At 75.3% G+C, this 56646-nt stretch carries 46 protein-coding genes and 1 tRNA gene (2 of these 47 only partly in view); 24 read left to right on the forward strand and 23 right to left on the reverse strand.

What is annotated here, in order from left to right; genetic code table 11:
- A protein-coding gene (locus tag ABIB16_RS08170) for a TrkH family potassium uptake protein (RefSeq protein WP_354436189.1) crosses the window boundary here: on the reverse strand, positions 1–290 show its 5' end (the start). It extends 1069 nt beyond the left edge of the window; the window shows 290 of its 1359 coding nt (coding positions 1–290); it begins with the start codon at positions 288–290; its stop codon lies beyond the left edge, outside the window.
- Between the two features lie 65 nt (positions 291–355).
- Here ABIB16_RS08170 and folP point away from each other — a divergent pair, with 65 nt between their 5' ends.
- The 5 genes from folP to ABIB16_RS08195 are packed head-to-tail and all read left to right on the forward strand — an operon-like array spanning position 356 to position 5127.
- Complete coding sequence (folP, locus tag ABIB16_RS08175) at positions 356–1348, forward strand: dihydropteroate synthase (protein WP_041105217.1); 993 nt, start codon at positions 356–358, stop codon at positions 1346–1348.
- Positions 1345–2136, forward strand: coding sequence for a pyrimidine reductase family protein (locus ABIB16_RS08180; protein ID WP_041105215.1), 792 nt, complete (start codon positions 1345–1347; stop codon positions 2134–2136). The genes folP and ABIB16_RS08180 overlap by 4 nt, the downstream gene beginning before the upstream one ends.
- A complete protein-coding gene (locus ABIB16_RS08185) occupies positions 2133–3089 on the forward strand; it encodes a J domain-containing protein (protein ID WP_041105213.1) in 957 nt (318 codons plus the stop codon). Before ABIB16_RS08180 ends, ABIB16_RS08185 begins: the two co-directional genes overlap by 4 nt.
- A gap of 39 nt (positions 3090–3128) precedes the next feature.
- Positions 3129–3689, forward strand: coding sequence for a tRNA (cytidine(34)-2'-O)-methyltransferase (locus ABIB16_RS08190; protein ID WP_002854896.1), 561 nt, complete (start codon positions 3129–3131; stop codon positions 3687–3689).
- A 7-nt stretch (positions 3690–3696) separates the two neighbouring features.
- Positions 3697–5127 carry an anti-sigma factor gene (locus ABIB16_RS08195; protein ID WP_041105211.1) on the forward strand — a complete coding sequence of 477 codons (1431 nt, stop codon included), beginning with the start codon at positions 3697–3699 and terminating at the stop codon, positions 5125–5127.
- 21 nt (positions 5128–5148) lie between these two features.
- Here the strand turns inward: ABIB16_RS08195 and ABIB16_RS08200 are convergent, their stop codons facing one another.
- Both ABIB16_RS08200 and ABIB16_RS08205 read right to left on the reverse strand, forming a co-directional pair.
- Positions 5149–5928, reverse strand: a complete 780-nt coding sequence (locus ABIB16_RS08200; RefSeq protein ID WP_036314367.1) for a PIG-L deacetylase family protein — start codon at positions 5926–5928, stop codon at positions 5149–5151.
- The gene (locus ABIB16_RS08205) at positions 5925–7193 is read right to left on the reverse strand and encodes a S1C family serine protease (RefSeq protein WP_052520126.1); all 1269 of its coding nucleotides are present in this window, start codon (positions 7191–7193) and stop codon (positions 5925–5927) included. Before ABIB16_RS08205 ends, ABIB16_RS08200 begins: the two co-directional genes overlap by 4 nt.
- Before the next feature lie 254 nt (positions 7194–7447).
- On the opposite strand from ABIB16_RS08205, the gene ABIB16_RS08210 reads away from it, so the two are divergent.
- The 3 genes from ABIB16_RS08210 (at position 7448) to ABIB16_RS08220 (ending at position 12105) form a co-directional block, all read left to right on the forward strand.
- Positions 7448–9583 (forward strand): TPM domain-containing protein, encoded by a 2136-nt coding sequence (locus ABIB16_RS08210; RefSeq protein WP_354436190.1) that lies wholly within the window; start codon positions 7448–7450, stop codon positions 9581–9583.
- A gap of 124 nt (positions 9584–9707) precedes the next feature.
- On the forward strand, positions 9708–10526 hold the full coding sequence (locus tag ABIB16_RS08215; RefSeq protein ID WP_002854906.1) for a PspA/IM30 family protein: 819 nt from the start codon (positions 9708–9710) through the stop codon (positions 10524–10526).
- A 178-nt stretch (positions 10527–10704) separates the two neighbouring features.
- Positions 10705–12105, forward strand: coding sequence for a sodium/glutamate symporter (locus ABIB16_RS08220; protein WP_354436191.1), 1401 nt, complete (start codon positions 10705–10707; stop codon positions 12103–12105).
- 125 nt (positions 12106–12230) lie between these two features.
- Here ABIB16_RS08220 and ABIB16_RS08225 read toward each other — a convergent pair.
- From ABIB16_RS08225 to ABIB16_RS08235, 3 genes are all read right to left on the reverse strand, one after another.
- A tRNA-Met gene (locus ABIB16_RS08225) sits at positions 12231–12304 on the reverse strand.
- A gap of 176 nt (positions 12305–12480) precedes the next feature.
- On the reverse strand, positions 12481–15624 hold the full coding sequence (locus ABIB16_RS08230; protein ID WP_354436192.1) for a UPF0182 family membrane protein: 3144 nt from the start codon (positions 15622–15624) through the stop codon (positions 12481–12483).
- A 110-nt stretch (positions 15625–15734) separates the two neighbouring features.
- Positions 15735–16805 (reverse strand): YlbL family protein, encoded by a 1071-nt coding sequence (locus ABIB16_RS08235; protein ID WP_354436193.1) that lies wholly within the window; start codon positions 16803–16805, stop codon positions 15735–15737.
- 196 nt (positions 16806–17001) lie between these two features.
- On the opposite strand from ABIB16_RS08235, the gene ABIB16_RS08240 reads away from it, so the two are divergent.
- Positions 17002–18402: a zinc-dependent metalloprotease gene (locus ABIB16_RS08240; RefSeq protein WP_044659760.1), complete on the forward strand. Its 1401-nt coding sequence runs from the start codon at positions 17002–17004 to the stop codon at positions 18400–18402.
- A gap of 64 nt (positions 18403–18466) precedes the next feature.
- Here ABIB16_RS08240 and ABIB16_RS08245 read toward each other — a convergent pair whose 3' ends face one another.
- Entirely contained in the window at positions 18467–19138 is a 672-nt protein-coding gene (locus ABIB16_RS08245; RefSeq protein WP_044659759.1) for a M48 metallopeptidase family protein, read from the reverse strand.
- Positions 19139–19235: 97 nt separating this feature from the next.
- On the opposite strand from ABIB16_RS08245, the gene ABIB16_RS08250 reads away from it, so the two are divergent.
- A complete protein-coding gene (locus ABIB16_RS08250; protein ID WP_044659758.1) occupies positions 19236–19964 on the forward strand; it encodes a ThiF family adenylyltransferase in 729 nt (242 codons plus the stop codon).
- Between the two features lie 42 nt (positions 19965–20006).
- On the opposite strand, the gene ABIB16_RS08255 is transcribed toward ABIB16_RS08250, so the two are convergent.
- Both ABIB16_RS08255 and nudC read right to left on the reverse strand, forming a co-directional pair.
- Complete coding sequence (locus ABIB16_RS08255) at positions 20007–22136, reverse strand: ATP-dependent DNA helicase UvrD2 (RefSeq protein ID WP_044659757.1); 2130 nt, start codon at positions 22134–22136, stop codon at positions 20007–20009.
- Positions 22137–22151: 15 nt separating this feature from the next.
- Positions 22152–23141 carry an NAD(+) diphosphatase gene (gene nudC, locus ABIB16_RS08260; RefSeq protein WP_354436194.1) on the reverse strand — a complete coding sequence of 330 codons (990 nt, stop codon included), beginning with the start codon at positions 23139–23141 and terminating at the stop codon, positions 22152–22154.
- A gap of 72 nt (positions 23142–23213) precedes the next feature.
- Here nudC and ABIB16_RS08265 point away from each other — a divergent pair, with 72 nt between their 5' ends.
- Positions 23214–24320 (forward strand): phosphotransferase, encoded by a 1107-nt coding sequence (locus ABIB16_RS08265; RefSeq protein ID WP_044659755.1) that lies wholly within the window; start codon positions 23214–23216, stop codon positions 24318–24320.
- On the opposite strand, the gene ABIB16_RS08270 is transcribed toward ABIB16_RS08265, so the two are convergent.
- The 3 genes from ABIB16_RS08270 to ABIB16_RS08280 are packed head-to-tail and all read right to left on the reverse strand — an operon-like array spanning position 24295 to position 31654.
- Positions 24295–27819, reverse strand: a complete 3525-nt coding sequence (locus ABIB16_RS08270; protein ID WP_354436195.1) for an ATP-dependent helicase — start codon at positions 27817–27819, stop codon at positions 24295–24297. The two genes, ABIB16_RS08265 and ABIB16_RS08270, sit on opposite strands and share 26 nt — an antisense overlap.
- A complete protein-coding gene (locus tag ABIB16_RS08275; protein ID WP_354436196.1) occupies positions 27807–31247 on the reverse strand; it encodes an ATP-dependent helicase in 3441 nt (1146 codons plus the stop codon). Before ABIB16_RS08275 ends, ABIB16_RS08270 begins: the two co-directional genes overlap by 13 nt.
- Positions 31244–31654 carry an MGMT family protein gene (locus ABIB16_RS08280; RefSeq protein WP_036314337.1) on the reverse strand — a complete coding sequence of 137 codons (411 nt, stop codon included), beginning with the start codon at positions 31652–31654 and terminating at the stop codon, positions 31244–31246. The genes ABIB16_RS08275 and ABIB16_RS08280 overlap by 4 nt, the downstream gene beginning before the upstream one ends.
- Positions 31655–31698: 44 nt before the next feature.
- On the opposite strand from ABIB16_RS08280, the gene ABIB16_RS08285 reads away from it, so the two are divergent.
- The gene (locus ABIB16_RS08285; protein WP_049147285.1) at positions 31699–32385 is read left to right on the forward strand and encodes a 3'-5' exonuclease; all 687 of its coding nucleotides are present in this window, start codon (positions 31699–31701) and stop codon (positions 32383–32385) included.
- A gap of 28 nt (positions 32386–32413) precedes the next feature.
- Here ABIB16_RS08285 and hemL read toward each other — a convergent pair whose 3' ends face one another.
- Positions 32414–33751, reverse strand: coding sequence for a glutamate-1-semialdehyde 2,1-aminomutase (gene hemL / locus ABIB16_RS08290; protein ID WP_041105114.1), 1338 nt, complete (start codon positions 33749–33751; stop codon positions 32414–32416).
- A complete protein-coding gene (gene hemB, locus ABIB16_RS08295) occupies positions 33751–34737 on the reverse strand; it encodes a porphobilinogen synthase (RefSeq protein WP_095694750.1) in 987 nt (328 codons plus the stop codon). The genes hemL and hemB overlap by 1 nt, the downstream gene beginning before the upstream one ends.
- A 127-nt stretch (positions 34738–34864) precedes the next feature.
- Here hemB and ABIB16_RS08300 point away from each other — a divergent pair, with 127 nt between their 5' ends.
- Positions 34865–35872 carry an IS481 family transposase gene (locus ABIB16_RS08300; protein ID WP_354436197.1) on the forward strand — a complete coding sequence of 336 codons (1008 nt, stop codon included), beginning with the start codon at positions 34865–34867 and terminating at the stop codon, positions 35870–35872.
- Positions 35873–35881: 9 nt separating this feature from the next.
- Here the strand turns inward: ABIB16_RS08300 and ABIB16_RS11360 are convergent, their stop codons facing one another.
- Together ABIB16_RS11360 and ABIB16_RS11365 are read right to left on the reverse strand one after the other, a co-directional pair.
- A complete protein-coding gene (locus ABIB16_RS11360) occupies positions 35882–36256 on the reverse strand; it encodes an IS5/IS1182 family transposase (RefSeq protein WP_044659748.1) in 375 nt (124 codons plus the stop codon).
- A gap of 116 nt (positions 36257–36372) precedes the next feature.
- On the reverse strand, positions 36373–36762 hold the full coding sequence (locus ABIB16_RS11365; RefSeq protein ID WP_044659747.1) for an IS5 family transposase: 390 nt from the start codon (positions 36760–36762) through the stop codon (positions 36373–36375).
- 240 nt (positions 36763–37002) lie between these two features.
- Between ABIB16_RS11365 and ABIB16_RS08310 the strand changes: the two genes are divergently transcribed.
- From ABIB16_RS08310 to ABIB16_RS08325, 4 genes are all read left to right on the forward strand, one after another.
- Entirely contained in the window at positions 37003–37431 is a 429-nt protein-coding gene (locus tag ABIB16_RS08310; protein WP_044659746.1) for an organic hydroperoxide resistance protein, read from the forward strand.
- A gap of 57 nt (positions 37432–37488) precedes the next feature.
- Positions 37489–38880 carry an aldehyde dehydrogenase family protein gene (locus tag ABIB16_RS08315; protein ID WP_354436198.1) on the forward strand — a complete coding sequence of 464 codons (1392 nt, stop codon included), beginning with the start codon at positions 37489–37491 and terminating at the stop codon, positions 38878–38880.
- Positions 38881–38972: 92 nt separating this feature from the next.
- Positions 38973–40085 carry an NYN domain-containing protein gene (locus tag ABIB16_RS08320; RefSeq protein ID WP_101965985.1) on the forward strand — a complete coding sequence of 371 codons (1113 nt, stop codon included), beginning with the start codon at positions 38973–38975 and terminating at the stop codon, positions 40083–40085.
- 99 nt (positions 40086–40184) lie between these two features.
- Positions 40185–40466 carry a hypothetical protein gene (locus tag ABIB16_RS08325; protein WP_049147275.1) on the forward strand — a complete coding sequence of 94 codons (282 nt, stop codon included), beginning with the start codon at positions 40185–40187 and terminating at the stop codon, positions 40464–40466.
- A gap of 27 nt (positions 40467–40493) precedes the next feature.
- On the opposite strand, the gene ABIB16_RS08330 is transcribed toward ABIB16_RS08325, so the two are convergent.
- From ABIB16_RS08330 to hemE, 6 genes are read right to left on the reverse strand one after another with little or no spacing between them, the layout of a single operon-like run.
- Positions 40494–41333: a uroporphyrinogen-III synthase gene (locus ABIB16_RS08330; protein WP_049147273.1), complete on the reverse strand. Its 840-nt coding sequence runs from the start codon at positions 41331–41333 to the stop codon at positions 40494–40496.
- Between the two features lies 1 nt (position 41334).
- Positions 41335–42468, reverse strand: a complete 1134-nt coding sequence (gene hemC, locus ABIB16_RS08335) for a hydroxymethylbilane synthase (protein ID WP_230259639.1) — start codon at positions 42466–42468, stop codon at positions 41335–41337.
- Between the two features lie 4 nt (positions 42469–42472).
- The gene (locus ABIB16_RS08340) at positions 42473–43822 is read right to left on the reverse strand and encodes a ferrochelatase (protein WP_145951361.1); all 1350 of its coding nucleotides are present in this window, start codon (positions 43820–43822) and stop codon (positions 42473–42475) included.
- The gene (gene hemQ, locus ABIB16_RS08345) at positions 43822–44538 is read right to left on the reverse strand and encodes a hydrogen peroxide-dependent heme synthase (protein WP_036314319.1); all 717 of its coding nucleotides are present in this window, start codon (positions 44536–44538) and stop codon (positions 43822–43824) included. The genes ABIB16_RS08340 and hemQ overlap by 1 nt, the downstream gene beginning before the upstream one ends.
- Positions 44539–44588: 50 nt before the next feature.
- A complete protein-coding gene (locus tag ABIB16_RS08350) occupies positions 44589–46097 on the reverse strand; it encodes a protoporphyrinogen/coproporphyrinogen oxidase (protein ID WP_036381112.1) in 1509 nt (502 codons plus the stop codon).
- Positions 46094–47317 carry a uroporphyrinogen decarboxylase gene (hemE, locus tag ABIB16_RS08355; RefSeq protein WP_230259640.1) on the reverse strand — a complete coding sequence of 408 codons (1224 nt, stop codon included), beginning with the start codon at positions 47315–47317 and terminating at the stop codon, positions 46094–46096. Before hemE ends, ABIB16_RS08350 begins: the two co-directional genes overlap by 4 nt.
- Positions 47318–47453: 136 nt before the next feature.
- Between hemE and ABIB16_RS08360 the strand changes: the two genes are divergently transcribed.
- From ABIB16_RS08360 to ABIB16_RS08380, 5 genes are all read left to right on the forward strand, one after another.
- Positions 47454–48806 (forward strand): glutamyl-tRNA reductase, encoded by a 1353-nt coding sequence (locus tag ABIB16_RS08360; RefSeq protein ID WP_354436199.1) that lies wholly within the window; start codon positions 47454–47456, stop codon positions 48804–48806.
- Positions 48807–48831: 25 nt separating this feature from the next.
- A complete protein-coding gene (locus ABIB16_RS08365; RefSeq protein WP_041103351.1) occupies positions 48832–49488 on the forward strand; it encodes a TetR/AcrR family transcriptional regulator in 657 nt (218 codons plus the stop codon).
- Between the two features lie 120 nt (positions 49489–49608).
- Entirely contained in the window at positions 49609–49833 is a 225-nt protein-coding gene (locus ABIB16_RS08370) for a DUF3107 domain-containing protein (protein ID WP_036339227.1), read from the forward strand.
- Between the two features lie 70 nt (positions 49834–49903).
- Positions 49904–51469, forward strand: a complete 1566-nt coding sequence (locus ABIB16_RS08375; RefSeq protein ID WP_354436200.1) for an RNB domain-containing ribonuclease — start codon at positions 49904–49906, stop codon at positions 51467–51469.
- Positions 51470–51719: 250 nt separating this feature from the next.
- The gene (locus ABIB16_RS08380) at positions 51720–53528 is read left to right on the forward strand and encodes a DEAD/DEAH box helicase (RefSeq protein WP_061867030.1); all 1809 of its coding nucleotides are present in this window, start codon (positions 51720–51722) and stop codon (positions 53526–53528) included.
- Positions 53529–53646: 118 nt separating this feature from the next.
- On the opposite strand, the gene ABIB16_RS08385 is transcribed toward ABIB16_RS08380, so the two are convergent.
- Positions 53647–54507 (reverse strand): PHP domain-containing protein, encoded by an 861-nt coding sequence (locus ABIB16_RS08385; protein ID WP_354436201.1) that lies wholly within the window; start codon positions 54505–54507, stop codon positions 53647–53649.
- A 64-nt stretch (positions 54508–54571) separates the two neighbouring features.
- Here ABIB16_RS08385 and ABIB16_RS08390 point away from each other — a divergent pair, with 64 nt between their 5' ends.
- Entirely contained in the window at positions 54572–56170 is a 1599-nt protein-coding gene (locus ABIB16_RS08390) for an aminopeptidase P family protein (RefSeq protein WP_354436202.1), read from the forward strand.
- A gap of 33 nt (positions 56171–56203) precedes the next feature.
- A protein-coding gene (locus ABIB16_RS08395) for a pyruvate kinase (protein WP_354436203.1) crosses the window boundary here: on the forward strand, positions 56204–56646 show its 5' end (the start). The gene runs 1363 nt beyond the window's last position; only the first 443 of its 1806 coding nucleotides appear in the window; it begins with the start codon at positions 56204–56206; the stop codon falls past the right edge of the window.

The following is a 56646-nucleotide window of genomic DNA, read 5'->3' on the forward strand; positions in this document are numbered from 1 at the left end:
AACGTCATGACGCCCAGGCCCCCGAGCTTGATGAGCGCGAGGATCACGACCTGGCCCAGGGGTGTCCAGAACGTCTGGGTGTCCACGACGCCGAGGCCCGTCACCGTGGTGGCGCTGGTCGCCGTGAACGCGGCCTCCAGCGGGGTGGGCGCGCGGCCCTGATACGAGGCGGGCAGCAGCAGTGCGCCGGTGCCCGTCACGATGACGACGAGGAAGGAGCCGACCACGAGCTGGGTCGGACGGATGCGGGGCCGGCGCGGGCCGACCCGCGGCGACGAGGTGGATGCCACGGGAGGGAAACATAGTCCTCCCGGGGCGCACTGTCACCGTGCGGCGCCGGTGGTTGAATGGGCGGGTGCCGACCCCCTCCGTCCCCCTCGTCCACCCGGTGCACCGGTTCGCCCACCACGAGATCGACTTCCGCCGCCGGATCGTCACGATGGCCGTGGTCAACCGCACCCCGGACTCCTTCTACGACGACGGCGCCGGCGCCGTCCTGGAGGACGCCCTCGCCCAGGCCCACGCCGCGGCGGACGCCGGAGCCGAGTGGGTCGACGTCGGCGGCGTGCCGTTCGCGCCCGGGGCGGAGCTCGACCCGGCCGAGGAGGCGGCGCGGGTGGTCCCCCTGATCGCGGCCCTGCGGAGCGGGGACGGAGCCGGGTCCTCCGAGGCGTCGCGCCGGCTGATCCTCTCGGCGGACACGTTCCAGCCGGCCGTGGCCGAGGCGGCCCTGGCCGCGGGGGCGGACGTCGTCAACGACACCACGGGACTGTTCCAGGCGGACCTGGGCCGGGTGGTGGCCGCCGCGGGCGCGCACCTCGTGGTCACCCACTCCCTCGCCCACGTGCGCGGACCCCGGGCCGTGGTCCCCCGGCCGACCTACGGCGACGTCGTCACGGAGGTCCGCGACCACCTGCGGCGCACCGTCGACCGGGCCGTGGCGCTCGGCGTCCCGGAGGAGAGGATCATCGTGGACCCCGGCCACGATCTGAACAAGAACACCCGGCACACCCTCGAGATCACGCGGCGGCTGGACGAGATCGCCGCCCTGGGGCTGCCCGTGCTGGCCGCGGTCTCGAACAAGGACTTCATCGGCGAGAGCCTGGACCGGCACCGGCACGAGCGCCTGCCCGGCTCGCTGGCCGCGGCCGCGGCCTGCGTGTACGGCGGCGCCCGGATCCTGCGCATGCACGACGCCGACGCCTCCGTCTCGGCGGCCCGCATGCTCGAGTGCGTGTTCGGGTGGCGCGAGCCGGCGCGCCTGGTCCACAACATGGGCGCGGAGAACCCGCCGCCGGACCGCAGCACCCTGGCCGGACACCGCGCCCACCGCGGGGGGCGGGCATGAGACGGCTGACCGAGACCGGCCCCGGCCTGGACGACGACGCCCTCCGCGCCGCCCTCGCAGCCCCGGCGGCCGAGGACACCGGCCCCGGACCCTGGGTCCGCGTCGTGTTCATCGCCTCCGCCGACGGTGCGGCCACCCTGGACGGCCGTGCGGGCGGGCTCGGCTCCCCCGCGGACCAGCGGCTGCTCTCGCTGTCCCGGCACGACGCCGACGTCGTGCTCGTGGGGGCCGGGACCATCCGGGCCGAGGGCTACGAGGGAGCGCTGCTGTCCGAGGAGGACCGGCGTCGACGCGCGGAGGCCGGCGGGCCCGCGGACCCGCCCGTGGCCGTGGTCAGCGGCAGCCTGGACCTGGACCCGGCGTCCGCGTTCTTCACGGCCGCCCCGGTGCGCCCCTGGATCCTCACGTCCCGGGCCGCCCTCGCGGCCGAGCCGGAGCGGGCGGCGGCGCTGGCCGCGCACGCGGACGTGCTGGCGGTCGGCGAGGAGCACGTGGACTCCCAGACCATGGTGGCGACCCTGCACGCGCGCGGCGCCCGCGTCGTCCACTGCGAGGGCGGACCGCGCCTGTTCGGCAGCCTCGCGGCGGCCGGCCTCGTGGACGAGGTGCACCTCACCGTGGCGCCGCTGCTGGCCGGACCCGCCGCCGGCCGCGTCCTGACCGGTGAGGACGGCCCCGGCCTCCCCGCCCGGCTGCAGCTGGTCCAGGTGCTCCACGACGACGGCATGCTGTTCCTGCGCCTGCACCACGAGCGGCATGCCTCCCCCGGCCCGGACCCCACGCCGTGAGCGCGGCCGAGGAGCACCGCACCGCCTACGAGGTCCTCGGCGTGCCCCGCGACGCGACCGCCGAGGAGGTCCGGCGGGCCTACCGCCGCGCGGCCCGGGCCGCGCACCCCGACGTCGGCGGCGACCCCGCCGCCTTCCGGGCCGTGACGCGGGCGTGGGACCTGCTCGGCGACGCCGAGGCCCGGCGCCGGTACGACCTCTCGCTGCCCGGACCCGACGTCGCCCGAGCCCGCGACCCCCGCGCGCGGGCCGGATCAGGGCGGGCGAGACCGTCGGGACCGTCCGGACCCGGCGAACGTGCCGCCCGCCCCGTGCGCTACGAGCCCCCGCCCGGCGAGGCGGAGGCCGACCCGACCGTGCTGGACCTGCCGCGATCGAGCCAACGCGTCCACGGGGTACCGAGGCCGCGCGGGATCCTGCCGGACGAGCACCGGGTGCTGCGGCAGGCCCGCACCCTCGACGTGCTGCTGCGCCGCGTGGCGGACGCGCTCCCGGCCGCCCGGGTCCTGACCGGGCTGCGGCTGGACGGGCGCTGGGGACGGCACCTCGACGTGGACCACGCGGTGCTGTGCGGCCACCGCCTGGCGCTGATCGGCTCCGTCATGGTCCCGGAGGGGACCTACACCTGGGACGGGTCGGACCTGCGCTCCCGGGGCCGTCCCGTGGCCCCGCCGCTGCTCGGCCCCGCGATGATGGCGTGGCAGCAGGCCCTGCCCCAGGTCACCGTCGGCGGCTTCGTGCACGTGATGACGGACCGCGACGCGCGGCACGCACCCGTGATCCGCCGCACCCGCGGCGCCGAGGCGCCGGAGGCGCAGGCCGACCTGCTCACCGCCCCGCCCGCGCCCGGGATCGCGTTCGCGCGCGAGGTCGCGCTCTTCCTGGGCACCGGCACGGACCCGGACCTCGTGGACCGACGCGCGCTCGGCGCGCTGGTCGACCGGCTCCACTGAGGCACCCCCCGCCCGGCGGCGCCCCACTAGGCTGAGCGGGTGCCCGACTCCCCCACCCCACCCCGCCCGAACCCGCACGAGGGCGCCGACCGCGCCCCGGCGCCCGGCACCCCCGGCTTCCGGATCCTGCTGCTCACCCCCGAGATCCCCGGCAACACCGGCAACGCGATCCGGCTCGCCGCCCTCACGGGGGCCGAGCTGCACCTCGTGGAGCCGCTGGGCTTCGGGTTCGAGGACGCCCACCTGCGCCGCGCCGGCCTGGACTACCACGACCTCGCGGTGGTGACGGTGCACCCGGACCTCGACGCGGCGCTCGCAGCCCTCGCCCCCGCCCGCGTGCTGGCCTTCACCGCGCGCGGGTCCGTGCGGCACGACCGGGTCGCCTACCGGTCCGGAGACGTGCTGCTCTTCGGCCGCGAGTCCACCGGCCTGCCGGAGGAGGTGCTGGCCGACCCGCGGGTCACCGAGACCGTCTGCCTGCCCATGCAGCCGGCCCGTCGGTCCCTGAACCTGGCGAACGCCGTCTCCATCGCCGTGTACGAGGCCTGGCGCCAGCACGACTTCGCCGGGTCCGCTGCCCACCCCGATTCCCTAGACTGAGGCCACCATGCAGACTCCTGACGCGTCCGAGCCCCACGCCGACCGCCCCGACGACGCCGGCCAGCCCGCCCTGGACACCCTCCTGCGCCGCAGCGCCGAGGGTGACCGGGCCGCGTTCTCCGCGTTCTACGACGCCACGGTCCCGTGGGTGCACGGCCTGGCCGAGGCGATGTTCGGCCCCGGCGACGACGCCGCCGCGGCCACGGTCCGCACCTACCTGACGGCATGGGAGGAGGCCTCCGAGGCCGGGCTCGACCTGAGCGAGCGTGACGACGCGACCCACCGCGAGCGCCAGGTGTTCACGTGGCTCGAGGTCCTCGCCCACCGTGTGATGACCTCGCTGCGCCGCGCCGGCGGCTCCGCGGCGGAACGTGGGCGTCGTCCCGGCCCGGCCGGGCCCGCGCCGTTGCCCGAGGACCTCGTCGACCGCGTGGCCCCGGACGCCTACGAGGCCGTGCGACTGGCGTGGCTGGGCGGCTGCACCGACCGGGAGGTCGCCGATCGGCTGGGTCTGCCGGCCGACCAGGCCCGCACCCTCCTGCGTGACGGCGTGCGGCAGGTCGTGGCGGCCCGCCGCGACCTCACGCAGGACGCCGCCCGGCCGTCCGCGCCGGCCCCGGCGACCGGCCCGGCACTCGGCGCGGACGTGCGCGAGGACGTGGACGCCGGCCGCGCACTCGAGCTGGCCGACCTCTCGGCCGTGCACGCCCTCGACACGGCCGGGCACACCGCGGCCTTCTCCGCCGTGCAGCGGCGGGGCGGCGAGCTGGCCCTGTGGCGCTCCCGGGTGGACGGTGCGCGCCAGGCGGTGGCCTGGGCGTTCCGGTCCGTGACGGCCGAGCCGCCGTCGGCCCTGCTCGACGAGGTCCTGCGTCGCCTGCCCGCCCAGGACGTGGGCATGGACCTGATCGGCGACGAGTCCGCCCCCGCCGGCCCGCCGCGGGACCGCCTGCGCTGGCTCAAGGTGACCGCCCTCCTGCTGCTCGCGGCCCTCGTGCTCGGCGTCGGCGGGTGGACGGTGTGGAGTCAGTTCACGCGGCCGGGCATCGTGCACCGCATCGACCAGTCGAAGGACCTGTTCACGACCTCGGAGTACCCGGCCCAGGACGGCGGCACGGTCCAGGCGTTCCTGTCCCGGGAGCAGAACAGCGGCTACCTGACGATCAGCGGGATGCCCCAGCTGCCGGAGGGTCAGTCCTACCAGCTGTGGCTCTACCCCTCGGACGGCACGGCCCCGGCCTCGCTCGGCACGTTCGACGCCAACGGCTTCGGCGAGCCCGTCACCTTCCGGGGGCTGGACCGCTTCGCGGCGATGGGCATCTCCGTGGAGCCCAGCTCGGGCTCGGAGGTGCCGACGTCGGAGCCCGTCGTCGGCGTGGACCTCGACCCCACCGCGCAGACCGGCCCGCGCTACGGCGGTCGGCCGAGCACCAACTGAGATCCCCCGCAGGGGGGCGGTTCAGAACCCGGCGATGGTGCTCGGACCGTTGACCGTGACCAGGTGGAACGCCTCGGCGTGACCCGGCGCGGCGGCCGGGCCGGCGGCGCGCCGGTGATGTTCGGCCATCTGGGCGAGCACGTGCCGCCGCATCGCGTCGACGTCCGGGTGCTGGGAGAGGTGGGCGTCGAGGGCGCGCAGCTTCTGCTCCGCCAGGCCCGTGACGTCCACGACCGTGTTCCGGCGCGCGGCGGGGGCGGCGTACAGCAGCAGGTTCCGGACCTTGAACGCCTCGAGCCCCTCCGCCGCGAGCTCCGGGTACGCGTACGGGTTCTCGGCCGCCGGGTACGCGGCGCGCACCACGGCCTCGCCGCAGGCGAGGTGGTCCGGGTGGGCGGCCTGCATCCGCTCCCAGTCCCGCTCCGGGTGGGTGCTGAGCACCACGTCCGGGCGGACGCGGCGCATCAGCGCCACGAGCTTGCGGCGCACGCCGTGGTCCGGCTCGAGGTGTCCGTCGCGCTCGCCGAGGAAGTGGACCTCGGCGGCACCGACGACGGCGGCGGCCGCGCGCTGTTCGGCGTGCCGGCGGGCGGTCATCGCCTCCGGGCCCTCCGAGTCGAAGCCGCCGGCGTCCCCGTCCGTCACGATGCACAGCTCGATGTGCAGCCCGGCCGCGCGGAAGCCGGCCAGGGTGGCGGCGGCCCCGAAGTCGAGGTCGTCCGGGTGGGCGCCGACGGCCAGGACCCGGCGCCAGCCGTGGTGGGCCGCGAGCGCGGCGGGGGTGGTGAGCGTGGTGGTCACGAGCGGGTGTCCTCCGTGAACGTCACCTCGGTCGTCTGCTCCGCGCCGTCGCGGAGGTAGGTGACGTCCACCGAGTCTCCCACGCGGTGCTCGCGGACGACGGCGGTGAGGGACTCGGAGTCGATCACCGCGCGGTCGCCGACGGCGGTGATCACGTCGCCCTCCTTCAGCCCGGCCGCGTCGGCCGCCGACTCTCCCACGACCTGCTGGACGCGGGCGCCGTCGCTGAACACGGTCCGGGCGTTCTCGCTGCCGCCCTGCACCTCGGCGGGCTCCGGGGTGACGCTCACGCCGAGCATGGCATGCGTGGCCTTGCCGTGGTCGATCAGGTCCTGTGCGACCCGCTGGGCGTAGTCCACGGGGATGGCGAAGCCGACCCCGATGTTGCCCGCCTCGCTCGGGTCCTGGCCGGCCGAGGCGATCGCGACGTTCACGCCCACCAGGCGACCCTCGGCGTCGACGAGCGCGCCTCCGGAGTTGCCGGGGTTGATGGCCGCGTCGGTCTGCAGCACGTTGATGTACACCTCGCCCCGGGTGCCCTGCGGGGTGCCCGGCAGCTGGAAACGGTACTGATCGGTGCCGGAGGACGAGCCGGAGCTCTCGCCCTGCGGCTCGGGCGCCTCGGAGGACGCCACCGCGATGGTCCGGTCCAGGGTGGAGATGATCCCGTCGGTCACGGTGTTCGGCAGGCCCAGGGGGGCGCCGATGGCGACGGCCTCGTCCCCGACCTTCAAATCCCCGGACCGGCCGATCTGGATGGGGGTGAGGTCCGGGGCGTCGATCTTGATGACGGCCAGGTCGGACAGCGGGTCGGTGCCCACGACGGTGGCAGCGTAGACCTCCCCGTCCGAGGTGCGCACCGTCAGCTCGGCGTCGTTGGCCTGGCCGCCGAGGGTGACCACGTGGGTGTTCGTGAGGATGTGCCCCTCCGTGTCCAGGATCGACCCGGAACCGGAGCCGGAGGCGGAGCTCGACGTCGCGGAGATGGTCACCACGGAGGGCAGCGCGGTCCTCGCGGCGTTCCCGACGGCGGTGTCCGCCACGGGCTGTCCCCCGGCCTCGGCCGAGGTGTCCGTCGCCTGCGAGGAGGAGGAGCTCGCGGCCTCGCCGCCGTCCTCCGCGACCGCGCAACCGGAGAGCCCCACCATGAGCACGGCTGCGGCGAGCAGGCCCGCCCCGGCACGGGCGCGGGACTGGGGCCGGGGACGCGCGACGGTGCGGGCCGTCGGCACGGGGGGCTGGGTGGGGGCGGCGGTCTGGTCCACGGGGTCCTCGCTTCGGGTCGGGCCCCGGGCGGTCGACACAGACGCCCGTCGTCTTGCGGACGCGCGCCCCGGGGCACGTCCACGCTAGCGTGCATGACTGAACGCCGCCTAGAGGCCGAACGTCCGCTCCTCCCACGGTTCCGGCCGCGCCGGATCCCTGGTGCCCGATTCCCACGCCGCCCTACACTCAACCCCAGGATCCGGCGGGTCCGCCCGGTGCGGCGGCTCGCCTCCGCCGTCGAAGGAGACCCCACATGACCGTGGCCACCCGCCCCGCCGATGTCGGCCGTCTGGCGCGTGCCGTGACCGCCGCGGGCCTGGGAGGCCTGGGCCTCCTGGTGGCGGCACCCACCGCGCACGCCGTGACGGTGCCGCCGGGCGTGTACGTGGTGGACGAGGCCGGGGTGCTCTCGACCTCGGATGAGCAGCGCCTGACCCAGGAGATCCAGGACCTGCGCCGGGACACCGGGCAGGGGCTGTACGTCGTCTACGTGGATGAGTTCAGCACGGACGCCCAGACGCTGGCCCAGGACGTGGCGCGCCAGCGCGGGCTCGGGACGAACGACTCGGTCCTGGCGATCGCGGTCGAGGAGCGCGCCTATGGGCTGGACAGCGGCGGGGACGCGAACCTGCAGAACCAGGTGACGCGCACCTACGTGGGCCCGGAGCTGTCCAAGATCGGCACGGACCCCGGCTCGGCGGAATGGCTCGCGGTGGGCATCGCCGCGGTGCAAGGGCTCGACGACGCCGCCGACGGCACGCTCGACGGCACGGGGGCCAGCGGGGCCGAGTACGATCCGGCCGGCGCCCTGCCGGCCGGCACCACGGGCGGCGGGAGCACGGCCCAGGGCGCCTCCGACGGCGGTGGGGCCCTGACGGCGGTCCTCGGCGCAGGTGCGGTGGCCGCGGCCGTGGGCGGCGGCGTGCTCGTGGCCCGCAGCCGGAGGCGCACGCAGGGTGGCGCCGTCGAACGGGGCCGCACCGAGGAGGCCCGCCGCGACCCCCTCGACGAGCTCAGCGTGGAGCAGCTGCGCACCCAGGCCGGCTCGAAGCTCGTGGCCGCGGACGACGCCATCCGCTCCTCGGAACAGGAGCTGGGCTTCGCCGAGGCGTCCTACGGGGAGAAGTCCGTGGCGACGTTCCGCCAGGACATCGACCAGGCCAAGGAGCACATGCGGGCCTCGTTCCAGCTCCAGCACCAGCTCGACGACGAGATCCCGGACACCGAGGCCGAGCAGCGCGCCTGGCTCAAGGAGATCATCCAGCGCAGCGAGGCCGTGGGTGCGTCCCTGGCGGCGCACAAGAAGGAGTTCGACTCCCTGCGCGACCTCGAGAACCAGGTGCCCGAGGCCCTCGAGCGTCTCGAAGCCCGCCTGCCCGAGGCCCGGTCCCGGGTGCAGGACTCCGAGTCGGCGATCACCGCGCTGCACGGCCAGTACGCGGAGTCCGCCCTCGCCGAGGTCGCGGACAACGCGGCGCAGGCCCGGGAGAGGCTCGAGTTTGTGGAGACCGCCCTCGCGAAGTCGCGGAGCGCGTGGGAAGCCCAGGACCGCTCCACGGCGGCGCTGGCCGTGCGTGCCGCCGAGGAGGCGCTCAGCCAGGTGGACACGCTCACCGAGGCGGTCGGCAAGGCCGAGGGGTCCCTGCGGGCCATGCTGGGCAACCTGCAGACGGGCCTCGCCCAGTCCGAGCAGGACGTGGCCGAGGCCGAAGCGCTCGTGGCCAACGGATCGCACCCCGAGCTGGCCGGCCCGGTGGCGGGGATGAAGACCGCCGTGAACGCTGTGCGCCAGGCCCTCGCGGCCGGCCGCCCGGATCCCCTGGAGCTGCTCCACCAGCTCGAGGCCGCGCACCGCCAGCTCAACACCCCGCTGGCCGGCGTCCGCGACGCTCGGGAGCAGGCCCGCCAGGCCTCCCAGGTGCTCACCTCCACGATCGCCCAGGCCCAGGCGCAGATCGACGGCACGGCCGACTTCATCGGCGCCCGGCGCGGTGCGGTGGGCTCGGAGGCCCGGACCCGGCTCGCGGAGGCCGACCACACGCTGCGTTCGGCGATCAGCCTCGGCCGCACCGACCCCGTGGCCGCCCTCCAGCAGGCGCAGCGCGCCTCCCAGCTGGCCGAGCGCGCGAGCGAGCTGGCCCGCGCGGACGTCGAGGGCTTCGGCTACGGCCCCGGCATGGTGGGCGGCATGTACGGTGCACGCCCGCGCGCCGGAGTGGGCGGCAGCTTCGGCGGCGGCCTCGGCGGCGCACTGCTCGGCGGCATCCTGATGAACTCGATCCTGAACAGCGGCAGCTGGGGCGGCGGTGGCTTCGGCGGGTTCGACGGCGGCGGCCTCGGCGGCGGCGACTTCGGCGGGTTCGGCGACATCTCCGGCGGCGGCTTCTGACCGCCGCCTCCCCCCCCCATGAACTCCGGCGCCCCGGGCGCCGGCCCGGCCCGCACGCGCGGGACGGGGTGGACGCAGGCCGACGGTCTGCGCTGACGTGAAAGACCGACGAAAGGCAGACACCATGGTCAAGCAGTCCATCTTCGGCCGCATCAGCACGCTGGCGAAGGCCAACATCAACGCGATGCTGGACAAGGCCGAGGACCCCCAGAAGATGCTGGACCAGATGGTCCGCGACTACACGAACAACATCGCGGAGGCCGAGGCCGCCGTCGCCCAGACGATCGGCAACCTGCGAATGATCGAGGACGACTACCGCGAGGACCAGGACGCGTCCCGCAGCTGGGGCCAGAAGGCGCTGGCCGCCTCCCAGAAGGCCGACGACTTCCGCACCAAGGGCGACACCGCCTCGGCGGACAAGTTCGACAACCTCGCCAAGGTGGCCATCGAGCGCCAGATGGACTTCGAGCGCCAGGCGAAGTCCGCGGAGCCGACCATCGCCTCGCAGCGCGAGATCGTGGAGCGCCTGAAGACCGGTCTGGACCAGATGAAGGTCAAGCGTCAGCAGCTGGTCGCCAAGCGCGACGAGCTGACCGCCCGCGCCAAGTCCGCCCACGCCCAGTCCGCGGTGGCCGACGCCGTGAAGTCGATCGACCTGCTGGACCCGACCTCCGAGGTCTCCCGCTTCGAAGAGAAGGTCCGTCGCGAGGAGGCCCGCGTGCGCGGCCAGCAGGAGATCGCCGCCTCCTCCCTCGACGCCCAGTTCGAGTCCCTCGAGGATCTCGGCGAGAAGACCGAGGTGGAGGCCCGCCTCGCCGCCCTCAAGGCCGGCGGCGCCGGCCAGGCCGCCCTCACCTCGGGCGACGTCGACGCCGACGAGACCCTGACCCTCGACTACGCCGCCGAGGGGACCGCCGAGGAGACCGGCACCGCGCGCGGCTGACCCCGCCCCGCCCCACGGCCCGTCGCCCGGCCCACGCCGGCGCGGCGGGCCGTCCTCGTGCGCCCCGGCCGGTGCCCCTCCCGGACGCGCCCCGGCCCCCGCACTCCTTTGGTACTGTCCCGGGGTCCCTCGGCACGCTCCGTGGGGCTCCCCCGTCCCCGCACAGAGGAAGAACCCCATGCAAGAGCAGTTCACGGCCTGGTCCGTGCTGGTCGACGCCGGCCTCATCGGCGCGCTCCTGGCCGTGGGCACGCTGGCCCTTGCCGTCATCACGCCCCTCCAGACCCTGATGATCCCGGCCTCCGTCATCGCCGGCATCCTGGGCCTGGCCCTCGGCCCGAACGGCCTGGGCTGGCTGCCGTTCAGCTCCCAGCTGGGCACATACGGCTCGATCCTGATCGTCATCGTGTTCGTGTGCATCGCGCTCACCGACGACTTCGACGTCCGCAAGATCGGCCGCCCCGTAGGCGCGTTCGCGTCCTACGGCGTGCTGATCTACTCCTCCCAGGTGGCCATCGGCGCCCTCGTCACGCTGGTCCTCCTGCAGCCGCTGTTCGACGCGCCCGACTCGTTCGCCGCCCTGCTGTTCGCCGGCTGGGCGGGAGGCTTCGGCTCCGCGGCCGCCGTGGGCCAGGCGTACGCGGCCAACGGCGATGCGACCGTCACCTCGCTGGCCTACACCTCGGCCACCGTCGGCATGATCGTCGGCGTGGTGGGTGGCATCATCCAGGCCAAGATCGGCGCGCAGCGCGGCCACGCGCGGGAGTTCGCGGGCCTGACCTCCATCCCGGAGGAGCTGCGCACCGGGGTGCTGAACCAGGTGGAGGAACGCCCGGTCATCGGCCGGCACACCTTCTCGGCGGCCTCGGTGGAGTCGCTGGCCTTCCAGGTCGGCGTGGTCGCGATGATCGCGGCGGCCGCGCACGGCGTGGTCTCCTGGATCACGGCCGTGTGGCCGAGCGTCGTGGGTGAGGACGGTCCCCAGCTGATCATCCCCGCGTTCGCGATCGCGTTCCTCCTCGGCCTGATCGCCCGCGTCCTGTTCCAGGCCACGAAGACGGCGAAGTTCCTCGACCCGGGCTCGCTGAACTCGGTGTCCGGCACCGCCACGGACATCCTCATCGTCTGTGGCATCGCCGCGATCGCCCCGACCGTGGTCGTGGACTACTGGCAGCCGCTGCTGCTCCTGTTCGTGATCGGCCTCGCGCTGGCCCTGTTCCTGGGGATCGTCGTGGCGCCGCGTGTCATGACCGACGCGTGGTTCGAGAAGCAGCTGTTCACGTGGGGCTGGGCCACCGGCGCCGTCGCCACAGGCGTGGCCATGCTGCGCATCGTGGACCCGAAGCTGAAGTCCGGGACCATGGAGCAGTTCGGCGTGGCCTACATCCCGGTGGTGCCCGTGGAGATCGCGGCCGTGTCCTTCGTGCCGCTGCTGCTCATCGCGGGCCTGTCCTGGGCCGTGGTCGGCATCTGGGGCGCCATCGCGATCATCGCGATCATCGCTGCCGTCTGGCTGCGCCGCACTGATCCTGGCCGCCGCACGCCGGCCCAGCAGGCGGTCCGGGCCTCGAGCCGCTGACGCTCCCCCACCGATCGCCCGAGGGCGGTCAGCTCGCCCGCCGGCACCGTGCCGGCGGGCCGGGGCGACCGGTCCCGGACATGCGAGAAGGCCCCCAGCAGATGCTGGGGGCCTTCTCCTTCTCGTTGCGGGGGCAGGATTTGAACCTGCGACCTCCGGGTTATGAGCCCGGCGAGCTACCGAACTGCTCCACCCCGCGGCGACTTCTAGAACTATACACACCTGTTCCGTCGAGTTCAAATCGGCGTCAGCACCCCGCCATCCGGCGGCCATGCGGCGGCCACCTGCCCCGAAGTGACAGCGGCCCCGACCACGCGCGGTGCGTGGCCGGGGCCGCCGTCGACGGTCCGGCGGGCCCGGCCCGCCGGCGCCGGCTCAGCCGCTCGGCGTCGGGCTGGGGCTCGACGACGGCGCGGGGCTCGCCTCGGCCGGGGCCTGCTCCTGGGCGGGTGCGTCGCCGCCCAGGGCGTCGTCGGCGGCGGTGGCACGCTTCAGGGCCTCGTTGAGACGCTTCTGCTGCTCGCCGTAGCCGGCCCAGTCGCCCTCGGCCAGACGCTCCTGGCCCTGGGTCAGGGCGTCCTGCGCCTCCTCGAGGGCCGCAGAGAGCTCCTCCTCGACCGTGCCCGGAGCCGTCGGCTTCTCGCCCGGGGCGGGCGCCTCCGCCTGGTTCTCCTCCGGGGTCACCGCGCCCGAGTCGCCGTCGAACACCTGGTCCAGGGCCTCCTGGAGGGTGTCCGCGAAGCCGACCTTGTCGCCGAAGGAGACGAGCACCTTGCGCAGCGTCGGGTAGGTGGTGCCGCCCGAGGAGCGGACGTACACCGGCTGGACGTAGAGGATGCCGCCGGCCACCGGCAGGGTGATCATGTTGCCGTTGAGGACCTCGGACGCGCCCTGGCGCAACAGGTTCAGCTCCCGCGAGACGTCCGCGTTCGAGTCGAAGTTCGCCTGCGCCTGGCCCGGGCCGGGCACCGTGGTGGACCGCGGCAGCTCGAGCAGGCGGAGCTTCCCGTAGCCCTCGGCCTTCACGCCGTCCTCCCCCGAGCCGGCGTCGCCGGTGGCGGAGAGGAAGCCGTAGAGCACGTTGCGCTGCTGGGCACCGTCCGTGATCTGCGGGATGTAGCTGCTGGTGAGGGAGAACGCCGGCTCGTCCTGGCCGGGCATCTGCAGCGTCATGTAGTACGGCGGCTGCTTGACGTCCTCCTCGCGCGTGGGGTCCGAGGGCACGGACCACGCGTCGTTGTTCTCGTAGAAGTCGTCCGCATCGGTCACGTGGTAGCGGCCGAGCAGCTCGCGCTGGACCTTGAACATGTCCTCCGGGTAGCGGACGTGGTCCATGAGTCCGGCGCTCATCTCCGAGTACGGGCGCAGCGAGGACGGGTACACGTTCTGCCAGGCCCGCAGCAGCGGATCCTGGTCGTCCCACGCGTAGAGGGACACCGAGCCGTCGTACGCGTCCACCGTCGCCTTCACCGAGTTGCGGATGTAGTTCACCCGGCCCTGCAGCGCCGGGTTCTGGCCCTGGCTCAGGGAGTCCACCGTGACCTCGCCCAGCTGCTGGGCGGTGGAGTACGGGAACTGGTCCGAGGTCGTGTAGGCGTCCACGATCCACTGCACGCGGCCGTCGACGATCGCCGGGTAGGGGGCGGTGTCCACCGTCAGGTAGGGCGCGACCTTGCGGACGCGCTCGGCCGGGTCGCGATCGTAGAGGATCTGCGAGGCCTCGTTCACGTCCGAGGACAGCACGAGCTCGGGCGAGCCGAACTTCACCGCGTACGCGAGCCGGTTGAAGAGGTTGCCCACCGAGGGGCCGCCGTCGCCGGAGAAGGTGTACGCCGTGTCCTCCTGGGAGTCGGCCGTCTGCGGCCGGTCGCGTTCGACGGCCGGCGCGCCCTCGGGCGCACCCACCACCGAGTACGAGGGCGAGTTGTGCCCGAAGTAGATGCGCGGCTCGTAGTCCTGGTCGGAGGCCAGCGGCCCGCGCGTGGGGATCTCGGAGAGCAGCCACTGGGGCCGGCCGCCGGCCGCGACCTCGGAGGCGTCGGCCACGACCATGCCGTAGCCGTGCGTGTAGATGGTGTGGCGGTTCACCCACGACTGGGAGTCGTCCACGTTGACGTCACGGGCCGCCAGGATGGTGTCCCGCGTCTGGCCGTCCACCTCGTAGCGGTCCACGTGCAGGGTGGTGGGGAACGCGTAGTACGGACGGAACTGCTGGAGCTGCCCGAAGGTCTGGGAGATCAGGTTCGGGTCCATGAGACGGACGTTGGCCGTGTTGGCCTCCTCGCCCGCCAGGGCCCCGGCCTCGGTGTCCGTGGCGCCCTCATAGTTCGTCACCTCGACGTCGTCCAGGCCGTACGCCTCGCGCGTCATGGCGATGTTCCGCTCGATGTACTCGGACTCGAGCGTGCGCTCGGACGGCTTCACCTGGTACTCCTGCACGATGAAGGGGTACGCCGTGCCCACCACGAGCGCCGTGATGACCAGGACCGCGGTGCCGATCAGCGACAACCGCCACCGGCCCGAGACCACCGTCCACACGAACAGGCCGGCCACGATCACGGCCGTGACCGCCAGGATCGCCGACGTCGGGATGACCGCGTTCACGTCCGTGTAGAGCGCGCCGGCCCAGTTGCCGGTCTGCGACTGCGTGGTGCGGTAGCGGTTGAGCCAGAAGTTGACGCCCTGCAGCAGCAGGAACACGGCCAGGGTGATGCCGATGTGGGCGCGCGCCGCCGGGGTGATCCGCACGCCGCCGCCCTCCTCCACGCGCACCGCGCCGTACAGGTAGTGCACCAGAAGACCGGTGATGCCGGAGACCAGGACCACCGAGATCAGGTACCCGACCACGAGCGTCAGGAACGGCAGGGTGGCCATGAAGAACATGAGGTCCAGGCCGAACTCCGGGTCCGCCTGGCCGTAGGGCACCTGGTTCAGGAACAGCAGGACCGTGTTCCAGCCGTTCATCGCGGTGGAGCCGGCGAACACGCCGAGCACGAGCGGGACACCCAGGAACACCAGGCGCCGGATGGGCTCCAGCTGGCGCTGGGCCTGGCTGAGCGAGTCCCGCGCGGCCGCGGACGCGTCCGCGGGGCGGTGGCGCCAGGCCGTGCGGATCGCCAGCCACACGGCGAGGGCCATCCCGAGCCCGGCGATCAGGAACAGCGCGGCCTTGGCGACGACCTCGGTCCAGAAGACCTCGGTGAAGCCCAGCTGCGCGAACCACAGCACGTCCGTGTAGACGTTCGTGAACACCACGAACAGCCCCACGAGCACGGCCACCGCGATGATGGTCAGCACGAGCGCGCTCGGCCGGCCCGGCCGGCCCCTGCCGCGCGCGGCGGAGGACCCGCCCCCGCCGAACGGGCCACCAGGACCGCGGTCGCCGTCGTCGCCCGGGCCGCGCGGGGCGCCGCCGAAGGGGCCGAACGCCCCGAACGGGCCGGACTGGCCCCCGGCGGTCCCGCCGCCGTCACGGGGCGGGCCGCCGAACGGTCCGCCGCCTCCCTGTCCGAAGCTCACTGCTCTGTCCTCTTCCCTCCCGCGTCCGCGGGGCTCTGCTCCGGTCCGGGGCGCTGCGCCCCGGACATGTCGTCCGGTCTGGTGGTCTGGTGGTCCTGGTGTGCGTCGGCTCAGCCGCACGTCCGGGCGGCGGCCGGGCTCTCCCCCCGGGCCACCGCCTCGACGATGTCGCGGGCCTGGCCCAGCGTGTCCACGGGGTACACCGTCAGACCCTCGGGCACACGGCCGGCCAGCTCCTCGCAGTTCGCCGTGGGGGCGAGGAACGTCGTGGCCCCCGCCTCGGCGGCGCCGCGCACCTTCTGCGGGATCCCGCCGATGGGACCCACGACGCCGTCCCCCGAGATCGTGCCCGTTCCCGCGATCGGGGCGCCCCCCGTCATCGCCCCCGGGGTCAGCCGCTCGATCACGGTGAGCGCGAACATCAGACCCGCCGAAGGTCCGCCGATGTCCGGCACGGTCAGCTCGACGTCCACCGGGACGTCGTAGGCGGTCTCGATCAGGGCCCCCATCTGCCACGGCTGGGGCGCGCCCTCGGGGGCGGCCGCCACCGGCACCTCGAGGTCCTGCTCCACGCCGTCGCGGCGGACCGTCAGCGTGACCGGGTCGGGCCCCGCGGCCCCGACGGCGGCGCGCACGGCCTCCAGGTCGGCCACGGGCCGTCCCTCGGCGGCGATCACCTCGTCCCCGGCCCGCAGGACACCCTCGGCGGGCCCGCCGGACACGAGCTGCTGCACGACGAGCCGCTGGGACACCTCCCGGCCGAGCTCGTGCAGGGCCGCGGCGGTCGCGGTCTGCTGGGAGTCCGACATGGCCGCCGAATTGGCCTCGCCGACCTCGTCGGAGGTGACGCCGGTGGGGTACATCAGCTCGCGCGGGACCACGTCCACGGCGGGGTCCGTCACGCCGCGGCCGAGATCGAGCAGGGAGGTGGTGCCGATGGGCGGGCCCCCGACCATCACGGTGGTCATGGCCAGGGTCCCCTCACCCGGGTCCGCCTCGCCGCCCTCGACGCGCAGCACCGGTCGACCCTCGCGTTCGCCCAGCAGGTCCACGGCGGGGCCGGGGCCCTCGAGGATGTAGGGGGTGGGGGCCAGCAGTGCCAGCCCGGCGCTGCCCAGGGCGAGCCATCCGGAGAAGGGCACGCGGGCGGCGCGGGTGGTCCTCGAGGGCACTGCGCGCACGCGACACCGTCTTTCCTGGGGGTCCTGATCGGGCCGTCCTCGCCGCCGGGCACGGGCCGCGCGGCGACGGTCACACCAGTCTACGCGGGGCCGCGACCCCCGCCTGCCCCGCGCGACGCCGTGCGCCATGGGCGAACCGCGCCGCCGCGACGTCGGGAGGGCGGGCGCGCCGCGCCGACGCGGATACGCTGGAGACATGAGCAACGACGCGCGCACGCCCGGATCCGACGACGGCCGCGACCCCCTGGAGGAGATGCTGCGGCAGCTCTTCGGCGGCCAGGGCCCCGACCCGGACGAAGTCCGACGCGCCATGGAGGGCCTGGGCGGCCCCGGCGGGGTGCCCTTCGACCCGTCCCAGCTGAATCCGGCCATGATGCAGCAGGCCATGGCCCAGTTCCAGGCGATGATGAGCTCCGGCTCCGGCTCGGACGGCCCCGTGAACTGGGCTCTGGCGAAGCAGGCCGCCCGCCAGGCCGTGGCCGGCGAGGACCCGGCCGTCGGCTCGTTCGCGCGACGCGAGGTGGACGAGGCGCTGCGGCTGGCCGAGCTGTGGCTCGACGGCGTCACGCAGACCGAGCCCGTCGGCAGCGTCGGCGTGGCCTGGTCCCGTGCCGAGTGGGTCGAGGCGACCATGGACCAGTGGCGCCGGCTCACCGAGCCCGTGGCCGTCTCGATGTCCCGCGCGATGTCCGCGGCCATCGAGCAGCAGCTGCCGGGCCAGCTCCCCGAGGGCATGGACGCCTCCCTGCTCGGCGGGCTGCAGCCCATGCTGAAGAACATGGGCGGCACGATGTTCGGCCTGCAGCTCGGCGGCGCCGTGGGCGCCCTGGGCAAGGAGGTGCTCTCGGGCACGGACATCGGCCTGCCCGTCGCCGGCCACCGTCTCGCCCTCGTCCCCGTGAACATCGAGGAGTTCGGCGACGGGCTCTCGGTGCCGGACGACCAGATCCGCATCTACCTGGCCCTGCGCGAGGCCGCACGCATGCGCCTGTTCCTGCACTCGCCGTGGCTCGAGCGGGACCTGTACGCCGCCGTCGAGCAGTACGCCGCGGGCATCCGCCTGGACACCGAGGGCATCGAGCGGGCCGCGCAGTCGGTGGACCCGATGGACCCCGGCTCCCTGCAGGCCGTGTTCGACGGGGCGTCCTTCATCGCCGCCCCGGACGCCACCCAGCAGGCCGCGCTGGACCAGCTGGAGCTGCTCGTCGCCCTCGTGGAGGGCTGGGTGGACGTGGTGGTCGCCGAGGCCGCGCGCCCCCTCGAGTCGGCGGCCGCCCTGCGCGAGACCATGAACCGCCGCCGCGCCTCGGGTGGCCCGGCCGAACAGGCCTTCGCCGCCCTCGTGGGCCTCGAGCTGCGCCCGCGCCGCCTGCGCGAGGCCGCCGCGTTCTGGGAGCACGTCACGGCCGAGCACGGCACGGAGTACCGCGAGGAGATCTGGCGCCATCCCGAGCGTCAGCCCACGGCGGAGGACCTCGAGGACCCCGCCGGGTACGCCGGGCGCCGCTCCGCCGCGGACGCCAGCGCCGAGTCCCTCGACGACGAGCTGCGCAAGCTCCTCGAGGGCGGCTTCGGCGACGCGCCGCGCGAGGGCTGAGCCCCTCCCGGCACGACGGCGGCGGGCGGTCCGGCACCTCGGGTGCGGGCCGCCCGCCGTCGTGTCAGCCCGCGTCCTCGTCCTCCGCCCACCGGTCCGGCGCCGTGCGACCGCGGCCCTCGGCGAAGGTGACCCCCTCGAGGAAGGCCATCGCCTCGGCGTAGCGCGGGTACCGGTCCACGAGGCGTCGGAAGGCCGGGCCGTGTCCGGACTCCAGCAGATGGGCCAGCTCGTGGACGAGCACCGCCGCCACCACCCAGTCCGGCATGCCGCGCAGCTGCGTCGAGAGCCGGATGGTGCCGCGGGCCGGCGTGCACGAGCCCCAGCGGCGGCGCTGCCGGGCCGACCACGTGACCGAGACCGGACGGGCCCGCCCACCCAGGTGCGCCGCCGAGAGCCGTCCCGCCCAGGCCAGGAGCGCGTCGTCGGAGCGAGCGTCGGCGGGGCGGCCGTCCAGGTCGGCCGCGGGCTGCCCCGTCCCGCCGCGTGCGCCCACCTTCGCGACCATCCGGCCGATCCACTCGCGCTCCTGCGCAGCCGAGAGCCGGGCCGGGACGTTGACCTGCAGGCGGCCGTCGCGCCACGCCGCCGAGACGGTGCGGGTGCGGGCCGTGGAGCGCACGAGCCGCACGGGCGTGCCCTCCCAGTCCAGATCGATGCTCTCGCGGGCGGGACCGCGGTGGGCGGCCGGGACGGCACGCGGAGGGCGGCCGGGGGCGGGCGGGACAGGGCGCATCCGGCCATTGTCCGGCATGGGCCGCAGGCTGTGGACAATCCGGCGCGGTCCGGGAGTGCCCTGGCAGGGTGGGAGGCACCGAGCCGAGAGGAGAGCCGTGCGCACCGTCGCCGAGACCGTCACCACCGTCCCTCATGACGCCGCCGCGTCAGCGCTGCAGCCGGGGGCGTGGGCCCCGCCGACCGACGTCCATGTGGCAGGCCTCGACGCGGTGGGCGCGGCGATCGCCCACGCGCTGGCGGGGGCCGGGGCGCTGCGCCTGGCCCTGTGGGATCCGCGGCCCGTCGACGCCGCGGACCTGGGGACCGGCCTGCTGCCCGGGGACCTCGGTCGGCCCCGGGCGGGTGCGCTCGAGCGCCGGCTGGGCGATGTGGCCCCCGGGCTGCGCGTCTTCGCGCACCACGGCCCGGTGCCGGTGCTCGTGGGGCAGGCGACGGTGGCGGTGGGGTCCGTGCTCGACGCGGACCTGGCCGCGCAGGCCCTGGCCGCCGACCACCCGCTGCTGCCGGTCACGGTGGGGCCGAGAGCGGTCACGGTCGGACCGTGGTGCGCCCCCGGGGTGCGCGGGTGCCCGCTGTGCCGATGGCCCGCGGACCCGGCGGGCGTCCCCGGTGTCCCGACGGCGCCCGGCCCGTCGGCGCACCGGGGACAGGTGGACGGGCTCGCGGCGCTGCGGGCCGCCGTGCTGACCGTGGACGCGCTGCGGACCGGACCGGCCCCCGGCGTGCTGCGGGCCGATCGGGTGACGGGACGCACGCGCCGGGTGAAGGTCCGCCCCCGGCCCGGCTGCGCCTGCGACCCGGACGCGCTCGGCTGGGCGTTCTGACGGGGTCGGCGCCGCCGGCGGAACGGGGTGCGGGCCCGCGGCTCAGGCCGTCGGGGTGCCGTGCAGCAGCTCGAGCAGCTCCGGTCCGTGCTTCTCCAGCTTGGCCTTGCCGAGGCCGGGCACCTTCAGGAGCTCTGCCGGGGTCCTCGGCATGGCCTCGGCGATGGCCACGAGGGTGGCGTCCGTGAACACCACGAACGCGGGCATCCGCATCTCGGCGGCCGTGCGGGTGCGCCAGTCGCGCAGCTCCTCGAGCACGGCCTCGTCGTAGGTGGCGGGGCAGTCCAGGCAGCGGCCGACCTTGCGCTCGGCTCCCGTCTCGAGGGGCTTGCCACACGTGCGACACACGGCGACCTTCGCACCCCGGCGCCGCGGCGCCGTCGGGCCGGCCGCGGAACCACGGGCCGGGGCGTGCTCGCGGGTGCCGCCGAGGGTCGGGTCGATGGCCCACAGGAACCGGGAGGGCCGCCGGGTGGAGCGCCCGCCCGTGCCCCGCGAGAGCGTCCACGTCAGCGACAGGTGCTGGCGGGCACGCGTGATGCCCACGTAGAGCAGGCGCCGTTCCTCGTCCACCTCGGCCTGGGTCTCCGCGAAGGAGATCGGCATGAGCCCCTCGGACAGGCCCACGAGGAACACCGCGTCCCACTCGAGGCCCTTGGCGGAGTGCAGCGAGGCCAGGGTGATGCCCTGCACCGTCGGCGCGTGCTGGTGCTGGGCGCGCTCGTCGAGCTCGGCCACGAGCTCGGTCAGCGTGAACTCGGCCCCGCGCGTCGTGGCGAGCTGGTCGGCGAGGTTGACGAGGGCGTGCAGGGACTCCCACCGTTCACGGGCCGCGCCGGAGGCCGACGGCGGTTCGGCGGAGTAGCCGAGCGAGGAGAGCACGTCCCGCACCCGGTCCGTGACGTCGTCGCCCGTCAGGTCCTGGGCGGCGCGGGCGGCGGCCCGCAGCTGCAGGATGCCGTCGCGCACCTCGCGCCGGGAGAAGAACCGCTCGCCGCCGCGCAGCTGGTAGCCGATGCCCGCTGAGGACAGCGCCGTCTCGAAGGCCTGGGACTGGCCGTTGGTGCGGAACAGGACGGCGATCTCGGAGGCGGGCACGCCGTCGTCGATCAGCGCCGCGATCCGGTCGGCGACCCAGCCGGCCTCGGCCTCGTCGTCGGTGCACTCCGCGAACACGAGGTCGGGGCCGGCCGGCCGCTGGGAGACGAGCTCGAGGGGGTCGGGCCAGCGCGGCATCGTGCGGTCCCGCTCCCCCGCCTTGGTGCGGTCAGCCAGCAGGCGGTTGGCCGCCTCCACGATCTGCGGGCTGGACCGGTAGTCGCGCACGAGCCGGACCACCGTGGCCGCGGGGTACCGCTCACGGAAGTCGGTGAGGAAGCGGGAGGTCGCGCCCGTGAACGAGTAGATCGTCTGGGAGGCGTCGCCGACGACGCACAGGTCGCCGCGGTCGCCGAGCCAGAGGTCGAGCAGGCGGTGCTGCAGCGGCGAGACGTCCTGGTACTCGTCCACCACGAACACGCGGTACTGGTCCCGGATCGTGGCCGCGATCTGCGGCTCGGTGGACAGGATCCCCACGAGGATCAGCAGCACGTCCTCGAAGTCGATCATGTTCCGGGCCGTCTTGGCCTCCTCGTAGCCGGTGTAGAGACGGGCGACGGTGGTGGCGGTCCAGCCGGCGGGCATCTCGCGCTCCTTGGCGGCCTCGGCGTAGCCCTCGGGGGCGTGCAGGGAGACCTTGGCCCACTCGATCTCGCCGGCGAGGTCGCGCAGGCCGGCCCGGTCCACGGTCATGCGCATGCGCTGGGCGACCTCCGTGAGCAGGCGCACCTTGTTCTCGATCAGCGAGGGCATGGGCCCGCCCACGGCCTGGGGCCAGAAGTACTGCAGCTGGCGCAGGGCAGCTGAGTGGAAGGTGCGGGCCTGGACGCCGGCCACGCCGAGGTCGCGCAGGCGGGTGCGCATCTCCGCGGCGGCGCGCGCCGTGAAGGTCAGGGCGAGGGTGCGGTGCGGGTCGAAGACGCCGGAGGCGACGCCGTAGGCGATGCGGTGCGTGATGGCGCGGGTCTTGCCGGTGCCGGCGCCGGCCAGGATGCAGACGGGCCCGTGCAGGGCCGTGGCGGCCCGGCGCTGCTCCGGGTCGAGGCCGCGGAGGATCTCGTCGGGAGTGCTCATGCGGGACGAGTCCTCCTAGGTGATCAGGGTCTGCGCATCGGGCAGCGTCCCACCGTACCAATCCTCGATGAGTGCCCGCGCGATGGACACGGCCCCGGGCAGGGTGACGTCGCCCGCGCGGGCCAGGTGCGCGAGCTCCTCCCGCTCGAACCAGCGCACGGAGAGGATCTCCTCGCCGTCTGGGACCGGCTCGACGCCGGCCGGGGCCAGGGCGGTGAACCCGAGCATGAGCGAGCGCGGGAACGGCCACGGCTGGGAGCCGCGGTAGCGCGGCTGCGTCACCGTGATCCCGGACTCCTCCGCGATCTCCCGGACCACCGCGTGCTCGAGGGACTCCCCCGGCTCCACGAACCCGGCCAGGCAGGAGTACAGCCCCTCGGGCCACGCCGCGTTGCGGCCCAGCAGGATCCGCCCGGCCGGGTCGATGACGGCCACGATCACCGCCGGGTCCGTGCGCGGGAACTGCTCCCGGGAGCAGTTGCGGCAACGACGCACCCAGCCGGCCGCCTCGACGTCCGTGACGCCGCCGCAGAACGCGCAGAAGCGGTGGGTGGCGTGCCAGTTGGCGTTCGCGACGGCGGCCACGAACAGCCCGGTGTCCGCGTCGCTGAGGGCGGCGGCCGCGTCGCGGAGGCCGACCCACACGGCGTCGGCGAGCGCGGCGGCCGCGTCCTCGGGCAGGGCCGCCGGCGGCTCGACGGCGACGGAGACCACCTCGCGCTCCCGCCCGTGCGGGCCCCGGTCCGCCGCGGTGCCGCGGCCCAGATACGCGGCCTCGGCCGGCACGGGACCGGAGGGCGCGGTGAAGACGAGCCGGCCGTCCGCGACCGGCGCGCGGCCGCCCTGCAGCCACAGGACCTCCGTCCCCTCGCGCGCCCAGGACGCCGCCAGGTGGCCCGGGTCGAGGCGGGCCACGGCACCGCGGTCCAGCTCCTCGCGGGCCAGCGGCAGGGCCAGCGGCGGTGCGGCGGTGGGGTCGGACGACGACGGGGGGCAGGAGGCCATGCGTCCAGGCTAGCGACCCGTCTCCGGTGCGCCCGACGACGGGGGAGGGCGTTCCGCGCCTAGGCTGGAGGGGTGGATCGTCAGCCCCTTCGTCTCGCAGCCCTGGCCGCCGCGGCCGTCCCCGGCCTCGCCCCCGTCTCCGTGGAGGCGAGCCCGGACGACCCCGCGGACTTCTCGACCGCCGTCGTCGTGGACGGTGAGGGCCAGCGGTGGCGGGTCCGCTCGCCCCGCACCCCGGAGGCGGGCATCCGTCTCGAGACGGAGCTGCAGGTGCTGGCGGGCCTGACCCCGGCGGTGCGCGCCGGCCTGCCGTTCCGCACGCCCTCCGTGGCGGGCGCGGTGCGGCTCGAGGGGCTGCGCACCTTCGTCTACCAGGACATGCCCGGGCGTCCCGTCACCCTGGACGAGCTGGCCCGGCTCGGCGAGCCCGCGGTGCAGGACGTGGGCCGTGTGCTGGCCGCGATCCACACGCTGCCCTCGGACGTCGTGGACCACGCGGACCTGCCCTCCTACACGGCGGAGCAGATCCGGCAGCGTCACCTCCACGCCCTCGACCAGGCGGCCACCTCCGGCCGCGTGCCGCCCCTGCTGCTGCGCCGCTGGGAGGAGGCCATGGAGGAGGAGGCCCTGTGGCGGTTCACCCCGGTGCCCGTGCACGGTGACCTGCACGAGGACAACCTGCTCCTCGAGCGCGGCCGCGTGGTGGGCGTGACGGGCTGGACGGACCTGCACGTGGGCGACCCCGCCGGCGACGTCGCCTGGCTGGCCGCCGCCACGGACCCGGACCTGGCCGACCGCGTCCTCGACGCCTACGCGGCCCGGCGGGCCGACGCGGGGGCCGCCGACGACGGCGACGCCCACCTGATGCGCCGTGCGGCGCTGCTCGCCGAGTTCGCCCTCGCCCAGTGGCTCACGCGGGGCCTGGACCGGCACGACGCGGGGATGGTCGCCGAGGCGGAGGCCATGCTGGCCGAGCTCGAGGGCGACGTGCGCGCCGCGCAGGAGGCGGCCGCGCGCCAGGCGGAGGCCGACGCGGCCGCCGACGCCGCCGAGGACGCCCGGGATGCGGCGGAGGACGCCCGGGAGGCCGCGGCCGCGAGGACCGCGGACCCGGAGACGGGCCCGCTGCCCGCCGTCGAGGTGGTGCGGCCGATCAACGGCGGGCCAGGGCGTCCGTGATGTGACGCTCGAGCTCCTCCTCCCCCGGCAGGTCCGGGAAGGAGCGCTCCTGCCCGTGGGCCACGTACACGAAGCTGGCCCCGATCCGTTCCAGCGGGATCCCGTGCAGCCGTGACCAGGCGAGCCGGTAGACGGCCAGCTGCAGCGACTTGAGCTCGAGGTCGCGGCCCCGCGGCACGGCGCCGGTCTTCCAGTCGACGAGCTCCCAGTCGGCCTCGGGGTCGAAGGGCAGGCGGGGGTCGCCGCCGGAGCGGTAGATCGCGTCGACCCGGCCGCGCAGCGTGATCCCGCCGACCGTCGTCTCGACCGGGGCCTCGACGAAGGCCGGGGTGCGCTCCGCCCAGCGCGAGGAGCGGAACCACTCCTGCATCGGGCCGAGGTCGAGGGCCTCGTCGACCCACAGGTCCGCGGCGTCCTCGGCCGAGTCGATGTCCAGCATGCCGGTGGCCCCGAAGCGCTCCTCGAGCCACGCGTGGAACGCCGTGCCGCGCCGCGCCGCGTGCGCGGGCGGCCGGGGCAGGGGCCGGCGCAGCTGCTCGGCCACGGCCTGCGGGTCGGCGGCGAGCTCGCCGTAGAGGGACACGGAGACGTGCTCGGGCAGGGCGGTCTCCCCGCCCGTCCCGGCGACGTCCCGGCGGCGCAGCAGCACCCAGTCCACCTGGCGGGCCAGCTCCGGGTCGTCCCCGAGCGCCGCCGGGTCCGCGGCGTGCACGGCCGCGGCGGCCGCCTCCACCCCGTGCCGGCGGGCCCGGGAGCGGCGCGGCAGCGGCTGCCAGCGTTCCTCGTCCTCGGGGTCCTCCGGGTCGGCGACGAAGGCCTCCGGGCCGTCGAGCGGGTCGAAGGGCCAGCGGGCGACCAGCGTCCGGCCCGCGGCGGGGTTGGCCTCGGGCAGGTCGTCCTCGGCCGGGGCGGGGCCGAGCGCGACGCCGGGCACCTCCCCCGCCAGACCGGCCACCTCCTCGAGGAAGGCCGAGGCCGGCAGGGGCTCCTTGTTGACTCCCTTGAACAGGGAGGTGCTCAGCCACAGGGCGGATCGCGCGCGCGTGTACGCGACGTAGGCCAGGCGCCGCTCCTCGCGCTCGGCGTGGGCGGCCACGGCCACGGCATAGGGGTCCGGGTTGCCCTCCTGGGCCGCCTTCGAGCTGTATCCGGTGCCGGCCGACTGGACCCAGTCCCGCTGGTCCTGCGCCCACGAGCCGTCCCACTGCGGCAGCGACGCGCGGTCCCCGCGCAGGGGCCACGGCAGCGCGCCGGCCCGGGGGCTGGTCCAGCGGTCCGCCCGCGTGGAGGGGAACGTGCCCTCCTGCAGGCCGGGGACCGCGACGACGTCCCACTCGAGCCCCTTCGAGGCGTGCGCGGTGAGCACCTGGACCAGGCCGGGGGTGGGCTCGGCGTTCTCGACGCCGAGGCCGTCCTCGTGCTCGAGGACGGACTCCGTCCAGGCCAGGAACGCCGTCAGGTCCGTCGCCGTGGTGCCGGCGCCGAAGTCGCGGGCCGCGTCCTGGAACGCGTTCAGGTGCCTCCGGGCCGCGGCCGCGGAGACGCCGGGCCGCAGGGCCACCTCGACGTCCAGCCCCGTCTCACGGATCACCTCCGCGATGAGGTCGGCCGGGTCCTCCCCGGTGCGCGTAGAGAGCCGGCGCAGCTCGGCGTTGACGGCCCTCAGTCGGGCCAGGCCCTCGGGTGAGAAGCCGCGGCCGCGCGAGCCGACCCAGTCCGTCCCCTCCCCGGGCAGGGAGTCGAGGGCCTCCAGCAGGGCGGCGGCGTCGGCGTCCTCCTCGGGGCTCACGTCCCGGGCCGGGTCCGGGGCGTCCCCGGCGGGGTCCTCCCGCCCACCGCCGGCCCGCCGGGCCCGCAGCCGCGAGACGAACCGGGCGCGCTCCTGCAGCACCTCGAGGTCGGCCACGCCGATGCGCCAGCGCGGGCCGGTGAGCAGGCGGACGAGCTGGTCGCTGCGCGTGGGGTCGGCCAGCACGTGGAGGACGGCGAGCACCTCGGCGACCTCCGGCAGCGCCAGCAGCCCGGAGAGCCCGAGCACCTCGTAGGGCAGGCCGGCGGCGTCGAGCGCGTCCAGCACGGGGCCGAACTGGGCGCGGGTGCGGCACAGGACGGCGCGGCTCGGGGTGGTCCCCCCGGGCCCGGACCCGGTGAGGGCGCCGAGGCGGGCGACGACGTCGGCGGCCTCCTCCTCCGCGGTGACGAACCGGTCCACCCGGACGACGCCCTCCCCCGCGCCCGGCCGGGGCCGCAGGGTGCGCACCTCCACCGGCGCGCCGCCCGTCGCGGCGGCGTGGGCGTTCAGCGGTGCGGCGACGGCGTTGGCGACCGCCAGGATCGACTCCTCGTTGCGCCACGCGATCGTCAGGTGCGAGACGTCCGCGTTCACGCGCCGCGGGGCGCCGCCGGGGCCGGTCTCCAGTCGGGGGAAGGCGTGCGGGAAGGCGAAGAGCTGCCCGGCGGAGGCGCCGCGGAAGCCGTAGATCGACTGGTGGGGGTCACCCACCGCGGTGACGCAGTGCCCCAACCCGGGCGCGTCGTCCTCGGGGCCGCGCGGGCCGAACAGCCCGGCGAAGATCCGCATCTGGGCGTGGGAGGTGTCCTGGAACTCGTCCAGCAGCACCACGGGGAACCGCGCGCGCTCCTGCTCGCCGGCCGCCGGCACCTCGACGGCGATGCGCGCCGCGTGGCGCAGCAGGTCGCCGAAGTCCATCACGTCCTGCTCGCGCTTGACCTCGTCGTAGCGGGCCACGAGGTCCGCCATGAGGGCGCGGTCCGCCAGGCCGGTCAGGAACTCCTGGATCTCCTTCGAGGGGGTCTTGGCGCGCGGGGGCAGCGGCAGGGCGCTCCCCTGCTCGGCCAGCCGGGCGAGGAACTCGCGCACCTCGTCCGCACTCACCAGGTGCTCGGCCATGTCCCCGGCCAGCCGCAACGCCTGCGTGATGAGCCGAGACGGGGCCACGCCGAGGGTGTCCGCGACCACCGGATGCGAACGCACGACGGCGCCCATGAGCCGGTGGGCGTCCGCGCCTCCGAGCAGCCGCGCCTCCGGTTCCACGCCGATCCGCAGGCCGTGGTCCCTGACGAGCGCGCCGGCGTAGGAGTGGTACGTGGACACCGAGGCGCGGCCCAGGTCCTCGGGCTCCCCGTCGAAGCCGGGGATCTCGAGGCCGGAGCGCAGCAGGGCGTCCACGCGCCCGTTGATCCGGTCGGCGAGCTCACCGGACGCCTTCCGGGTGAACGTGACGCCGAGGACCTCGTCCGGGCGCACGAGACCGTTGGCCACGAGCCAGACCACGCGGTCGGCCATGGTGGCGGTCTTGCCGGAGCCGGCGCCGGCCAGCACCAGGCGCGGAGTGAGCGGGGCGGTGACCACCTCGGCCTGCTCCTCCGTGGGCGGGGGCAGCCGCAGCCGCGCCGCGATGTCCTCCGGCGAGTGGACCGCGTCCTCGACGCGCGGACGATCGGTCTGGGCGGCGGGATCGCCGGTCAGCGGGGCCATTCGGTGACCTGCCTTCCTTCGGAGCAGAGCGGACAGACGGAGGGCAGCGCGCACCGGCGGGCGCCGGCCTCGTGGAGGGCGAGGAAGCGCGGCCCCGTGGTGCGGCGGGCCGCCGTGAACACCTGCTCGAGCGCCCAGGTGTCCTCGTCCTCGAGGGCCGGCTGGTCCTGCACCTTGGTCTTCTGGGTGCCGGCGCCGAGCTGGACGAGGGCCGCGCCGGCCGGTGTCGTGGGGTGCTCCAGGCCGGCGAGCGCGGCGCGCAGGGCGGGGTCCGTGGCGGGGTCGTCCCGGACCTGCTCCAGACCGCCGGCGCGGACGGCCACCTGATAGGCGGCCAGCTGGGGCTGGCGCGCCATCTCCGCGCCGGTGGGCGCGCTGCGGCCGGTCTTGAGGTCGGCGATGAAGGGTCGGCCCTGCGCATCCGCCTCGAGCCGGTCCACGACGCCGGTGATCCGGACGGTGGTCCCGCCCCAGGTCAGGTCCGCGAGGAGCCGCACCTCCTGGGCCACGGGCCGACGCCCGGCCGCCCGGGCGATGCTCCAGTAGCCGATGTAGGCGTCCACCAGGCCGCGGGCCCGGTCGTGCTCGATCTCCGTGATCCAGCCCTCCGGCAGGCCGAGTTCGGGCAGGCGGCGTTCCAGTTCGGCGCGCACGTCCTCGGGCACGCCCTCGGGGTGGTGCTCGGCCACCGAGTGCACGAGCGTGCCCACGGACTGGGCGAGGGTTCCGCCCGCGTTCGCGCCGACGTGGTACAGCACCCAGTCCAGCGGATTGCGCAGGGCCGTCTCCACGCGGGAGGGCGAGAGCGCGACGACCTCGCGCTCCGGGTCGACGAGCGCGGCCTCGGTGGACAGCGGCAGCAGGCCCCACCAGCGTCGGGGGTCCGCGACGGTCACGCCGTCCTCGGCGAGGACCGCCAGGCCGGCGGCCGCCGCGGCCCGGGATGTCGCCCCGTCGGCCGCGTCCGCCTCGTCCCCGGCCTCCAGGACGCGGCGCAGCCGGCCGACGAGCGCGGACGCCGTGATCGGGTCGGGGACCGCGGTGAGCCGCCGGACGCCGGCGGCGTCGCGCGCCTCGGCGGGCAGCCGTTCGGGCGGGTCCACCAGGTCGAGGAAGTCGGAGGGGCCCTCATCCGGCGAGCGCACGGCCGTGGCGACCACCTGGCGCCGTGCCCGGGAGACGGCGGCCGCGAGCATGCGCAGCTCGTCCTGGCGGACCTCGCGCAGCCGGGTGCGGTGATCCGTGGGCCACGGGGCGTCCGCGGGCAGGGTCACGAGGTCCACGAGGTCGGTGGCGCCGAGCAGCTGGCCGCGCAGCCGGGTGTTCGGCCACACGCCCTCCTGCAGGCCCACGACGATCACCGTGTCCCACTCCTGGCCGGCCGCCGCGGCGGGGGTGCGCACGTGCACGGCGTCACCGGACTCGGCCCGGCGGGCCAGGGTGTCCACGGGCAGGTCCTGGGACTCCATGTAGACGGCGAACGACTCGGGCGACGCGCCCGGGAACTGGTCCACGAAGCGCTCGGCCACCTTGAACAGGGCGACGACGGCGTCGAGGTCCGCGTCCGCACGGCGGGACTCGCGGCGCTCGTTCGCGTGCTCGGCGGGCCGCAGCGCGAGCGAACGCCACCGCTCGGCCCGACCGGAGGCGGACCACAGCGCCCACAGCACGGTCTCGGGCGAGGCCGAGGGGGCGCGGGCGGCCTCCAGGCCGTCCCGGAGCATCCAGTGGACGCGGCGCAGGGCGCGGTGCCGCTCGTGCTCGGGGCCGGCCAGGCTCGGGTCCAGGAGGGCCGCGGCGAGCAGCGCGTCCGAGGTGCGCCGGCCGCCCCGGCCCCGCTCGGCGGCCAGCAGGTCCTGGCGCAGCCGCCGCACGTGCAGCGCGCTGGCCATCCCGTACCGGCCGGTGAGCAGTCCCACGACCTCGTCCGGGTCGAGCACGTCCTCGACCCGGGCCTCCGGATCCTCCGCGAGCGCCCCCGCCGCGTCCAGGAGGGTGAGCAGGGGCGCGACGGCGGGCTCCTCCTTCAGCACGAGCCCGGCGGCGTCCCGCAGCACGGGGACGCCCTCGGCCTCCAGGTGACGGGCGAGCGCGGCCACACGGGAGCCCGAGCGGGCGACCACGAGGATCCGGTCCAGGGGCACCCCGTCCTCGTGGTGGACCCGCAGCACCCGTTCGAGGACGAGCTGGTCCTCGTGGGCGCGGGTGGGCACGACGTGCGCCCGGACGGCGCCGTCGCCGTCCGCCGGGACGGTCTCGGTGCGGGTCCGTTCGACGCCGGCGGTGCGCTGGCGGACCCGGCGGGCCACGCGGAGGTAGGCGTCCTGGACCTCGGCGCGCATGCGGTGCCCGCGCATCAGCACCCGGACGCGTCCGTCCGGGGACGCGGGCGGGGCGGCCCCCGGCACGGGATCGGGGTCGAGGACCTCGGGGTACCGGGCGAGGAGGTCGGGCCGGGCGCCGCGGAAGCCCTCCACGGTGGTGTCCGGTGACGCGGTGAGCAGCACGTCCCGCCCGCGGCCGAGCACGCTGAGCAGGTCGTGTACGGCGGGGGTGGCCTCGTGGAGGTCCTCGACCACGAGCACGGCCAGGCGGTCCCGCTCCTCCGCCACGAACGCCTGCGCCGCGGCGTCGCGCTCCGGGTCCTCCGGATGCCGCTCGGTGAGCACGCGGACGGCGGCGGACAGCAGCCCGGCGGCGTCGAACGCCTCGGCCATGCCCAGGTCGATCCGGTCCCGGTAGTCCTGCAGCAGCACGGCCGCGGCCTCCCACTCGGGGCGCCCGTGGGCGGTGCCGAGCTCCTGCAGGCGGCCCGGCTCGAGGCCGAGCTCGCTCATGCGGTCCACGAGCTCGCGGACCTCACGGCGGAATCCCCTCGCCTCCACGGCGGGGGCGACGTCGTCCGGCCAGTCCGGCGCGGCGGCGAGGCCGGCGGCGTAGCCCTCGAGCAGCTCGGCGATCACCGTGTCCTGCTCGGCACCGGTGAGCAGCCGGGGGGCGACCTCCAGATGCCTCAGCGGTCCCGTGACGCGGGCACGGCGCAGCAGGTCGAACGCGTAGGAGGACCAGGTCCGCACGGGGGTGACGGCGCGGGTGCCCCGACCGGCGGCGGCGAGCCGGCGGGTCAGCGCGTCACGCAGCCGCGCCGCCGCATCCCGGCTCGGGGCCAGCAGCAGGAGGGACTCGGGGTCCAGCCCCGCCTCGATCCGGCGGGCCGCGTACTCGACCGCCACGGTGGTGCGCCCCGTGCCGGGGGCGCCCAGCACGAGCACGGCGCCGTGCCCGGGGGCGAGCGAGGCGATCGCCTCCTGCTCGTCCGTGAGCGTGATCCGGTCCTCGGGCGCGGCGGCCGTGCGCACCAGCCGAGCGGCCCGTTCCGGCGCCGCCGCGTCGTCGTCGAAGGGGTCCACCCCGTGTTCCCTGGTCATGGCCTCATCCTCGCACCGGGCCCGGACACGATACGGTCGGCGATCGCACGGATCGCCCGCGCGGCGCCGTCGTCGGGCTCCCAGCGGGCCCGGGGCAGGTCCACGCGCCCGGCCGGGGTGCGGGGCATGGCCTCGCGTTCGTGCTCGACGGCGGCCCGCGCGGCCAGCTCCGGAGGCAGCGAGCCGTCGGCCCGGACCACGCGCCACCAGGGCGTGCCGGGGCTCGATTCGGCCATCGCCCGGCCGGCCTGCCGCGGACCGCCGACCCCCAGCAGGCCGGCCAGCCCCCCGTAGCTGACGGCTCGTCCGGGCGGGACCAGACGGGCGAGCGCCTCGAGCCCCTCGCCGAGGGTGAGCGGTCCGTCGTCGCGGTGGCGGGCGCCGGGGAGCACAGGGTGATCGGTCACGACCCCATCCTGTCGTGTCCGCCGCTCCGGGTAGCGTGAGGCGCGTGACTTGGCATGAGAGCATCCGCGCCGGCTTCGACCTCGAGACCACCGGACGTGATCCGCGCACCGCGCTGATCGTGACCGCCACCCTGGTGATGGTGGACGAGCAGGGCCGCGCCGCGTCGTCGGCCGAGTGGCTCGTGGACCCGGGCGTGCCCATCCCGGCCGAGGCGGCCGAGGTCCACGGCGTCACCACGGAGCGGGCGCAGGCGGAGGGCATGCCCGCCGCGCAGGGTGTCACGGAGATCACCGAGACCCTGCGGGACCTGTTCGCCGCGGGCATCCCCGTGGTGGCGTTCAACGGCGTGTACGACTTCACGGTGATGGACCGGGAGGCGCGCCGCCACGGGCTGACGCCGCTCGAGGCCCGCCCCGTGATCGACCCGTTCGTGCTGGACAAGCAGGTGGACCGGTTCCGCAAGGGCAAGCGCACGCTCTCCGCGGTGTCCGAGCACTACGGGGTGACCCTGGAGAACGCGCACACCTCCGCGGCGGACGCCCTCGCCGCCGTCCAGGTGGCCGACGCCCTGGCCGCCCAGTACGAGCAGCTGCGCGTCGCGCCGGCGGACCTGCACGAGCGGCAGGTCCGCTGGAAGGCCGAGCAGGCGGAGAGCTTCGAGCAGTACCTGCGGCGCAAGGACCCGCAGGCCACCGTCTCGCGCCACTGGCCGGTCGAGGCCGAGCGCTGAGCGCCCGGCCCCGACCCGCGCTCGGGTCTCAGGCCTGGGGCGTCGCCGCCGCGGCCGCCTTCGCCGCGGCCGGCAGCGCGTCGAGCACCCGGGTGACCGCCGCGTCGTCGTGGGCGGCGGAGACGAACCAGGCCTCGAACACGGACGGCGGCAGGTACACGCCGGAGGCCAGCATCGACTGGAAGAACGGGGCGTAGCGGAAGACCTCCTGGCCCTGGGCGTCCCGGTAGTCCCGCACGCCGGTGCCGGAGGTGCCGAACGCCAGCGAGAACAGGGTGCCGGCCCGCTGGATCGAGTGGTCCACGCCCTCGGCGTCGAGCGCGGCCACGAGGCCCTCACGCACGGCGTCCGAGGCGCGCGCCACGGCCGCGTACACGGCCTCGTCGGCGCGGGAGAGCGTGGCGTGGCCGGCGGCCATGGCCACCGGGTTCCCGGAGAGGGTGCCGGCCTGGTACACGGGGCCGAGCGGGGCCAGGTGGTCCATGATCTCGGCGGAGCCGCCGAGGGCGGCCGCGGGCATGCCGCCGCCGATCACCTTGCCGAAGCACCAGATGTCCGGGGTCCAGCCCTCGGGCTGCCCGGACAGGCCCCAGCCGCCCGTGGCGGTGGCGCGGAAGCCGGTGAGCACCTCGTCCCAGATCAGCAGCGCGCCGTGGCGGCGGGTGATCTCGCGCAGGAACGCGTTGAAGCCCTCGGCGGGCTCCACGACGCCCATGTTGCAGGGCACGGCCTCCGTGATGAGCGCGGCGATGCGCTCGCCGTGCTCGGCGAACACGGCCTCGACGGCGGCGCGGTCGTTGTAGTCCACCACGAGGGTCTCGGAGGCGGCGGCCTCGGTGACGCCCGCGGAGCCGGGCAGGGCGGCGGTCGCCACGCCCGAGCCGGCCGCGGCCAGCAGGCCGTCCGAGTGGCCGTGGTAGCAGCCGGCGAACTTCACGATCAGGTTGCGGCCGGTCACGCCGCGGGCCAGGCGCAGGGCCGTCATGGTGGCCTCGGTGCCGGTGGACACGAAGCGCACGCGCTCGACCGGGACCTTGGAGGCGATCAGCTCGGCCAGCGCGGTCTCCTCCAACGTGGAGGTGCCGAAGCCGAGGCCGCGGTCCACGGCGGCGTGGACGGCCTCGACGACCTCGGGGTGCTGGTGGCCCAGCAGCATGGGGCCCCACGAGCAGACCAGGTCCACGTACTCGTTGCCCTCGACGTCGGTCAGGTACGGGCCGCGTGCGCCGGCCATGAACCGGGGCGTGCCGCCCACCGAGCCGAAGGCGCGCACGGGCGAGTCGACGCCGCCGGGGATGACGGCCTGGGCCGCGGCGAAGGCGGCGGCGTTGGTGGTCGGCTGGGACGCGTTCGGGGTGGTCGTCATCAGAGCGAGTCCTCCTGGATCCAGCGGGCCAGCTCGGCGGCCCAGTAGGTCAGCACGGTGTCGGCGCCGGCGCGCCGGATGGAGAGCACGGACTCGATGATCGCGGCCTTCCGGTCGATCCAGCCGTTGGCCGCGGCGGCCTCGATCATCGCGTACTCCCCCGAGATCTGGTAAGCGGAGACGGGCACGTCCGCCATGTCCGCCACGTCGCGCACGATGTCCAGGTAGCTCATGGCGGGCTTGACCATGACCATGTCCGCACCCTCCTCGAGGTCCAGGGAGACCTCGAGCAGCCCCTCGGTCCGGTTCGCGGGGTCCATCTGGTAGGTCTTGCGGTCGCCCTGCAGGGCGGAGTCGACGGCGTCCCGGAACGGGCCGTAGAACGCGGAGGAGTACTTCGCGGCGTAGGCGAGGATCGCGGTGTCGGTGCGGCCGGCGTCGTCGAGGGCCTCGCGGATCACGCGGACCTGGCCGTCCATCATCCCGGAGGGGCCGAGCACGTCCGCGCCGGCCTCGGCCTGCGCCACGCCCATCTGCGCGTAGATCTCCAGCGTGGCGTCGTTGTCCACGACGCCGTCCGCGGTGAGCACGCCGCAGTGCCCGTGGTCGGTGAACTCGTCCAGGCACAGGTCGCTCATCACCACGACGGCGTCCCCCACCTCCGCCTTGACGTCCCGGATGGCCGCGTTGAGCACGCCCTCCGGATCCAGTGAGGCGGAGCCCGTGGCGTCCCGTTGGGCCGGGATGCCGAAGAGCATGATGCCGCCGACGCCCAGCTGGGCGGCCTCGGCGGCGGCGGCCTTGAGCGTGTCCGTGGTGTGCTGCACGACGCCCGGCATGGAGGCGATGGGCTGCGGCTCGCCCACGCCCTCCTTGATGAAGGCGGGCAGGATCAGCTGGTTCGGGTGGATGCGGGTCTCGGCGACCAGCCGGCGCAGGGCGGCGGACTGGCGGAGCCGACGGGGACGCTGATGGGGGAAGGACATGGCCTCGAGTCTAGGTGTTGTGGGTCATGAGGTTCTTGCCACGGGGTACGGGCTGAGATGAGACGAGCGGGCCTCTCCCGCAGGATGGAAGTTCCTACACCACCCACCTGCCCGAAAAGACCCACTCATGACTCACGCTAACGCACCCCTGACCCCCACCGGCCGTCTCAGGATGGTCCACCGCCACCTGCACGACGGGATCCCACAAGCGCACGTGGCAGCCGAGTTCCGGGTGAGCCGGCCCACGGTGGCCACCTGGGTGGCCCGCTACCGCGCCGAGGGCGAGGCCGGGCTGCTCGACCGGCCCAGCCGTCCGCGCCGTTCACCTGCCCAGCTCGACCCCGAGGTGGTGGCTCAGATCCAGACCCTGCGTCGCAGGGAGAAGTGGTCGGCCCGCCGGATCCATCACCACCTCGTCTCCGAGGGCCACCGGGTGTGCCTCCGAACGGTGGGCAGGTGGCTGCACCGGCTGGGCATCTCCCGGTTGCCAGACCTCGCGCCCACGGGTGAGGACCTGCGCCAACGACCGCAGAAGATCACCGCCCGCGGCCCGGGGCACATGGTGCACCTGGACGTGAAGAAGATCGGGCGCATCCCCGAGGGGGGCGGCTGGCGTGCTCACGGCCGGGACTCCGAGAACGCGCGAGCAGCCAAGCGCGGGCCTGGCCGACGGGTCGGCTACACCTACCTGCACTCGGCGATCGACGGGTTCACCCGCCTGGCCTACACCGAGGCGTTGGAGGATGAGCGGACGGTGACCACGATCGGGTTCTTCTGCCGGGCGCGGGCGTTCTTCGCCGCCCACGGCATCACCGTGGACCGGGTGGTCACGGACAACGGGAACAACTATCGGGCCGCGGAGTTCACCGCCAAGGTGGTCTCGCTCGGGGGCCGGCACCACCGGATCCGCCCATACACGCCCCGCCATAACGGGAAGGTCGAACGCTACAACCGGCTGATGGTCGATGAGGTCCTCTACGCCCGCCCGTATACCTCAGAGACAGCTCGGCGTGAGGCGCTGGCCGTGTGGGTGAACCACTACAACTATCATCGGCCTCATACCTCCTGCGGAGACGCCCCGCCGGCCTCACTGGCACCGACCCGAGTCAACAACGTCATGCCCTCCTACATCTAGGGCGTGTTGCTAAAGGAGGGTAGTCAGCCAGTGCAGTGTCGCTGCGAGGCTGAGTCCGGCGTGATAGTTCCGGGCGTACTTGTCCGAACGCATCGCGATCCCTCGCCACTGTTTGAGCCGGTTGAAGCACCGCTCCACGACATTGCGGCCCCGATAGCGCTGGCGCTGGTCTTCACCGAAGTCGATCGGCCGGCCCGGGCGTCTGCGCCGGTGCGTGATCTGATCGGCCCGCTCGGGGATCGTGGCCGCGATGCCATGCCGGCGCAGCCAGGCCCGGTTCGCCTTCGAGGGGTAGCCCTTGTCTGCAATCAGGCGGTCAGGCCGTATCCGGGGCCGCCCACGGGCCCCGGCAACGCTGATCTGCTCCAGCGTGGTGGCCAGCATCGAGGTGTGAAGCCACCTGCCCGCCGGTCACCACGAACGCCAGCACCCTGCCCTTGCCATCACAGACCAGATGATTCTTCGTCGTCAGACCGCCGCGGGAGCGTCCGATGGCATGGTCAGCCGGCTCGTCCGCTGATTTCTTGTCGTTCATCCAGGCCCCCTGTGGGGCGGGGCAGGGTCGCCCCGTGCTGGTGGACGCGCACGATCGTGGAATCGATCGAGGCCACCCAGTCCAGCTCGCCAGCCTGCTGTGCCATGGACTGGGTCTTCTCCAGCACCCGCTCCCACACGCCCTGGGCGGCCCACCGGTTGAAGTTCTTGTAGATCGTGTTCCAGTTCCCGAACCGCTCGGGCAGATCCCGCCACGGCGCCCCCGTGCGGAAGCGCCACGCGGTGGCCTCGACCACCGCGCGCCGATCCACCGGCGGACGCCCGGTGGTCTTGGCTTCGGGGAACAGTGGGCCGATCACGGCCCAGACCTCGTCCGAGATGACATCACGCGACATGACCCCAGACTCGCGCATCCACGTCCCCGAACCCTTTAGCAACACGCCCTAGGCGCGGTGCGGCGGGACGCGCCGGTCGGCGCGGGGCGGCGGGGGGTCGGGGCACGGCCGCCCGACTCCCCGCGGCAATTCGGTTGCGCACAACCTGACCGCGGACTACGCTCGCTCGTGAGCGCGGAGACGCGCCACCCGCGCCTCGGGCCCGCCACCCGGACCCGTCACCGGCAAGGAAGGCACCGCATGATCGAGATCGACCCCCTCTACACCGCCGAGGCCGTCGCCACCGGCGCCGGCCGCGACGGCCACGTCCAGACCGCGGACGGCCGCATCGCACTGGACCTCGCGGTCCCCGCGGAGATGGGCGGCAGCGGCGACGGCGCGAACCCCGAGCAGCTGTTCGCGGCCGGCTACGCCGCGTGCTTCCACTCCGCGCTGCAGAGCGTGGCCCGTCAGGCCAAGAAGAAGCTCGGCGACTCCTCCGTGGGCGCACGCGTCGCCATCGGCAGGGCCGGCGAGGGCTTCGGCCTGGCCGTCGTGCTCGAGGTCGTGATCCCCGACCTGCCCCATGACGAGGCCCAGCAGCTCGCCGACGCGGCTCACCGGGTCTGCCCCTACTCCAACGCCACGCGCGGCAACATCCGCGTGGACGTGCAGGTCGTCGACGACTGACCCCCCACCCCGGCCCCGACCGGGGCCGGGCCACCCAGTATCGAAGGAGAACCACCCATGGCCGGTTTCCGCACCGAAGATCCCACCACCGGAGAGATCGTCCGCACCTGGGACGCGATGAGCGAGGAGCAGGTGGAGGACGCCCTCGCCGCCGCCCAGGACTCCTTCACCACCTGGCGGAGCACTGACCCCGTCCGGCGCGCTGAGGTCCTGCGGCGCACGGCGGACCTGCTCGCGCAGCACGCCGACGAGCTCGCCGACATCGCCGCCGAGGAGATGGGCAAGCCGCTCGCCCAGGGCGTCGGGGAGGCGCAGCTGTGCTCCCAGATCTTCCGCTACTACGCGGACAACGCCCAGCAGCTGCTGGCGGACGACGCCCTCCCCGCCCACGGCGCCAACTCGACGCGCGTGGAGAAGGAGCCGCTCGGCGTCCTCCTCGGCGTGATGCCGTGGAACTACCCCTACTACCAGCTGGCCCGGTTCATCGCCCCCAACCTGCTGCTGGGCAACACCCTGCTGCTCAAGCCCGCCTCGATCTGCGCGGCCTCCGCCCTGCGGCTCGAGGAGCTGCTCACCGAGGCCGGCCTCCCGGAGGGCGTCTACCAGACGCTCCTCGTGGGCACGGACCGGATCGACGGCATCATCGCCGACCCGCGGGTCCAGGGCGTCTCCCTCACCGGCAGCGAGGGCGCGGGCGCCTCCGTGGCGGCCGCGGCCGGTCAGCACCTGAAGAAGGCCGTGCTGGAGCTGGGCGGCTCCGATCCGTTCATCGTCCTCGGCGGCGACCTCGACGCCGTGGCCGCGACGGCGGCGAAGGCGCGGCTGAGCAACGCCGGTCAGGCCTGCAACTCGCCCAAGCGGATGATCGTCCTCGACGAGCACTACGACGCGTTCGTGGAGAAGCTCACCGCCGCGTTCAAGGACGCGACCGTCGGCGACCCCCGCGAGGAGGGCACCCAGGTCGGCCCCATGTCCAGCACCTCCGCTCGGGAGGACCTGATGGAGCTGGTGGACGACGCCGTCTCCCACGGGGCGCAGGTGCGCACCGGCGGTCACGCCCGTGCCGGCGCCGGCGCCTTCATGGAGCCGACCGTGCTCACCGGGGTGACCCGCGAGATGCGCGCCTGGTCCGAGGAGCTCTTCGGCCCGGTCGCCGTCGTGCACCGGGCCGCGGACGTCGACGAGGCCGTCGCCCTGGCCAACGAGTCCGACTTCGGCCTCAGCGGCTCGGTGTGGTCCGACGACCTCGAGCTCGCCGAGGCCACGGCCCGCCGCCTCGACGTGGGCATGGCCTTCGTGAACGAGCACGGCACCACCCAGGCCGGGCTGCCCTTCGGCGGTGTCGGCCGCTCGGGCTTCGGCCGCGAGCTGGGCCCCTACGGCGTGGACGAGTTCGTGAACAAGCGCCTGGTCCGCGTCGCGGACCCCGTCACCAGCGCCTCCGCCTGACACCCGCCCTCGTCGGAGGGCCTTCGCCCCGAGGAGGGGCCGCGCACCGCCGCGGCCCCTCCCCGGCGGCGTTCCCGACTACTGTGGGTCCCATGCCCGAACCCACCCCCGCATCCCTGCGCATCGCCGTCCTGATGGACAGCGACAACGTCTCCCCCAAGTTCGCCCCCCTGATCCTCGAGGAGCTCGCCACCTACGGCACCCCCACGATCAAGCGTGCGTACGGCGACTGGACCACGACCAACCTCAACGGCTGGAAGAAGGCGCTGAACCACCACGCGATCCAGCCGGTCCAGCAGTTCGCCTACACCGTGGGCAAGAACTCCTCGGACTCCGCGCTCATCATCGACGCGATGGACCTGCTCTGGATGGGCAACGTGGACGCGTTCGCCCTCGTCTCCTCCGACTCCGACTTCACGCGCCTGGCCACCCGCCTGCGCGAGGGCGGCAAGCGTGTGATCGGCCTGGGCGCCCGCAAGACCCCCGCCTCGCTGCGCAACGCCGTGGACCAGTTCATCTACCTCGAGCTGCTCGGCACGGCCACGGACCACGACGTCGACGACGACGAGACCGGCGAGGACGCCCCCGCCAAGGAGGAGAACGCCAAGGCGTCCGAGGGCTCCGGCCGCTCGGGGTCCCGCCGCGGCGGTCGAGGCCGCGGCCGCGGGTCCAAGACCACCGACGCCGCCGACACCCCCGAGGCCACGGACGCGGACGTCGCGGACGCCGAGGCCCCCATTGCCGACGAGGCGCCCGCCGCCGACGAGGCGCCCGCCGGGGACGCCGCCGCCGGCAAGGACGGGAAGGCCGCGGAGGCGAAGTCCGGGGCCGGTCGGCGGGGCCGCCGTGCGTCGTCGTCGGACGTCACCGAGGACCCGACCCCGCCCGAGGTGCCGGTCGAAGCCGAGCCCGAGCACGACGAAGCCGAGCCCGAGCACGACGAGGCCGATGCCGCCCCGCGCATCGACCTGCAGGCCGCGCTCACCAAGGCCGTCAACGCCACGAGCACCGACGACGGCTGGGCCACGCTGTCCCTGATCGGCCAGCACCTGAGCCGCACCCACGTGGACTTCGACCCGCGCGACTTCGGGCACTCCAAGCTCTCCACCCTCGTGGAGGACCAGCCGTACCTGCGCACCCGCACCGAGGGCCGCACCATGGAGGTCTCGCTGGTCCGCCGCCGCAGCCGCCGCGCTGAGGGCTGAGCGGCACGGCCCGTCGTCCCCCGCGGCCGGCGGGCCGGTCCACCGGCCGTTCACCCGCCGGCCACCCGCCCACCACGCCCGCCCGGTAGGCTCCCCGCCATGGGGAACACTCTGGGCTTCCTGCGCGGCGTCGACCGCCTGCACGCCTTCTACACGGAGAACGTGCGCATGCTCGCGCACGCGTACGACCTGACGGACGAGGAGGCCTCGGAGCTGCTCGCCAACACGGGCTTCACCAACGTCTCGGTCGCCATCCTGCGCGGCCCGCGGGTGGACATCATGGCCGCCGCCACCGGCGTGCCGCAGGACGAGAAGCACGACGCCGGCCCGGCGCCGTCGGAGGACGACGCGCCCGACCCGGACGGCGACCGCCCCGACTGAGCCTCGCCTCGCGTGCGGCCGGGCGGCTCAGGCCGCACCGCGCAGCACGGCCAGCACTCCGGCCGCGTCCGGCGTGGGGGCCGTCCCGAGCAGGGGCAGACCCCGCCGCGCGCACGTGTCACGGGTCGGCGCGCCGATCGCCACGAGCCGCACCCGCTCCCCCACCAGTGGCGTCAGACCCGCGGCCACGAACTCCTCCGCCGCGGACGAGCTGGTGAGCACCACGGCGGTCCCCGCCGCGACCGCGGCCAGCCGCGCGGGCGTCACGACGTCCCCCCGGCCCTCGTCCGCCGCCCCGTCGAGCAGCCGCCTGCCGGCCTGCGCCGGATACGGCACCGTCCGGTAGGCGAGCCCGGTCCGCACGTCCCAGCCCGCCGCGCGCAGGCCGTCGGCGAGGCGGGACCGGGCCCGATCGGACTGGGGCAGCCACGCGCGGGCGCCGCGGGGATGCAGGGCGGCGAGTCCGGCGATCAGGCCCTCGGCGGAGCGGTCCTCGGGCGGCAGCCACGGCGCCGCGTCGCAGCCCGCCTCGGTCAGCACCCGTGCCGTGCCCGGTCCGGTGACCGCGATCCGCGCGCCCGCCGGGACATGGCCGTCCCAGCCGACGGCCCTGAGCGCGCGCACGGTGTTGGGGCTCGTCAGCACGAGCCAGCGGGACCCGTCCGAGCGCACCGGCCCGGCCGCATCACCGTCGGCCCCCGCCCAGTCCGCGAGCAGCGCGCGCAGGGGGCCGTCGTCGTCGGGCAGCGCGAAGTCGGTCAGCGGCAGGAAGCCGACCCGCAGCCGCCGCCCCGCCACCTCGGTGCCGGCGAGACCGGCCTCGAGGTCGCCGGCCTGGGCCGGCTGGCGGGTGAGCAGGACGCGCATCTCAGGCCGGGTCGTCGGGGCGCGGGGCGCCGTCGCCCCGGTCCACCCCGCGCACCGTGCCGGGCAGCAGGTCGGCGCCCTCGGCCACGAACTGCTCGGCCACGTGCACGCCGAGTGCCTCCGCGGCCACGAACAGGGTGTCCTCGAGCCACTCGTCGGCGGCCGCCGGGTCGCCGGCCACGTCGGCCGGCACCGGGTCGAGCTGCACGGACGAGGTCCGGCGCAGCACGCGCGAGCCGTCGAGGGCGGCCACCATCGCGGTCATCTCGATGCGCGGCGCGCCGGCCTCGCCGTCGCTCACGCGGGCCACGGCCCCGATCGGCGCGGCGCAGCCGGCCTCGAGGCGGCGCAGCAGGGCCCGCTCGGCGGTGACCGCCACGTGGGTGTCCCGATCGTCGACCAGCTCGAGGGCGGCGTGCAGCCTCCCGACCGGCGCCTCGGGGTCCAGGAGCGCCCGACCGAGGAAGGACTCGTCCTCGGCCCGGATCTCCGCGGCCAGGGCGCCCTGCCCGGGGGCGGGCACCATGACCTCCGGGTCGATCCGCTCGGTGATCACGTGGTCCAGGCCGAGCCGGTCGAGCCCGGCACAGGCCAGGATCACGGCGTCGAGGTCACCGCGGGGCGAACCCGCGGCGGCCGGGGCGTGATCGTCGTGCTGCTCCAGCCCGGGCACGCGGGCCAGGCGGGTCTGCACGTTGCCGCGGATGTCCACCAGCTCCAGATCCGGGCGCAGCGCCTTGAGCTGGGCCACGCGGCGCGGCGAGCCCGTGCCCACACGGGCGCCCTCGGGCAGGGTCGCCAGGGTGAGGCCGTCGCGGGCGCACAGGGCGTCCCGCAGGTCGGCCCGGGCCGGCACCGCGGCGATCTCGAGGGTCTCCGGTTGGACGGCCGGCAGGTCCTTGAGCGAGTGCACGGCCGCGTCCACGACGCCGTCGAGCACGGCGGCCCGCAGCGCCGAGGCGAACACGCCGGTGCCGCCCAGCGAGGCCAGCGAGCCGGTGGTGACGTCGCCCTCGGTGCGGATCACCACCAGCTCGTGGGCCAGGCCGGATCGCTCCGTGAGCGCCTCGGCCACGTGGCTGGTCTGCGTGGTCGCCAGGGCGGAGCCCCGGGTGCCGATGCGCAGGGGGGTCACGGTCTCAGGCCTCCTCGGCGGGGGCCGCGGCGCCCGCCTCGTGCTCGGCCAGCCCGCGCACGGCGGCGTCGACCGCGGACGTCGTCGGCCGCGTCGAGCCGTCCCGCATCACCTTGGCGCAGCAGTCCGGCCGGCACACGTCGTACCAGGCCGGGAAGCAGCCGGCCGCGGCGCGGCCCTCGCGGCGGCCCAGCCGCTCCTCCACGATGTCCACGAGCCCGGCCACGAACCGCGGGTCGGTGCCCGGGGTGGGGCTGCGACGGAACCCCACGCCCAGCCCCTCGGCGGTCTCCTTGGCCTCGGTGTCGAGGTCCCAGACCACCTCCATGTGGTCCGAGACGAAGCCCAGCGGCACGACGACGAAGCCCGCCACGGCGCGCCCCTGCGCGTCCGTCTCGGCGCCCTCGCCCGCGAGGTGCTCCATCGCGTCGTTGATGTCCGGCTCGAGCCACGGCACCGAGGGCGGGCCGGAGCGCGACTGGTACACGAGCGACCACGGCACGTCCGCGGCCTCGGGCACGCCGGCGAGGATCTCGCGGGCCACATCGAGGTGCTGCGCCGAGTACACGTCCGCACCCTCATCGCCCGGCTCCGCCCCCGCCTGCGCGCGCAGGTCGGCGGCGAGGCCGCGCGGGCCGGCGGCGGCGGCGTCGGAGGTGGGGATCGAGTGGGTCGCGAAGAGCACGTGGATCCGCGCGTCGTCCCCCAGCTCCGCGCGCAGCGAGGCCAGGTCCGCGCGCAGGCCGTCCCGGAACGGCTCGATGAAGCCGGGGTGGTTGAAGTACTGGCGCGTCTTGTCCAGGTCCACCTTCCCGGTCAGGCCGGTCTGCTCCATGGCCATGCCCATGTCCTCGCGGTACTGGCGGCACGAGGAGTAGCAGGAGTACGCGGAGGTGGTGACCGTCAGGATGCGGCGGTGCCCGTCGGCGTGCATCCGCGCGAGGGTGTCCGGGAAGTAGGGCTCCCAGTTGCGGTTGCCCCAGTACACGGGCAGGTCCAGGCCGCGGGCGGCCAGCTCGGCCTCGATGGCCGCCTTCAGCGCGCGGTTCTGCGCGTTGATGGGGCTGACGCCGCCGTTGGCGCGGTAGTGGGTGGCGACCTCCTCGAGGCGCTCGTCCGGGATGCCGCGCCCGCGCGTGACGTTGCGCAGGAACGGGATCACGTCGTCCTGGCCCTCGGGCCCGCCGAAGGAGGCGAGCAGCAGGGCGTCGTAGTCCTTGGGGGCCATCACGCCGCACACGTCGTAGTCGACGCCGGCGGCGGCCTTCTCGGGCGTCCGGAGGGCCGGGGCGACGCCGGCGTCCGGGCCGGTGTGGACGGGCGCGTCGGCGCGGGGCTCGGGGGCGGTAGTCATCAGGCCAGCACCTCCGCGATCTCGGCGGTCTCCAGACGGCGTCCGGTGTAGAACGGCACCTCGCTGCGCACGTGCAGGCGGGTCTCGTTGTTGCGCAGGTGGCGCATCATGTCCACCAGGTCCGTCAGCTCGTCCGCCTCGAGGCCCAGCAGCCACTCCCAGTCGTTCAGGCCGAACGCGCTGGTGGTGTTCGCCCACACCTGCGGGAAGTCCTGGCCGAGCTGGCCGTGCTCGCGGAGCATGCGGGCCCGCTCCTTCGGGTCCAGCAGGTACCAGTCGTACGAGCGCACGAACGGGTAGAAGCACAGCCACTTCAGGGCCTTGCGGCCCATGGCGAAGGCGGGGACGTGGTCCTTGTTGAACTCGGCCATGCGATCTGCGCCCATGGCCGAGAGCACCATCGTGGTGCCCTCGAGCAGACGGGTGCGGCGCAGCTCGCGGATGGCGGCCTGCAGGTCCTCGGGCACCTGGCCGTACATCCACACCATGACGTCGCCGGCCTCGCGCATGCCGGAGACGTCGTAGACGCCGCGCACGGTCACGCCGGTCTGGGCCACCCGCGCGACGGCCTCGTCGAACTCCTTGGCGGCCTTCTTCGCGTCGCGGCCCTCCAGTCCCAGCCAGCCTGGCTCGCCCTGCGGGCGGGCGAACACGGTGTAGGTGGTGAACCAGTCCTTGCCGGCCTCGGCAGGGGTGGTGGTGCTGTCCTTGGTCATGGTCCTCTTCCTTGGGATCCGATTGCGTCAGGGGTGGTCTGGGGGCGAGGTCAGCCGGCGGGCGGTGCGTCGGCGCCGAGGGTGCGGTCCACGCCGGCGACGACGGCGGCCAGCCCGGTGCCGTGCACCCAGCTGCCCACGAGGTCGAGGCCGGGCACGTCCCGTGCCCAGTCGATCAGCGTGTCCGCCTTCGCGCGGTCGGGGCCGGCCTGCGGCGGGATGGAGCGGCGCCAGCGGGTGACGGTGCGGGCGACGACGTCCTCCTCCGCCAGCGGCACCCCGGTGAGAGTCGCCGTGTCCACGAGCGCCTGCGCGAGCAGCTCCTCGTCCGCGCTGCGATGGCCCAGGGCCTCGGGCCCGCCGCCCTGGCGGCCGTAGGACAGGCGCAGCACATGGCGGTGGGGGTGACGGGCGACGCCGTCCTCCTGCGGCCGCGCGACGACCTCGCGCAGCCACGCCCACTTGGCGGTGGCGTGGGTCAGGGCCTTGGCGGCCACGTCCGTCCCGGCGCCGACCAGCACTCCGGTGCCGCGTGGCGCGTCGTCCAGGCCCGCGGCCTCGACGACGAGCGTGGCCAGCGCGATGCCCTCGCCGAGGGCGGGACCGGCGTCGGGGTCCAGGGCCTCGGCCGAGAGCGGGGCCAGCAGGTCCCAGGCGGTGACGCCGTCCACGGCCAGCACGACGCGGTCCACGTCGAGCCCGCGGACGACCTCGTCGTCCCGGTCCGAGATCTGGGCCCACCAGCCGCCGGTGGCGGGCACGCGGGACAGGGCGGCCACCCGGACACCGCGCAGGACGGTGGCCCCGTCCTCGCGCAGCGCCTCGACGAGCCGGCCGGTGAGGCGGACCATGCCGCCGTCCAGACCGGCCACGAGCGAGCCGGGGGTCCCGGTGGACCGCAGCGCGGCGACGCCCGCGGCCAGCCCGCCGTGCTCCACGGCGGCGGCGAGCAGGCCGGGGGCCACGCGCTCCAGCTCGACGACCGCGGGGTCGGCCGAGTGGACTCCGGCGACGACGGGGGCCACGAGGCGGTCGAGCACCTCGTCGCCGAGGCGGTCGGCCACGACCTGCGCGACGGTCACCGGCTCGCCGGCCGCGAGCGCGGCGGCCCAGCGATCCATGGGGGCCTCGGCGTCCTGCCGGGCGCGCTCCAGGCCGGCCGGCGTGAGGGCGGCGGCGAGGTCCTCGGCGTCGAGGTCGCCGGGGATGCCGACGATGCCGAGACGCGGGGCGCGCACGGGGCCGGCGGGACCGTGCAGCCACGAGCCGAGGGGCTCGGGCGCGACGATCTTCTCGCCCAGCCCGAGCTCCTCCACGAGCGCGCGCACGGCGGCGCCGCGGACGGCGAACGACTCGGCGCCGCCGTCGAGTTCGAGGGTCTGGGTCTCGGGGGCCCCGGTCTCGCCGTGCGAGGGGACGTCGAGGAAGCGCGGGGAGACCGCGCCCCCGAGCACGGAGGTGGCCTCGGCGAGGGTCACGTCCCAGCCCGCCGCGGACAGTCGGTGGGCCGCGACGAGGCCGGCGATGCCGCCGCCGACCACGAGCGCCGTGCCGCTCATGCGCGCTCCTCCCGCTCGGCGGTCTCGACCCCCGGTGCCGGGTCCTGGCCCTCCCGCTCCGGCACGGGCAGGGAGTGGATCAGCTCGACCACGCGGGTCAGCACGGCCGCGTCCGTCTCCGGCGGCACGCCGTGGGCGAGGTTGACGACGTGGCCGGGCGCGACGGCGCCGGAGGCGACGACGTCGCGCACGTGGGCCTCGAGGACCTCCCACGGGGCGGCGAGCAGGGCCGGGTCGATGTTGCCCTGCAGGGGCACGGCGCCGCGTCCGTCGGGGCCGGGGTTCGCGCTGAGCCGGCGGTGCGCCTCGGCGAGCGTGAGGCGGTGGTCCACGCCGACGGCGGTCGCGCCCGCGTCACGCATGTGGTGCAGGAACTCTCCGGTGCCCGTGCCGAAGTGCAGGAGCGGGGCGCCGTCGGGGACGCCGGGCCCGGCGAGGTCGGCGACATGGGCGAGGGCCGCCGTCGAGTGCGGCTGCACGTGCTCGAGGTAGTCGTCCGCCGAGAGCGAACCGGCCCACGAGTCGAACAGCTGCGCGGCGGAGGCGCCGGACTCGAGCTGGGCGCGCAGGAACTGGCCGGACACGGTGGCCGCCCAGCCGGCCAGGGCGGCCCAGGTCTCGGGGTCGGCGTGCATCATGCGCCGCGGGCCGAAGTGGTCGCGGGAGGGACGGCCCTCCACCATGTACGCCGCCAGCGTGAAGGGGGCACCGGCGAAGCCGATCAGGGGGCGCGGGCCCAGCTCGGCGACGGTGGCCGCGACGGCCTCGCGGATGACGTCCAGGGCGGCGTCCTCGAGGACGGGCAGCGCGGCGACGTCGTCGGCGGTGCGGACGGCCTGGCCGAGCACGGGGCCCACGCCGGGCTGGATCTCCACGTCCACGCCCGCCAGGCGCAGGGGGACCACGATGTCCGAGAAGAAGATCGCCGCGTCGACGTCGTGGCGGCGCACCGGCTGCATCGTGATCTCCCGGACCAGGTCCGGCATGATGCAGGAGTCGAGCATCCCGATCCCCTCGCGCACCCGGCGGTACTCGGGCAGCGAACGGCCGGCCTGCCGCATGAACCACACGGGGTGGCGGTCGGGGCGCTGGCCGCGCAGCGCGCGAAGGAGCGGGCTGGCCACGGTCGAGCGTGACGGATCCTCGGTGCGCAGCGGGTGCTCGGCGGGCAGTGCCGGGACGGCCGCGGGGGTCTCGGGGGTCTGGGACAGGGCGGACATGCCCCCAGTGTCCCACCGGTCGTGTCGCGGTGGCACATCCGCGTCCTCCGTGAGCGTCGTCACACTGGCCGACGGCACCCGGGTCAGGTCCGCCTTCCCGGGCGGGCGGGGCGGTCGGGGCTAGACTTGGCCCGCTGTGACTGTCTTCTCTCTCGTCGCCTCCCACCATGACCTGGACCTGGACACGGTCGCCCGCCTCAGCGCCGGCGCGACCGGGGTCGGGCCCGCCCTGCCCGGCAGCGGTGCGGCGGGCGCCGTCGTGCTGGCCACGTGCAACCGCGTGGAGATCTACGCCGAGGCCGACGGGGCCGGCGTCGAGGCCGCTCGCGCGGGGCTGCTGTCCGCCGTCGCCGCCTCCACCTCCCTGCCCGACGAGGACGTGCACGCCGCGTTCCGCACACTCGACGCCGACGCCACGGCCCGTCACCTCTTCGAGGTCGGCGCCGGACTGGACTCCGCCGTGGTGGGCGAGCGCGAGATCGCCGGTCAGGTCCGACGCGCCCTGACGGCGGCCCAGGAGGCCGGCACCGCCTCGGGTCCGCTCGTCCGCCTCTTCGAGTCCGCCACGCGCACGGCCAAGGACGTCGGCTCCCGCACGGCGCTCGGCGCGGCCGGCCGCTCGATCGTCTCCGTCGCCCTGGACCTCGCGGAGGAGCTGCGCGGTCTCACCGACGCCGCGGCCCAGCGCGACTTCTGGGCCGGGGCCACCATCCTGCTGATCGGCACGGGCGCCTACGCCGGCACCACGCTCGCGCAGCTGGCGGACCGGGGCGCGACCACCGTCGGCGTGCACTCGGCCTCGGGCCGCGCGGAGCAGTTCGTCGCGGACCGCGGCGGCTGGGCCCTCGCGCTCGGCGGCGAGGCCGTGGCCGGCGCCGTCGCCGAGGCGGACGTGATCATCGGCTCCTCCGGCGGCGAACGCCAGATCAGCCCCGAGCGCCTCCAGGAGCTGCGCAAGGGCGGACGGCGTCCGCTCACGGTGGTCGACCTGGCCCTCTCGCGCGACTTCGACCCGGCGGTCGCGGACCTGCCGGACGTCGATCTCATCACCCTCGAGTCGGTGCGGCTGGCCGCCCCCGAGCAGGCCCAGGTCGCCGTCGCCGAGGCCCGCGCGCTCGTGGACGACGCCGTCGAGGAGTACCGCGCCGCGCAGCGCGGCCGCAGTGCCGACGCGGCGATCAAGGCCCTGCGCCGCCACACCCTCGGCGTGCTCGACCGGGAGCTCGAGCGCGTGCGTGCCCGCCACGGCTGCACGGCGGCCGCCGAGGAGGTGGAGTTCGCCCTGCGCCGCATGGTGAACCAGCTCCTGCACGAACCCAGCGTGCGCGCCAAGCGACTCGCCGCCGAGGGCCGGCTCGACCGCTATGAGGACGCCCTCGAGGCGGTCTTCGGGATCGAGGCCCCCGGCCGCCCCGCCCCCGCCGTGGGCGCGGTCGAGGCGGCCTGCCCCGCGCACGAGGACGAGGGCGGCGCCGCGCGCATCGCGTGAGCCGGCCCCGCGCCAGGAGGACCCCGTGACCGCCCACCCCGCCGCCACCGCGCCCGACGAGCCCGGGCGAGGCCGTCGTCTGCCCCGGCATGAGCGTCGCCGCCAGCTGCTGGACTGCGCCCGCGCGGTCTTCGCCGCCGAGCGGTACGCGGGGGCTTCCATGGAGCAGATCGCCGAGCGGGCCGAGGTCTCCAAGCCGGTCCTCTACCAGCACTTCCCCAGCAAGCACGAGCTCTTCCTCGAGCTGTTGGACGCCGAGGTCGCGAGCCTGCGCGCGCTCCTCGAGGCGGCGATGGACACCCGTCGGGGCAACCGTGCACGGGTGCGGGCCACCGTGGCCGCCGTGTTCGAGTACATGGCCTCCCCCGAGCGGACCCACCGCCTCATCTTCGACTCCGGCATCGACGGGGACCCGGAGGTGCGCACGCGCAGCGAGGCCGTCCACCGGCTGCTCTCCTCCGAGGTCGCGCGCACCATCCGCGCGGACACCACCGTGGCCGAGGCCGAGGCCGAGGTGCTCTCCCGCGGACTCGTCGGCTACCTCCTGGGCGCCGCCCGTCACTGGGCGGACCGGCTCGACGCCGACGCCCGCCCCGCCGCGGCTGAGATGGCCCGCACGGTGGACGACCTCATCTGGCGCGGCCTCACCTCGTTGCCCTCCGCGGACGACGCCCCGCGCTGACCCGGCCGTCCGGCCCGTTTCGCCCGCGGGTGAACCTCGTGGGCGCCCGCCCACCTCACCGAGCGGTCCCGTAGGCTGACGGCGGACCGCACAGGACGCGACGAAGAGAAGAGGTTCCCCATGGAGATCCGCATCGGTGTGCAGCACGTCGGCCGCGAGGTCGTCATCGACAGCGAGCAGTCGGCGGACGAGGTCCGCTCCCTCGTGGACGCCGCCGTCGCCGACGGCACCCCGCTGGTCCTGACGGACGCCAAGGGCCGCCAGGTGGTCGTCCCCGGTGACCGCATCGGCTTCGTGGAGATCGGCGCGAAGAAGTCGGGCCCGCTCGGGTTCGCCGCCTCCTGACCCGCCCCGCACGCCCCGGTGATCCGCCGGGGCGTGCGTCGTCTCGGCCCCCTTGCCCAGGAGCATCGCCATGTCCTCCCACGCCCTCGGCCTCCGCGGCCCTGCCGACCCGGCCCTGCTCGAGCGCCTCGCCGCCCTGCGGACGGAGCTCGAGCTGCCGTCGGCCTTCCCCACCCCCGTCCTGGCCGAGGCGGAGGCGGCCGCGCATGGGGTGCACGTGGGCCTGGCCGGGAGCCCGGACCACGCGGACCGCACGGCCCTGCCGTTCGTCACCGTGGACCCCGCCGGCGCCACGGACCTGGACCAGGCCCTGCTCCTGACCCCCTCCGACGACGACGGCATCCTGGTCCGCTACGCGATCGCGGACGTGCCCGCCTTCGTGGCACCGGGCGGCGCCGTGGACGCCGAGGCCCGCCGCCGCGGCCAGACCGTCTACCTGCCCGACGGCCGGGTCCCCCTGCACCCGGAGGTGTTGAGCGAGGACGCCGCCTCCCTGCTGCCGGACCGCGAGCGCCCGGCGTTCGTGTGGACGTTCCTGCTGGACGCCGCGGGCGCCGTCGTCGAGACCGGCCTCGAACGCGCCCGCGTCCGCTCCCGGGCGCAGCTGACGTACGGGCAGGTGCAGGCCTTCCTCGACGCTCGGCCGGGGGCGCAGGCGCCGGCGACGCCGCGTCCCGGGGTCACCGACGCGGACCGGGCCGCCGCCGAGGGGTGGCCGGCCGAGGTGCGCGACTCGCTGGCGCTGCTGCCGGAGGTGGGCCGACGGCGGGCCGCGCAGGAGGCCGCCCGCGGCGGCGCCTCCCTGAACCTGCCGGACCAGGAGGTCCTTGTCACCGAGGACGGGGCGCACGAGCTCGTGCACCGGGCGCCGCTGCCGGCGGAGGAGCACAACGCCCAGCTCTCCCTGCTGACCGGCATGGCCGCGGCCGAGCTGATGCTGGCCGCCGGGGTCGGGATCCTGCGCACGATGCCGGCGCCGGACACCGACGCCGTCGCCGCCTTCCGAGAGCGCACGCGCGCCCTGGGCGCCCCGTGGGACGAGGGCCAGGACTACGGCGCCTACCTGCGTTCCCTCGACCCCGCCGACGCGCGGCACCTGGCGGTACTGCACGCGGCCACCGGGCTGTTCCGCGGCGCCGGGTACACGGCCTTCGACGCGCAGGCCGAGGACCCGGCCCTGCGCACCCCGCCGGACGAACCGGCCCAGGCCGCGCTCGCCGCCCCCTACGCCCACGCCACCGCTCCCCTGCGCCGGCTCGTGGACCGCTTCGTCCTGGCCCTGTGCCACGCCCACGCCGTCGGCGCCCCCGCCCCCGCATGGGTCCGCGACGCCCTGCCCGAGCTGCCCGCCCTCATGGCGGACTCGTCCCGCCGGGCCTCGGCCGCGAGCCGGACGGCGGCGGACCTCGTGGAGGCGGCGGCACTCGAGTCCCGCGTCGGCGCGGAGCTCGAGGGGATCGCGGTGCGCGAGGCCAAGGACGGCACGGAAGTGTGGCTGCTCGACCCGGCCGTGAGCCTGCGGGTGCCGGGCAGCATCCCGGCGGGCACCCGGGTGCGCGTGCGGATCGAGGGCGTGGACCGTGCCTCGGGTGCGATCACGGCCGCGGGGGTAGACTGGCCGCACAGCTCACGCTGACCCAGGATGACCGGTCGCTCTCTGATCACCCTGACCCGCCGCCCGCGCCCCTGACGCCCGGGACGGCACCATGACCTGCCGGATCCGGCACGGCCCGCCGCGTACGGCGCGCCCGCCCGGTTCCACGGGGCACCGCCCGTCGGCCGCTCCGCGTGCTTGCCTCGCGATCGGCTTCCGCTTGAACCGCGCGCACGGCGGAGCCGGGCCTTCCGCCCGCCGTGACGACGCCTGACCAGGAACGCGAGTCGCCATGACCCAGAACTCCGAGCACACCCCCGCCTCCGCCGACCTCGACCCGACGGTCGCCGCGATCGCGGAGGACATCGTCACCGAGGACGCCGCCCCCGTGGCCCCCGAGCAGACCTTCGCCGACTTCGGGGTGCACCCCGCGATCGTCGAGGCCCTGGAGGCCAAGGGCATCGTCCACCCCTTCCCCATCCAGGCCATGACCCTGCCGGTCGCCCTCGGCGGCCACGACATCATCGGCCAGGCCAAGACCGGCACCGGCAAGACCCTCGGCTTCGGCATCCCCGCGCTACAGCGCGCCATCGGCCCGGGCGAGCCCGGCTGGGACGGCCTCGAGGCCAAGGGCACCGCGGGCGCCCCGCAGGCCCTGATCGTCGCCCCGACGCGCGAGCTCGCCGTCCAGGTGGCCGGCGACCTCACGGCCGCCGCGGCCCGGCGCCCCCTGCGCATCGCCACCATCTACGGCGGCCGCGCCTACGAGCCGCAGATCGAGGAGCTGCAGCGCGGCGTCGAGATCGTCGTCGGCACCCCCGGCCGCCTCATCGACCTGATGCGCCAGCGCCACCTGCGCCTGGACCTGGTGAACACGGTGGTGCTGGACGAGGCCGACGAGATGCTGGACCTCGGCTTCCTCCCCGACGTCGAGACCCTGCTCGCCGCCGTCCCGGCCGTGCGTCAGACCATGCTGTTCTCGGCCACCATGCCGGGTCCCGTGGTCGCGATGGCGCGCCGCTACATGACGCAGCCGACCCACATCCGCGCGGCGGACCCGGAGGACGAGGGCCTGACGAAGAAGGACATCCGTCAGCTCGTCTACCGCGCCCACCACATGGACAAGGACGAGCTCGTGGCCCGCGCCCTGCAGGCCGAGGGCCGCGGCCGGACCATCATCTTCACGCGCACCAAGCGCACGGCCGCTCGCGTGGCGGACGAGCTGACGGCGCGCGGCTTCGCGGCCGGCGCGCTGCACGGCGACCTCGGCCAGGGCGCCCGCGAGCAGGCGCTGCGCGCGTTCCGCAACGGCAAGGTGGACATCCTCGTGGCCACCGACGTCGCGGCGCGCGGCATCGACGTCGACGACGTCACGCACGTGTTCAACTTCCAGGCGCCGGAGGACGAGAAGACCTACGTGCACCGCGTGGGCCGCACGGGCCGCGCCGGCAACAAGGGCGTGGCGGTGACCCTCGTGGACTGGGAGGACATGCCGCGCTGGTCCCTGATCGACAAGGCGCTCGGCCTCGGCCAGCCCGAGCCGGTGGAGACCTACTCCTCCTCCCCGCACCTGTTCTCCGACCTCGGCATCCCGAAGGGCACGAAGGGCCGTCTGCCGCAGGCCAAGCGCGTGCTCGAGGGCCTCGAGGGCGAGACGCTCGAGGACCTCGGCGGCCCCGAGGCGAAGCAGCGCGACGGCGGCCGCGGACGGGGTCGCGAGGGCGGTCGGTCCCGCGACGGCGAGCGCGGCGGCCGTGAGGGCGGCCGCGGCGGACGTGGCGGACGGAACCGGGGCGGCCGCTCCGGCGAGGGCCGCGACGATGCACGCGGCGGAGGCCGCGGCGAGCGCTCGGCCCGCGGGCGTGGTGAGGTACCCGCCGAGCAGCGCGCCGAGGGCCGGGGCCGTGGTCGCGGCGAGGGCCGCGAGCGCACCGCCTCGCGCTCCGAGGCCCCCGCAGCCCGGACGCCGGAGCCGGTGGCCGGCGTCGAGCTGACGGAGGCCCGCCGGGCCGAGCGCGCCGAGGCGCGGGCCGAGGCCCGTCGTCGCCGGGGCGGCCGCACCCGCACGCGCCGCCGCAACGGCGAGGTCGTGGACGGCTGACCCTCCCTTCCGGGCCCCCGGGAGTCTTCTGCGCGAATGACCCTTCTGACCGCCGTGCAGGCGGCCGGAAGGGTCATTCGCGCAACGGATCCTCCGCCGTCGCCCGGGCCGTCCGGGCTCAGCCGCGGATGATCGACGTGCCGGTGCCCTGCCGCTCGATCTCCGCGAGCACCTCCGCGCCCGTGCTGTGCTCGCCGATCGGATTCGGCTTGCCGGTGCCGTGGTAGTCGGACGAGCCGGTGACGAACAGCCCGTGCCGGCCCGCGAACGCGCGCAGCCAGGTGCGCTCCTCCGCCGGGTTGTCCCGGTGCTCGACCTCGACCCCCGCCAGTCCGGCCTCGGCCATCTGCTCGAACACCTCGTCGCCCACCACGCGGCCCCGCATGCGCGCCCGGGGATGCGCGAACACCGGCACCCCGCCGGCGGCCCGGATGAGCGCGACCGCCTCGGCCGGGTCCGGGGCGAAGTGCGGCACGTAGTACTTGGACCGGCCGGCGAGGATCTCCCGGAACGCCGCGGACCGGTCCGGGACGGCCCCGATCGTCACGAGGGCGTCGGCCAGGTGGGGCCGGCCGATCGTCGCGTTCTCCGCCGCGTGCTCCTGGACCAGCTCCCACGTGATCGGGAAGTCCGCGCCCAGGCGCCGCACCATCTCCTGCGCCCGGATCAGCCGCGCGTCGCGGGCCAGGCCGACCTCCCGCAGCAGGGCGGGGTCCTCGGGGTCGTGCAGGTAGCTGAGCACGTGCACGCTCACGCCGTCGGCGGAGGTGCAGGACATCTCCATGCCGGGCACGAGCGTCAGCCCGGTCTCCCGCGCGGCGTGGGCGGCCTCGGCCCAGCCGGCGGTCGTGTCGTGGTCGGTGAGCGCGAGGCCGTCCAGCCCGGCCCGCGCCGCCGCACGCACCACGTCGGCCGGCGGCTCGGTGCCGTCGGACTCGGTCGAGTGCGTGTGCAGGTCGTAGCGGGCCATGGCGGCCATGGTACCGAGACCCGCGCGCGGCGGCCCCGACCTGCCCGCGCCCACCGGTGCCATGATGGAGGGCATGACCGATGCCGCACAGCACCCCGCCCAGACCACCCCGGACCAGCCCGCCGCCGCCCCCGAGGCGGGCGCCGACGGCACCGGCGCGGTGAACCCCCAGCCGCTGGCCGAGCGCGTCGACAACCGCTCGCAGCGCCCCGCCTCGAACGCCTTCCGCGACTTCATGGCCTCCGACTGGGCGCCCTCGTCGCAGGCCCTGCCCGACCCCGACGCCTCGGCCCCGTACGCCGCCCGGCGGCGGGCCGCCGTGTCCGCGCGCTTCCCGGGCGAGCGGATCGTGGTGCCGGCCGGCCGCCTCAAGGTCCGCTCGAACGACACCGACTACCGCTTCCGCGCGCACTCCGCGTTCGCCCACCTGACGGGCCTCGGCGTGGACCACGAGCCGGACGCCGTGCTCGTGCTCGAGCCCACGGACCCGGGCGCCGGCGACGACGGCACGGACCACACCGCCACCCTGTACTTCCGTCCCCTGGCCGGCCGGGACACCGAGCAGTTCTACGCGGACTCGCGCTCGGGCGAGTTCTGGATCGGCCCCCGCCCGACCCTGGCCGGCCTGGCCGCCCGCACGGGTCTGCGCACGGCGGGGCTCGAGGAGCTCGAGTCCGCCGTCACCAAGAACGTGGCCGCGGACGGCACCGCGGTGCGGCTGCTGGCCGAGACCGACCAGGACGTGGACGCGCTGCTGGCCGCCGTCCGGACCGAGGCCGGCGTGGACCTGACCGCCGCGGCCGAGGCCGACGCCCAGACCGCCGAGTTCCTCTCCGAGCTGCGCCTGGTCAAGGACGCGTGGGAGGTCGAGCGGATGCGCGCCTCGGTGGCCGCCACGATCGCCGGCTTCGAGGACGTCGTGCGGGCCCTGCCGCGCGCCGTGGGCCACGACCGCGGCGAGCGCGTGGTCGAGGGCGCCTTCTTCGCCCGCGCCCGCCTCGAGGGCAACGACCTGGGCTACGACACGATCGCGGCCTCCGGCAACAACGCCACGATCCTGCACTGGATCCGCAACACGGGCGCCGTGCGCCCGGGTGAGCTGCTCCTGCTCGACGCCGGCGTCGAGGACGACTCCCTCTACACCGCGGACATCACCCGCACCCTGCCCGTGTCCGGCACGTTCACGGACGTGCAGCGCCGCATCTACCAGGCGGTCCTCGACGCCGCGGACGCCGCCTTCGCGATCGTGCGCCCCGGCATCCGGTTCCGCGAGCTCCACGCCGAGGCCATGCGGGTGCTCGTCGACCGCCTCGACGGCTGGGGCCTGCTGCCGGTCTCGGCCGAGGTCGCGCTCTCGGACGAAGGCCAGCACCACCGGCGCTGGATGCCCCACGGCACCTCGCACCACCTCGGCCTCGACGTGCACGACTGCGCGCAGGCCAAGCGCGAGCTCTACCTGGACGGCGTGCTCGAGCCGGGCATGGTCTTCACGATCGAGCCGGGTCTGTACTTCAAGGAGGAGGACCTGGCCGTGCCGGAGGAGTACCGCGGCATCGGCGTGCGCATCGAGGACGACATCCTCGTGACCGAGGACGGGGCCGAGAACCTCTCCGCGGCCCTCCCCCGCACCCCGGACGAGATCGAGGCCTGGATGGCGCGGCTCCAGGCGTGATCCGGCGCGGAGGGCGCCCCTAGGGTTCGGACCATGGGTATCGACCTGACCACCGAGCTCACCGCCCTCCGCGACCGCCTCCTCTCCGCCGAGGCGGAGCACGCCGACCTCATCTCCCGCGTCCGGGAGCGCCACCGGGCCTCGGCCCGGAACCTCGTGCACTACGTCGCCCTGCGCGGCACCGACCTGCGGCCCCTGCAGGAGGCACTGAGCGACGCCGGACTGTCCTCTCTGGGCCGCATGGAAGCCGGCGTGCTGGGCCACGTGGACGCCGTGCTGGCCGCCGCCCGCGCACTCGACGGCGACCCCGCCCCCGCGCCCGAGGACGACGCCCTGACCTCCGCCGAGGGCCGCGCCATCCTCGCCCGCAACGCGGCGAGCCTGCTCGGTCCGGCCCGCGGCGACCGGGACGCGCGCATCATGGTGACCATGCCCTCCGAGGCCGCCACGGACCCGGAACTCGTGGCCCGGATCGC

The organism is Micrococcus sp. UYEF5, assembly GCF_040546065.1.
Classification (GTDB): Bacteria; Actinomycetota; Actinomycetes; order Actinomycetales; family Micrococcaceae; genus Micrococcus; species Micrococcus luteus.

What these genes read in the sequence shown, in the direction of transcription:
- ABIB16_RS08180 (WP_041105215.1), top strand. Translation starts at nt 1,345, where the DNA reads ATGAGACGGCTGACCGAGACCGGCCCCGGCCTGGACGACGACGCCCTC.
- ABIB16_RS08195 (WP_041105211.1), top strand. Translation starts at nt 3,697, where the DNA reads ATGCAGACTCCTGACGCGTCCGAGCCCCACGCCGACCGCCCCGACGAC.
- ABIB16_RS08210 (WP_354436190.1), top strand. Translation starts at nt 7,448, where the DNA reads ATGACCGTGGCCACCCGCCCCGCCGATGTCGGCCGTCTGGCGCGTGCC.
- ABIB16_RS08215 (WP_002854906.1), top strand. Translation starts at nt 9,708, where the DNA reads ATGGTCAAGCAGTCCATCTTCGGCCGCATCAGCACGCTGGCGAAGGCC.
- ABIB16_RS08220 (WP_354436191.1), top strand. Translation starts at nt 10,705, where the DNA reads ATGCAAGAGCAGTTCACGGCCTGGTCCGTGCTGGTCGACGCCGGCCTC.
- ABIB16_RS08240 (WP_044659760.1), top strand. Translation starts at nt 17,002, where the DNA reads ATGAGCAACGACGCGCGCACGCCCGGATCCGACGACGGCCGCGACCCC.
- ABIB16_RS08245 (WP_044659759.1), bottom strand. Translation starts at nt 19,138, where the DNA reads ATGCGCCCTGTCCCGCCCGCCCCCGGCCGCCCTCCGCGTGCCGTCCCG.
- ABIB16_RS08255 (WP_044659757.1), bottom strand. Translation starts at nt 22,136, where the DNA reads ATGAGCACTCCCGACGAGATCCTCCGCGGCCTCGACCCGGAGCAGCGC.
- nudC (WP_354436194.1), bottom strand. Translation starts at nt 23,141, where the DNA reads ATGGCCTCCTGCCCCCCGTCGTCGTCCGACCCCACCGCCGCACCGCCG.
- ABIB16_RS08270 (WP_354436195.1), bottom strand. Translation starts at nt 27,819, where the DNA reads ATGGCCCCGCTGACCGGCGATCCCGCCGCCCAGACCGATCGTCCGCGC.
- ABIB16_RS08275 (WP_354436196.1), bottom strand. Translation starts at nt 31,247, where the DNA reads ATGACCAGGGAACACGGGGTGGACCCCTTCGACGACGACGCGGCGGCG.
- hemL (WP_041105114.1), bottom strand. Translation starts at nt 33,751, where the DNA reads ATGACGACCACCCCGAACGCGTCCCAGCCGACCACCAACGCCGCCGCC.
- hemB (WP_095694750.1), bottom strand. Translation starts at nt 34,737, where the DNA reads ATGTCCTTCCCCCATCAGCGTCCCCGTCGGCTCCGCCAGTCCGCCGCC.
- ABIB16_RS08300 (WP_354436197.1), top strand. Translation starts at nt 34,865, where the DNA reads ATGACTCACGCTAACGCACCCCTGACCCCCACCGGCCGTCTCAGGATG.
- ABIB16_RS11360 (WP_044659748.1), bottom strand. Translation starts at nt 36,256, where the DNA reads ATGCTGGCCACCACGCTGGAGCAGATCAGCGTTGCCGGGGCCCGTGGG.
- ABIB16_RS11365 (WP_044659747.1), bottom strand. Translation starts at nt 36,762, where the DNA reads ATGTCGCGTGATGTCATCTCGGACGAGGTCTGGGCCGTGATCGGCCCA.
- ABIB16_RS08310 (WP_044659746.1), top strand. Translation starts at nt 37,003, where the DNA reads ATGATCGAGATCGACCCCCTCTACACCGCCGAGGCCGTCGCCACCGGC.
- ABIB16_RS08315 (WP_354436198.1), top strand. Translation starts at nt 37,489, where the DNA reads ATGGCCGGTTTCCGCACCGAAGATCCCACCACCGGAGAGATCGTCCGC.
- ABIB16_RS08320 (WP_101965985.1), top strand. Translation starts at nt 38,973, where the DNA reads ATGCCCGAACCCACCCCCGCATCCCTGCGCATCGCCGTCCTGATGGAC.
- ABIB16_RS08325 (WP_049147275.1), top strand. Translation starts at nt 40,185, where the DNA reads ATGGGGAACACTCTGGGCTTCCTGCGCGGCGTCGACCGCCTGCACGCC.
- ABIB16_RS08330 (WP_049147273.1), bottom strand. Translation starts at nt 41,333, where the DNA reads ATGCGCGTCCTGCTCACCCGCCAGCCGGCCCAGGCCGGCGACCTCGAG.
- ABIB16_RS08340 (WP_145951361.1), bottom strand. Translation starts at nt 43,822, where the DNA reads ATGACTACCGCCCCCGAGCCCCGCGCCGACGCGCCCGTCCACACCGGC.
- hemQ (WP_036314319.1), bottom strand. Translation starts at nt 44,538, where the DNA reads ATGACCAAGGACAGCACCACCACCCCTGCCGAGGCCGGCAAGGACTGG.
- ABIB16_RS08350 (WP_036381112.1), bottom strand. Translation starts at nt 46,097, where the DNA reads ATGAGCGGCACGGCGCTCGTGGTCGGCGGCGGCATCGCCGGCCTCGTC.
- hemE (WP_230259640.1), bottom strand. Translation starts at nt 47,317, where the DNA reads ATGTCCGCCCTGTCCCAGACCCCCGAGACCCCCGCGGCCGTCCCGGCA.
- ABIB16_RS08370 (WP_036339227.1), top strand. Translation starts at nt 49,609, where the DNA reads ATGGAGATCCGCATCGGTGTGCAGCACGTCGGCCGCGAGGTCGTCATC.
- ABIB16_RS08375 (WP_354436200.1), top strand. Translation starts at nt 49,904, where the DNA reads ATGTCCTCCCACGCCCTCGGCCTCCGCGGCCCTGCCGACCCGGCCCTG.
- ABIB16_RS08380 (WP_061867030.1), top strand. Translation starts at nt 51,720, where the DNA reads ATGACCCAGAACTCCGAGCACACCCCCGCCTCCGCCGACCTCGACCCG.
- ABIB16_RS08385 (WP_354436201.1), bottom strand. Translation starts at nt 54,507, where the DNA reads ATGGCCGCCATGGCCCGCTACGACCTGCACACGCACTCGACCGAGTCC.
- ABIB16_RS08390 (WP_354436202.1), top strand. Translation starts at nt 54,572, where the DNA reads ATGACCGATGCCGCACAGCACCCCGCCCAGACCACCCCGGACCAGCCC.